The organism is Marinobacter nauticus (assembly GCF_003634635.1).
Lineage (GTDB): Bacteria > Pseudomonadota > Gammaproteobacteria > Pseudomonadales > Oleiphilaceae > Marinobacter > Marinobacter nauticus.
In genome coordinates, this window is record NZ_RBJB01000002.1 from 1 (window position 1) to 57,671 (window position 57,671).

Annotated in this window: 49 protein-coding genes, 1 tRNA gene and 1 pseudogene (1 of these 51 running past the window's edge); 37 read left to right on the top strand and 14 right to left on the bottom strand. The window is 56.5% G+C overall.

Going from position 1 to position 57,671, the window contains the following annotated elements; translation table 11 throughout:
- From C7436_RS00015 to C7436_RS00075, 13 genes are all read left to right on the top strand, one after another.
- On the top strand, positions 1-602 hold a 602-nt coding region (locus tag C7436_RS00015; protein ID WP_211329833.1), incomplete at its 5' end, for a GlsB/YeaQ/YmgE family stress response membrane protein.
- A gap of 47 nt (positions 603-649) precedes the next feature.
- Complete coding sequence (locus C7436_RS19070) at positions 650-1,066, top strand: DUF4279 domain-containing protein (protein WP_121206283.1); 417 nt, start codon at positions 650-652, stop codon at positions 1,064-1,066.
- A gap of 160 nt (positions 1,067-1,226) precedes the next feature.
- The gene (locus C7436_RS00025; protein WP_121206284.1) at positions 1,227-2,798 is read left to right on the top strand and encodes an IS1182 family transposase; all 1,572 of its coding nucleotides are present in this window, start codon (positions 1,227-1,229) and stop codon (positions 2,796-2,798) included.
- 200 nt (positions 2,799-2,998) lie between these two features.
- The gene (locus C7436_RS00030) at positions 2,999-3,502 is read left to right on the top strand and encodes a hypothetical protein (protein WP_121206285.1); all 504 of its coding nucleotides are present in this window, start codon (positions 2,999-3,001) and stop codon (positions 3,500-3,502) included.
- A gap of 88 nt (positions 3,503-3,590) precedes the next feature.
- Positions 3,591-3,992: a hypothetical protein gene (locus C7436_RS00035; RefSeq protein ID WP_121206286.1), complete on the top strand. Its 402-nt coding sequence runs from the start codon at positions 3,591-3,593 to the stop codon at positions 3,990-3,992.
- Between the two features lie 67 nt (positions 3,993-4,059).
- Positions 4,060-5,082, top strand: a complete 1,023-nt coding sequence (locus tag C7436_RS00040; RefSeq protein ID WP_121206287.1) for a hypothetical protein — start codon at positions 4,060-4,062, stop codon at positions 5,080-5,082.
- A gap of 83 nt (positions 5,083-5,165) precedes the next feature.
- Complete coding sequence (locus tag C7436_RS00045) at positions 5,166-5,561, top strand: hypothetical protein (RefSeq protein ID WP_121206288.1); 396 nt, start codon at positions 5,166-5,168, stop codon at positions 5,559-5,561.
- A gap of 72 nt (positions 5,562-5,633) precedes the next feature.
- Complete coding sequence (locus tag C7436_RS00050) at positions 5,634-6,089, top strand: hypothetical protein (RefSeq protein ID WP_121206289.1); 456 nt, start codon at positions 5,634-5,636, stop codon at positions 6,087-6,089.
- 108 nt (positions 6,090-6,197) lie between these two features.
- Entirely contained in the window at positions 6,198-6,896 is a 699-nt protein-coding gene (locus tag C7436_RS00055; protein ID WP_158595249.1) for an aspartate/glutamate racemase family protein, read from the top strand.
- Positions 6,897-6,986: 90 nt separating this feature from the next.
- On the top strand, positions 6,987-7,298 hold the full coding sequence (locus C7436_RS00060) for a CPCC family cysteine-rich protein (RefSeq protein ID WP_121206291.1): 312 nt from the start codon (positions 6,987-6,989) through the stop codon (positions 7,296-7,298).
- A gap of 98 nt (positions 7,299-7,396) precedes the next feature.
- A complete protein-coding gene (locus C7436_RS00065; RefSeq protein WP_121206292.1) occupies positions 7,397-7,939 on the top strand; it encodes a DinB family protein in 543 nt (180 codons plus the stop codon).
- An 87-nt stretch (positions 7,940-8,026) separates the two neighbouring features.
- Positions 8,027-8,413, top strand: a complete 387-nt coding sequence (locus C7436_RS00070) for a tautomerase family protein (protein ID WP_023011838.1) — start codon at positions 8,027-8,029, stop codon at positions 8,411-8,413.
- A gap of 95 nt (positions 8,414-8,508) precedes the next feature.
- A complete protein-coding gene (locus C7436_RS00075) occupies positions 8,509-9,042 on the top strand; it encodes a GNAT family N-acetyltransferase (RefSeq protein ID WP_121207009.1) in 534 nt (177 codons plus the stop codon).
- Between the two features lie 933 nt (positions 9,043-9,975).
- Here the strand turns inward: C7436_RS00075 and C7436_RS00095 are convergent.
- Positions 9,976-10,959: an AraC family transcriptional regulator gene (locus C7436_RS00095; RefSeq protein WP_121206295.1), complete on the bottom strand. Its 984-nt coding sequence runs from the start codon at positions 10,957-10,959 to the stop codon at positions 9,976-9,978.
- A gap of 138 nt (positions 10,960-11,097) precedes the next feature.
- On the opposite strand from C7436_RS00095, the gene C7436_RS00100 reads away from it, so the two are divergent.
- The 4 genes from C7436_RS00100 to msrB all read left to right on the top strand — a co-directional run bounded on the left by C7436_RS00100 (position 11,098) and on the right by msrB (position 15,543).
- On the top strand, positions 11,098-11,916 hold the full coding sequence (locus C7436_RS00100) for an NmrA family NAD(P)-binding protein (protein ID WP_121206296.1): 819 nt from the start codon (positions 11,098-11,100) through the stop codon (positions 11,914-11,916).
- 151 nt (positions 11,917-12,067) lie between these two features.
- Complete coding sequence (locus C7436_RS00105; RefSeq protein ID WP_113879615.1) at positions 12,068-12,769, top strand: response regulator transcription factor; 702 nt, start codon at positions 12,068-12,070, stop codon at positions 12,767-12,769.
- 2 nt (positions 12,770-12,771) lie between these two features.
- A complete protein-coding gene (locus C7436_RS00110; RefSeq protein ID WP_121206297.1) occupies positions 12,772-14,238 on the top strand; it encodes a sensor histidine kinase in 1,467 nt (488 codons plus the stop codon).
- Positions 14,239-14,334: 96 nt separating this feature from the next.
- Complete coding sequence (gene msrB, locus C7436_RS00115) at positions 14,335-15,543, top strand: peptide-methionine (R)-S-oxide reductase MsrB (RefSeq protein WP_121206298.1); 1,209 nt, start codon at positions 14,335-14,337, stop codon at positions 15,541-15,543.
- A 34-nt stretch (positions 15,544-15,577) separates the two neighbouring features.
- Here the strand turns inward: msrB and C7436_RS00120 are convergent, their stop codons facing one another.
- The 3 genes and pseudogenes from C7436_RS00120 to C7436_RS00130 all read right to left on the bottom strand — a co-directional run bounded on the left by C7436_RS00120 (position 15,578) and on the right by C7436_RS00130 (position 19,931).
- Positions 15,578-16,786 (bottom strand): efflux RND transporter periplasmic adaptor subunit, encoded by a 1,209-nt coding sequence (locus tag C7436_RS00120; RefSeq protein ID WP_121206299.1) that lies wholly within the window; start codon positions 16,784-16,786, stop codon positions 15,578-15,580.
- A gap of 27 nt (positions 16,787-16,813) precedes the next feature.
- Positions 16,814-19,189, bottom strand: a complete 2,376-nt coding sequence (locus C7436_RS00125; RefSeq protein ID WP_121206300.1) for an ABC transporter permease — start codon at positions 19,187-19,189, stop codon at positions 16,814-16,816.
- A 4-nt stretch (positions 19,190-19,193) separates the two neighbouring features.
- Positions 19,194-19,931, bottom strand: a pseudogene (locus tag C7436_RS00130) (ABC transporter ATP-binding protein).
- Between the two features lie 146 nt (positions 19,932-20,077).
- On the opposite strand from C7436_RS00130, the gene yghU reads away from it, so the two are divergent.
- The 3 genes from yghU to C7436_RS00145 are packed head-to-tail and all read left to right on the top strand — an operon-like array spanning position 20,078 to position 24,222.
- The gene (gene yghU / locus C7436_RS00135) at positions 20,078-20,950 is read left to right on the top strand and encodes a glutathione-dependent disulfide-bond oxidoreductase (protein WP_121206301.1); all 873 of its coding nucleotides are present in this window, start codon (positions 20,078-20,080) and stop codon (positions 20,948-20,950) included.
- A 16-nt stretch (positions 20,951-20,966) separates the two neighbouring features.
- The gene (locus tag C7436_RS00140) at positions 20,967-23,372 is read left to right on the top strand and encodes a Lon protease family protein (protein WP_121206302.1); all 2,406 of its coding nucleotides are present in this window, start codon (positions 20,967-20,969) and stop codon (positions 23,370-23,372) included.
- A complete protein-coding gene (locus C7436_RS00145) occupies positions 23,347-24,222 on the top strand; it encodes a universal stress protein (protein WP_228198022.1) in 876 nt (291 codons plus the stop codon). The genes C7436_RS00140 and C7436_RS00145 overlap by 26 nt, the downstream gene beginning before the upstream one ends.
- A 27-nt stretch (positions 24,223-24,249) precedes the next feature.
- Here the strand turns inward: C7436_RS00145 and ftsH are convergent, their stop codons facing one another.
- The 3 genes from ftsH to ggt are packed head-to-tail and all read right to left on the bottom strand — an operon-like array spanning position 24,250 to position 28,201.
- Entirely contained in the window at positions 24,250-26,151 is a 1,902-nt protein-coding gene (gene ftsH / locus C7436_RS00150) for an ATP-dependent zinc metalloprotease FtsH (RefSeq protein ID WP_121206304.1), read from the bottom strand.
- Complete coding sequence (locus tag C7436_RS00155) at positions 26,148-26,396, bottom strand: YkoF family thiamine/hydroxymethylpyrimidine-binding protein (protein WP_121206305.1); 249 nt, start codon at positions 26,394-26,396, stop codon at positions 26,148-26,150. Before C7436_RS00155 ends, ftsH begins: the two co-directional genes overlap by 4 nt.
- 44 nt (positions 26,397-26,440) lie before the next feature.
- On the bottom strand, positions 26,441-28,201 hold the full coding sequence (gene ggt, locus C7436_RS00160; RefSeq protein WP_121206306.1) for a gamma-glutamyltransferase: 1,761 nt from the start codon (positions 28,199-28,201) through the stop codon (positions 26,441-26,443).
- 144 nt (positions 28,202-28,345) lie between these two features.
- Here ggt and purU point away from each other — a divergent pair, with 144 nt between their 5' ends.
- The 12 genes from purU to pyrF all read left to right on the top strand — a co-directional run bounded on the left by purU (position 28,346) and on the right by pyrF (position 42,694).
- On the top strand, positions 28,346-29,200 hold the full coding sequence (purU, locus tag C7436_RS00165) for a formyltetrahydrofolate deformylase (protein ID WP_011784530.1): 855 nt from the start codon (positions 28,346-28,348) through the stop codon (positions 29,198-29,200).
- Between the two features lie 126 nt (positions 29,201-29,326).
- Entirely contained in the window at positions 29,327-31,897 is a 2,571-nt protein-coding gene (gene gyrA, locus C7436_RS00170) for a DNA gyrase subunit A (protein WP_121206307.1), read from the top strand.
- The gene (gene serC, locus C7436_RS00175; protein ID WP_121206308.1) at positions 31,894-32,976 is read left to right on the top strand and encodes a 3-phosphoserine/phosphohydroxythreonine transaminase; all 1,083 of its coding nucleotides are present in this window, start codon (positions 31,894-31,896) and stop codon (positions 32,974-32,976) included. Before gyrA ends, serC begins: the two co-directional genes overlap by 4 nt.
- A 2-nt stretch (positions 32,977-32,978) precedes the next feature.
- Positions 32,979-34,076 (top strand): prephenate dehydratase, encoded by a 1,098-nt coding sequence (gene pheA, locus C7436_RS00180; protein ID WP_121206309.1) that lies wholly within the window; start codon positions 32,979-32,981, stop codon positions 34,074-34,076.
- A gap of 29 nt (positions 34,077-34,105) precedes the next feature.
- On the top strand, positions 34,106-35,230 hold the full coding sequence (gene hisC / locus C7436_RS00185; protein WP_121206310.1) for a histidinol-phosphate transaminase: 1,125 nt from the start codon (positions 34,106-34,108) through the stop codon (positions 35,228-35,230).
- A 1-nt stretch (position 35,231) separates the two neighbouring features.
- Positions 35,232-37,460 carry a bifunctional prephenate dehydrogenase/3-phosphoshikimate 1-carboxyvinyltransferase gene (locus tag C7436_RS00190; protein ID WP_121207010.1) on the top strand — a complete coding sequence of 743 codons (2,229 nt, stop codon included), beginning with the start codon at positions 35,232-35,234 and terminating at the stop codon, positions 37,458-37,460.
- Positions 37,460-38,140, top strand: coding sequence for a (d)CMP kinase (cmk, locus tag C7436_RS00195; RefSeq protein WP_023011099.1), 681 nt, complete (start codon positions 37,460-37,462; stop codon positions 38,138-38,140). Before C7436_RS00190 ends, cmk begins: the two co-directional genes overlap by 1 nt.
- A gap of 129 nt (positions 38,141-38,269) precedes the next feature.
- Positions 38,270-39,961, top strand: a complete 1,692-nt coding sequence (gene rpsA, locus C7436_RS00200) for a 30S ribosomal protein S1 (RefSeq protein ID WP_011784537.1) — start codon at positions 38,270-38,272, stop codon at positions 39,959-39,961.
- 132 nt (positions 39,962-40,093) lie between these two features.
- Entirely contained in the window at positions 40,094-40,390 is a 297-nt protein-coding gene (locus C7436_RS00205; RefSeq protein ID WP_011784538.1) for an integration host factor subunit beta, read from the top strand.
- Between the two features lie 71 nt (positions 40,391-40,461).
- Positions 40,462-40,764 carry a LapA family protein gene (locus C7436_RS00210; RefSeq protein ID WP_011784539.1) on the top strand — a complete coding sequence of 101 codons (303 nt, stop codon included), beginning with the start codon at positions 40,462-40,464 and terminating at the stop codon, positions 40,762-40,764.
- Positions 40,764-41,936 (top strand): lipopolysaccharide assembly protein LapB, encoded by a 1,173-nt coding sequence (lapB, locus tag C7436_RS00215; protein WP_014421819.1) that lies wholly within the window; start codon positions 40,764-40,766, stop codon positions 41,934-41,936. The genes C7436_RS00210 and lapB overlap by 1 nt, the downstream gene beginning before the upstream one ends.
- A 47-nt stretch (positions 41,937-41,983) precedes the next feature.
- Positions 41,984-42,694, top strand: a complete 711-nt coding sequence (gene pyrF / locus C7436_RS00220; protein ID WP_121206311.1) for an orotidine-5'-phosphate decarboxylase — start codon at positions 41,984-41,986, stop codon at positions 42,692-42,694.
- A 531-nt stretch (positions 42,695-43,225) separates the two neighbouring features.
- Here the strand turns inward: pyrF and C7436_RS00225 are convergent.
- A tRNA-Asn gene (locus C7436_RS00225) sits at positions 43,226-43,301 on the bottom strand.
- Between the two features lie 70 nt (positions 43,302-43,371).
- Positions 43,372-44,556, bottom strand: a complete 1,185-nt coding sequence (locus C7436_RS00230; protein ID WP_121206312.1) for a pyridoxal phosphate-dependent aminotransferase — start codon at positions 44,554-44,556, stop codon at positions 43,372-43,374.
- 193 nt (positions 44,557-44,749) lie between these two features.
- On the opposite strand from C7436_RS00230, the gene uvrB reads away from it, so the two are divergent.
- A complete protein-coding gene (gene uvrB / locus C7436_RS00235) occupies positions 44,750-46,807 on the top strand; it encodes an excinuclease ABC subunit UvrB (RefSeq protein ID WP_121206313.1) in 2,058 nt (685 codons plus the stop codon).
- On the opposite strand, the gene rimI is transcribed toward uvrB, so the two are convergent.
- A complete protein-coding gene (gene rimI, locus C7436_RS00240; RefSeq protein ID WP_121207011.1) occupies positions 46,808-47,923 on the bottom strand; it encodes a ribosomal protein S18-alanine N-acetyltransferase in 1,116 nt (371 codons plus the stop codon).
- A 202-nt stretch (positions 47,924-48,125) separates the two neighbouring features.
- Here rimI and C7436_RS00245 point away from each other — a divergent pair, with 202 nt between their 5' ends.
- Positions 48,126-49,625 carry a RimK family protein gene (locus tag C7436_RS00245; protein ID WP_121206314.1) on the top strand — a complete coding sequence of 500 codons (1,500 nt, stop codon included), beginning with the start codon at positions 48,126-48,128 and terminating at the stop codon, positions 49,623-49,625.
- Between the two features lie 9 nt (positions 49,626-49,634).
- On the opposite strand, the gene C7436_RS00250 is transcribed toward C7436_RS00245, so the two are convergent.
- Entirely contained in the window at positions 49,635-50,798 is a 1,164-nt protein-coding gene (locus C7436_RS00250) for a cation diffusion facilitator family transporter (protein ID WP_121206315.1), read from the bottom strand.
- Positions 50,799-51,202: 404 nt separating this feature from the next.
- On the opposite strand from C7436_RS00250, the gene C7436_RS00255 reads away from it, so the two are divergent.
- The gene (locus C7436_RS00255) at positions 51,203-52,225 is read left to right on the top strand and encodes a quinone-dependent dihydroorotate dehydrogenase (protein ID WP_121206316.1); all 1,023 of its coding nucleotides are present in this window, start codon (positions 51,203-51,205) and stop codon (positions 52,223-52,225) included.
- A gap of 174 nt (positions 52,226-52,399) precedes the next feature.
- Here the strand turns inward: C7436_RS00255 and rmf are convergent, their stop codons facing one another.
- Positions 52,400-52,612, bottom strand: a complete 213-nt coding sequence (gene rmf / locus C7436_RS00260) for a ribosome modulation factor (RefSeq protein ID WP_011784548.1) — start codon at positions 52,610-52,612, stop codon at positions 52,400-52,402.
- 321 nt (positions 52,613-52,933) lie between these two features.
- On the opposite strand from rmf, the gene rlmKL reads away from it, so the two are divergent.
- Positions 52,934-55,111, top strand: a complete 2,178-nt coding sequence (rlmKL, locus tag C7436_RS00265; protein ID WP_121206317.1) for a bifunctional 23S rRNA (guanine(2069)-N(7))-methyltransferase RlmK/23S rRNA (guanine(2445)-N(2))-methyltransferase RlmL — start codon at positions 52,934-52,936, stop codon at positions 55,109-55,111.
- Here rlmKL and C7436_RS00270 read toward each other — a convergent pair.
- Both C7436_RS00270 and C7436_RS00275 read right to left on the bottom strand, forming a co-directional pair.
- Complete coding sequence (locus C7436_RS00270) at positions 55,099-55,701, bottom strand: outer membrane beta-barrel protein (RefSeq protein WP_121206318.1); 603 nt, start codon at positions 55,699-55,701, stop codon at positions 55,099-55,101. The genes rlmKL and C7436_RS00270 overlap by 13 nt on opposite strands.
- A gap of 107 nt (positions 55,702-55,808) precedes the next feature.
- The gene (locus C7436_RS00275) at positions 55,809-56,291 is read right to left on the bottom strand and encodes a hypothetical protein (RefSeq protein ID WP_121206319.1); all 483 of its coding nucleotides are present in this window, start codon (positions 56,289-56,291) and stop codon (positions 55,809-55,811) included.
- 114 nt (positions 56,292-56,405) lie between these two features.
- Here C7436_RS00275 and C7436_RS00280 point away from each other — a divergent pair, with 114 nt between their 5' ends.
- Positions 56,406-57,671, top strand: partial view of a M18 family aminopeptidase gene (locus C7436_RS00280; RefSeq protein WP_022992548.1) — the 5' portion only. The gene runs 24 nt beyond the window's last position; the window shows 1,266 of its 1,290 coding nt (coding positions 1-1,266); the start codon lies at positions 56,406-56,408; its stop codon lies off the right edge, out of view.

Genomic DNA, 57,671 nt, shown 5'->3' on the forward strand with positions numbered 1-57,671 from the left:
AGCACCAAATGGAGAGTGAAGTGACAACGGCAATAATCGGTGTTCTGGGTGCGTTTATCGGTGGCCTCTTTGGTTTTTTGGGTGCTCACCTTTCAACAAAGACGCAATTGCGAATTGCACAAAGCACTAACGATCATCAGTTGCGACTCGAGGCCGATAAAGCCGCCCGAGCTTTGAAAGAAAAAGAGCTTCTTCGCCTACGTGGTCAAATTGAACGCGCGCACAAAATATGCTCAAAAATCGCCTTGGAAAACTCTCAAACAGTTTCCTACTTGGAGTCCACAGGGAAGCTTGATATTGATGCCTTCCATAGGCGCTACCTTGAAAATTGCGAAAAGCTTGATGAGCTACGAGCGATCGCAGCCATCGACATCCCCGAACTGATCAAGGTAGCCGACGAAATTTATGGCCTAGCGAACGTATTCTGGGGGAATCAATCATGGAAGATGGAGCATTTAAAGAACGAGAATCAGGGTGGTGCGGACGCGGTAAGTCAGCAGTTATATGAGGCCATCTTTGCAATGCCTGGAAAGATTAAAGAAGCCAAGAGCATTCTAAGAGATCGTGCCGAAGTGCTTAACAAGGCGCTGAACCCGACGTAAAAAGCTGCGCTTTTTCCGCGTGTTAGCTTTGCGTTAGAGTAACTCCCATGCAAAATTACAATTTCAAAGTAGTTATAAAAATTTGGCATCCAACAATAGATCCTAGCCTGATTACCGACACGTTATCTATCCAGCCGAACAGAACATGTATGAGCGGAGTTCAGAGGTCGACCCCAAAAGGAACTTTGCTAGATGGTGTCTATCGCGAAAGCTACTGGTATACAGATCCGTATAATCGTGGTGAATGTGCATCAACAGATTATTTAGCGGAAGACCTGATCGAAGAGACCGTCTCGTTACTAGAGCCTCATATATCTTTCATACATAAGCTCGTTGACGAAGGGGGGCGAGTCCACATCCAAGTGTCCACGTATGGCGACAGAAGCTATGCAATTGAGCTTTCCCACTCAATGCTCATGAGGCTTTCGGCCTTGAAGGTAAGTTATGTTCAAGACGTGTACTAGAATAAATTACTCTAACAAATGCAGGCACGGCGACGCCCACTACATTGCGCCTTCGGCTCCATTTCGTGGGCGCGCATGCTGCAAGCGTTGAGGCTGTAGAAAAACCCCGAAATCTCCCTCGGTTTTGATAGCATCAGGCAAACGGACAAGGAGTGGTCAGATGCCCCGCTTCAAGCATTACAACTACGACCAGGATGCTATGGTCGTGATCAATTACCAGGAACAGCTTCAGCCCGGCACCTTCGAACACGCAGTGCACTACCTGATTGAGCACAAGCTGGACCTGTCGGTATTCCACCCCAAATACCGCAACGAAGACACCGGCCGTCTAGCCTATGATCCGGCCATCCTCCTGAAGATCATTCTGTTCGCCTACTCCAAGGGCATCACCTCCAGCCGCGAGATGCAGTGGTGCTGCGAGACCAACATCATCTTCAAGGCGCTGTCCTGCGATACAGTTCCGCACTTCACCACATTGGCCAAGTTTGTCAGCAGCCACGCGGATGAGATCGAAGAACTGTTCGAGCAGGTGCTGCTGGTGTGCCACGAGCAGGGCCTGTTGGGCAACGAACTCTTTGCCATCGACGGCTGCAAGATGTCCTCGAACGCGGCCAAGGAATGGTCTGGCACCTTCAAAGAGTTGGAAGAGAAGCGCACTAAACTGCGCCGCCTGGTTCGCCATCATCTCAAGGCCCATTACGAGCGGGACGAGGCAGAGACCGAAGCCGAGCTGGACCGGGATATCCGGCGAGCCAAGACCATCCTCTCCCTGGATGAGGCGGCGAAGAAAGTGGACCGCTTCCTAAAGACGAACCGCCCAAGGATGGGCCGGGGGAAACGGAACAAGGAAGTGAAGAGCAACCTCACCGATAACGAAAGCGCCAAGATGACCACCAGCAAAGGCACGATCCAGGGCTATAACGGCGTGGCCACGGTGGACAAGAAACACCAGATCATCATCGATGCCCAGGCCTTTGGCGAAGGCCAGGAACACCACACCCTGCAACCGGTTCTGGAGAGTGTCGAAGCCCGGTTCAGGAAACTGGGTATCGCCGACAACATCTACGAGCAAGGCGCCATCGTTACGGCCGACACCGGCTTCGCCAACGAAGCCAACATGAAATACCTGCACGAACGGCAGATCAATGGCTACGTGCCGGACAACAAATTCCGCAGCCGTGACCCGAAGTTCCAGAACCAGAAAGACAAATACGGCAAACGCCATCAGAACCAACCGGCCACCGGCCGGAAAAACATCATTCCGGCCGGTGAATTCCAGTTCGATCCGGTCAACCTGACGTGCATCTGCCCGGCGGGCAACGCCATCAGCTACCAGAGCACACGCGAAGCTGAGAATGGCAAAATCCGCGTGCACTTCGAAGGCCGTTTGCTGCAATGCCGGCACTGCCCGAAGAAACATCAGTGTATGCAGAATCCCACTTCTGCGAATCACCGCAAGGGCTCGGGAAGGCAGGTGTCTTTCACCATCGAAAACAAGCGCCTACCCAACTACACCGACTGGATGAAGCACCGGGTGGACAGCCCGCAGGGTAAAGAGATCTACAGTCACCGCATGTCGGTGGTGGAACCGGTATTCGGCAACATTGGCACGAATAAGGGCCTGAATCGCTTCAGCTTGCGGGGCAAGAAGAAGGTGCAGGGCCAGTGGCAGCTATACTGCCTGGTGCACAATATTGAGAAGCTGGCGAATTACGGGCGGATGGCGGCGTAATGCCGAGAGTGAAAGTCCCGGAAAAGTACCTGAGGGAAACCAGCAATGCCGGCTTCAGGGGCCCCAAAAGGCCGAAGTGGATGGCTGAACATCGAAATTACGGGAATCGGCCAGTTGATGGCCGCGATAAAAATGACAGGAATCAGGCGTTGGGAATGACTCGGAATCGGGTTTTTCTACAGCCTCGTTAGGAGATTATTGTGATTCAGCAACGTCCAGGCGACATCCTGGAAATTGGATTTGAGGGTAAATGGTATTACTTGGTCGTCGTCACGAAAATCGTCATGTTTGGTGGCAACATTGTTTATGCGTTCCACGGTGATGGAAGTAGGATTGAGCATTTCGAACCAAGCCCCAAGAAAGCTGGATTCAATATTTGCACGGACTTGCTGCTCCCTAAGAAAGAGGGTGAAGTGAGGAGGATTGGCAAGGTTGAAGATGCAAATGAGTACCTGGTATTAAACCTCATGAAAGGGTGTCACGAGCATCGGCCGGGAATGAAGGCTCGAGAGTGGTGGTTGTACACCATCGATCCGCCACAAGAGTTCGTTAAGCGAGTGTCACGTCTTTCTCGGACTGAAGAGCTTGCGATGGATCGGGCTATGACATCTTTTGATTTGGCTGCCCAAAAGATAATAGCGAGTTATTCTCCGGAGAAGAATCCTTTCATCGAGCGCCGAAGGTTTTTAGGTTTATTTTCCTAACCAGTGCAGGCAAGGCGACGCCCACTACATTGCGTCTTCGGCTTCATTCCGGGGGCGCGCCTGCTGCAGACGTTAAGTTGCAATAATTATGAATCAGTTCGATGGACCAAACTGGCGAATCAATTTGCTGCCCGAGTGGGTAGGAGAGCATGAAGAAGATTGCTCAATCGTTTTTCATCCAGAAGGCGTCGGAGCACTCGAGATCAGTAGCTATTTCAAAGAAGGAACGGTCACCGAAGAAGACTTAAGAGGGCTGGCCCAAGAGCACATAGAGGCCGGTGCCAAGCTGACTGAAGCCTCCGCTGGCGACTTCAAAGGGTTCACTTTAGCATTTGGTTCGGACAATGAATTTTGGCAGCTATGGTATGTGGCCAGTGGGCCAACGGCTCTGTTCATCACATACAACTGCCAGGCAATGGACCGCGAGGCTGAGATCGAATCGATCAAAAGCATGGTTTCGAGCTTGGCTGCGACTTATAGCAGTAGGTGAGGCCGGCCGGTACTCCGCTGCGCTCTGTCCTGTCAGCGTACCCAAGGTGTTAAGAGGCGAGCAGTAAATGCAACAATTGCAGACAATCGAAGACCAGGTTATTTCGGCAGTACAAGACTTTGCTAACTCAATTAGTTCAGGAAGCAAAGTTGTGGCTGATATGCCTGCACTGATTGATGTAACCGATAATTTGCCTCTTTCCAGCTTTGACTACTGGGAGCGTTTGATTCGCTCTGAGTTTTCTTCGGCGTTAAGAGAATCCAGCGCTTCGAAATGGAAGGTTTGGTCAAAGCCCAAGGAATTTATAACCTGGCTTGACCTGATTAGCTGGGATGGTTACAGGCGAGAGAAAGCTCTACGAGCCCTGTCAGGGGCCGCGCCGAATGCATTCTTTTTTTCTCTAGCAGTTCGCAGGCTTAATGATTGGGTGCCTCAAGTTCGCAAGGCTGCAAGAGCGAAACTACCGGAGATAGCAGGATCTACAGATCCTGATTATGTCGTTGAGGCGCTAAGCATTGCGCTTTCCAATTGGAACTCTTGGGGCAGGATCGAAGAAGGAGATAAAGAAGTTATTCTTCAAATTATCTGTAAAGAGAGAATTGCAAAGTCTCTTCGGTCTAAGTTGATTTCATCGGCTTCTGGGCCGATGCCATCGTTCTTTTCTCAACTTGGCCGGACACCGATTCTTGACGAAAAAATGGAAGAAATAGCTAGTTTTGCGATTCAGCCGTCGGTTCGAGCTAAAGCATACCGCAGCCTATTTGAAGGGCGGATTGTATGGATGGTAGGCCGGAAATGGGAGTGGACCGATATACGTTATTGTGAAGGCCGGCTAAAGCCTGTCGTTGCTGAGCGAAAGCTGGATGTTAAAGCTCCAATGCTCGAACTATTGAAAAAATCATCTGAAGATCGATCATCTATCGTGAGGCGAGTTTCAGCTGAGATTCTGATACGAGAGCTAGACAGCTTAGGTTCTGTTGCAAGGACGTTTACTGAGCGTTTTATATCGGATAAATCTCGGCCCGTATCTGAAAGGGGTGAGTTCGCATTAAAGAAACTTGATGAGGCGGAGCGTGCCACTACCTCTTAACAAGAGCATGTTGTCGGACTGGTTTTCCGCTGTGCTCCAAACTAGCCGCAAATGCGAGCGTTAAACGTCACAAGGAAGTTTTCGTGGAATTTCTGTTAATACTGCTCATCCCACTTGGATTTATTGGAGTTTTCCTTGCGGCTCCCTTTTGGATCTCTCGGGTTACGAAAGCCGAGCATGAAGAGGTACTTACTGAAGCCCAAAACTATGAGGGAAAGGAGAGAGACGAGTTCATAGAAGCACAGCGAAAAGACAAACGCCTTGGCGAATACAGCAAGAGCCTCTCTGGAGGAGCGGTACTTATCTTCATAGCCGGATTTGCTCTGCTGTCAGGGGGGCTTTCGATTCGCGGAGGCGACCCAATAGTAAGCCAAGCTAATGGCGATGATCGATTCTTTGCTTTTGTAGGGACTATTTTGGTTTTGGGTGTTTTGCTTGCTGGATACGGGTTGATAGGGAAGTGGAAAAATGGAACGTAAAACAAGTCATGGAAGACGGACGCCTAGGACGCCCCGCGTCGTTCAGCGTTACAGGGAATCACAAAGCAGATCATGAGAAGGGAAGCGTTAGTCGAGCATATTGAACTCAACCCTCTCGGAGAATTCCTGATGGGGTGTGATGCCTACGGCATGACGATCAAAACGAATTTTGGTGAAATTGAGACGTTTAGGGATGTCCCGGTCATGATTGGACAAACCGATCACTCGAAGTTTGTTGAGCAGTCGTCATGCAAAGGTTATCTCTTGATCAAAGGTGCGTTTGCCACCTACATCGTGGATATCAAAGATCAAACCATTAGCGTTTACAGAGCTACTGTGCGTGGCGTTAACAATGAGTGGTGTGACGAAAACCCGATCTACGGCAAAGAAACTCGTCACGTTCAGGGCTTTAGCCGTCACTACCATCTCCAGTTTCCCTTCGTAAGAAAGGATCGTTTTCATCAGGTTTTCCGAGACTATGAAGCCCTGCGTAGGCGTCAAATTCAGGAACTGACCGATGCCCTGTAACAAGTTAATTAAGTTGGTTCCGGCCTTCGGTCTCCACCGGACGCCCCTGTCGAGCCGCCGTTTATTTCAGCGTTATCTTTAAGAAGAACTCACCACATGGAGGTATCTATGCACATTGGACTAATCGGTGGTGTCGGACCAGCCGCAACAGAGTTCTATTATCGTAACTTGGTGAAAGCCGATCAGGCATCAGATGGTGATAGCCGTATGGAGCTGACCATTTGCCATGCCCAAGCGAGCGATTTGATACGCAACATTCAGGCTGGCGATGTCGATGCGCAGGTCAGGATTTTTGAAGTATTGGCTAATCGTTTGAGCGCGGCTGGTGCCGAAGCATTGGCGGTGACGTCAATAGCTGGACATTTTTGCATTTCCAAACTGGAAAAAGTATCACCCATTCCCATTATCAATGCGTTGTCTGGACTCGAAAGCGCATTAATTCAAAACGGCTACACAAGGGTGGGCGTATTGGGCAACAAGGTGGTCATGGAGACACGGCTGTTCGATAGCTTTCGAGAGACCGAAATCATTGTCCCGCCTGGCGATAGCCTAAACAAAGTCCATGAAGCCTACATGAGCATTGCTGTTTCTGGTGCTGCAAACGAAGACCAAAGAGAGACCATATTTCAGGCTGGCAAGAAGATGTGTGACGAGCAAGGTGCTCAAGCTGTTGTTCTTGCTGGCACAGATCTTTTCGTGGCCTTCAATGGGTATGAATGCGGGTTCAAATACGTTGACAGTGCTTTGGTCCACATTGATGCCATTCACCGAGCTTCAATGGAAAACTTAGATAACAAATCGCTCTAGTTCGCGGTCTACGGCCGCCAAATGCCCTTTTCATTGCGGCTTTGCCTCCCTTACAAGGACTCCGCAAAGCTTCGCGCTATGGATGCTTAATTGAGATACACGTGCAGATGCTGTGGTTACAAAACTCTGGACGAGCCGTCTGGCGGCACTTACGAAATTTGTGAGTTATGCGGATGGGAAGATGATGGTGTTCAGAGCTCAGATCCAGACTACGTGGGCGGTGCAAATGGCATGAGTTTGCGAGAGGCGCAGCATGCATTTTTAGCCGAAACACCTGAAAGTGAAGATTACCAAAAAGACGAAAGTTGGCAGTTGCTTGAAGCCCCAACCAATAGCGGCCAACTGAAGCGTGACAAAGTAGATTTCGTCGTTGATCCTCGGGGAAATGTGAAAGACGCATAACCAATGCAGGCACGGCGACGCTCATTGCATTGCGCCTTCGGCTCCGTTCCATGGCTGCGCATGCTGTAAGCGTCATACAGTAGAAGGATCTGAGTCAGATGAGCTTGAAACAACATTTTGAACTGATGGCCGAATACAATCGGTGGATGAATGGGAAGGTATATGGAGCCGCAGGCAACCTGAGCAAAGCGGCTCTTTTGGAAGATCGAAGCGCCTTCTTTGGGTCAATATTGGGTACGCTAAATCATATCGTTGTTGGGGATACGATTTGGCTCAAGAGGTTTGCTGCGCATCCAGCAAGCGCTGAAGCGCTACGTGGAATCACTGAGCTAGCGGCTCCCAAAAACCTCAACCAAATAATTTTCGAAGATCTTGATGAGTTGTATAGCCACCGAAAGTGGCTAGATGAGAAAATCATCAAATGGATTTCAGGGCTTACTGATAGTAATTTGGATTTTATTCTCAGCTATCAAAATACCAAGGGTGTGCCCGCCACCAAACGATTTTCCTCCTTGATCTATCATTTCTTCAACCATCAAACTCATCACCGAGGGCAGGTAACTACGCTACTTTCGCAATCTGGCGAAGACGTTGGGGTAACGGATTTGCTAGCACTAATCCCGAATCAGAACAATGTATAACCAGGGGCTTCAGCGAACCGGTTTTCCGGCGCGGTGCGCCTCCAAATCGACCACTGAGCCCAGGCGTTACACATTGCAGGAGGCATCGTGATAGTCATCTATGGAATCAAAGAACACCTTAACCCGATCAAGGCTCAGCTCTCTGAAGTCATTCACGGATGTATGCAAACCGTACTTGGGATGCCGGAAGACAAACGGGCTCATCGTTTCATCCCTATGGAAGCCGAGGATTTTTATTATCCTGGTGGCAGGACACCCGCTTACACAGCCATCGAGATCAATATGATGCAGGGTCGAAATCCTGAGACCCAAAAGGCCCTGATCAAGGAACTCTTCAACAAGATTGAGTCCGTGGTTGGCATATCACCCGTAGATGTTGAAGTCACGATCAAGGAGCAACCGCCACACTGTTGGGGCTTTCGTGGCATGACTGGAGATGAGGCGTGTGACCTCAAGTATTCAGTCAATGTGTAACAAGGCAATCAAATTCGTTCCGGCCCAAAGGCCCTCCACCGGAGGCCCTTTTCAGGGCGCCTTTTATTGCTGGCGTGAAGCACAGGGAGAGAGCGGTGTCATTGTTTGAAACAGAGAGGTTGGTTGCACGGAAGCTATCCCATCAGGATGTCCCGGTGCTCACCGCAATGCTCAGTGATCCGGAAGTCATGAAATTCTCCGTTCGCGGAGTTTGCGACGAGGAAGCTACTCGAAAGTTCGTTGATTGGTGCCTTGAGTGTTACGCCTCTCAGGGAATAGGGCCATGGGCATTTTGTGAGAAGGAATCTGGGCATTTTATCGGCTTCTGTGGCATTGGATCTGAGTTGGTTGGCGATGTCGAAGAATTCAATCTAGGTTATCGGCTGGCGCGCAGGTTCTGGCACCAGGGGTATGCTACAGAAGCTGTAAAAGGTGTTCTCCAGTATGCTTTCGATCAAACACACCGCGAGTCGGTAATTGTTATTATCGAGCCGGAGCACACAGCCTCTGTTAGGGTGACGGAGAAGGTTGGGTTCAGAGATTATACGATTCGAGAATTCCATGCCCGAGCTGTGCGGGTATATCGAATGACGTGCGACGACTGGGCATTGCATAACAAGTTGTCGTAGTTCGTTTCAAGCCTGGCGGCCCTGCACCGGATACACTGCGCTCCGTAGTCGCCACTGAACCAAGGCGTTAAATATCAGCTGAATATGGGTCGCATACGGAAGTTTCTTCATGACGCTGGAAGGCTAAAGCCCTACTATCGATTCTGTTCAAATGTAGCTTCGGGTTCGGGAATAGTGATCGGTATTGGCCTATGGTACTTCACTTTGGTTCCGCTCTTGGCGACCTCGTTTGAGATTGATGTCGCTGAAGCAGCACAACCCGGCGATCCGACCGCATTCTTTGCGGTCACAATGGTTTTGCTATTGGTCGTGGCAATGATCATTTGCGTCCAGGGAGTCTTTTTGGCTCTGGTGTTACTTGGTCGCTTGAGGTTTGCTGATGTGATGTCGGTAATCTGGCGTTTGCGTTACCCTCGGAGTTGGATCAATTATTAACAAGCCGCGTCACTCGAACGGCAGCGGTGGGCGATAGCTTCGTTAAAAATATTACGCCCGCAATGCGGTTAGGTCTTAAGCCTATCTGGTTGACCCAGGAAAATGCACCTCGGGGAACTGAGGTTCGTGTCATCAGGAACTTGCGAGAATTGTGCATGTAACCAGGTTGATGGATACGATGCCGGCATCACGTTGATCTGGAATGTGCCCCTTTGGTTCCTATGCCACAAACTCTACGCACTAACTGGATGATGAACGTAACTAAAACTCTATATTTACTGCTGGTGTGTGTCTTGGTTGCTGGCTGTAGCAGCAAAGCCGTGTATGACAATGTGCAGCGAAACAACCGACAGGAATGTGTCAGTGTGCCACACCCTCAGTATGATGAATGCATCGAACGTTCCAGTAAGTCATACGAAGAGTACGAGAGGGATCGGGCTGAGGTACTCAAATCTGAACCATAGAGCCGTGGGCGGGAAAGTCGGGCTCATTATGTGATTACCTTTCGCAGCCTTTCCGCCGCAGTGGTGGCACCCCGAAAACCCGCTTGTAAGCCCTCGAAAACGCCGCTTCGGATTGGTACCCCAGCTCTTCAGCCAGCTTAGTCAGTGTCACGGGTGATTGACCAATTCTGAGTCGCGCCAGATTCATCCTCCATTCGGTCAGGTACTGTTTGACTGAAGTGCCTATCACCTCGGTAAACCGGGCGGAAAACCCCGAGCGGGACATGCCCGCGTGCCTGGCCAGCCGGCTGACTGTCCAGCCAGCCTCAGGATGTGCGTGTATGGCCGCCAAAGCTTTGCCCAGTTTCGGATCTTTCAGCGCGCCCAGCCAGCCTTTGCTGGCTTCCGTGCTGGAGTTGATCCAGTGTCGTATGGCCTGAATCACGATGATATCTGCCAGGTGGGCCATCACCGTGACCCCGCCGGGTGATAGTGCGCGGGCTTCCAGCTCCATCAGTTGTATCAGCGTTGTAAGCTGGGCGGGCAGGGCGCCATCGTCGCCTTTGATGTGAATGCACTGTGGCAATTCACGAATAAGCTTCTGAGCCGCAATCTGGTCGAAGCCAAGCACGCCGCAGGTCAGTCGGGTTTCTTCTTCGCCCGTGCGCTGTGCTTCCGTGCCGGCCCCGCCATAGCGCATGAACTCAAAGCGGTCTGTCAGCCGGGTGACGGGAATATCAAAAAAGGGTTCGCACGGCTGATTGTTACTATGGGAGATACAGTGGCCTTCCCCTTTGGGTACCAGCGCCATGTCGCCCGTTTTAAGGAGCAGGCTATCCCGGTCTTTGAAACGCAACCAGCAGCTTCCCTGGGTGACGATGTGAAACATCATTTTGCCGCCGAGCGGCGGCATCTCCATTCCCCACGGAGTAATCAGTTCGGCAGTCGCGTAGACGGTACCGTCCATACGAAGTGAGCACAGCGTCTCGCCGAGTGGATCGGAGGTTGTCGGCATGCGGCGCTCAAGTTCAGGAATCATTGTTTCTCACGTGTTTTGGACGATCTGCAAAATATAGTGGATTAAAGAGCATTAAGCATCGGTTTTTGTCCTCGTAAACTGGAATCTTCGGGGGTTAGCACCCTCATCAGAAACTGATCGTTAAACGAGGACCAGGCCATGAAATCAGAAGTCATCGCTGTTGTTGGCGCCACCGGTAAGACCGGTTCCAGGGTATTGGCAAAACTGGGTGAGATGGGGCTGGAGGCGCGCGGCCTGTCACGCTCTTCTCCTATCCCATTCGATTGGGCAGACCGTAGTACCTGGGCTGCAGCACTTCAGGGAGTGCGTGTTGCCTACGTTACGTATTTCCCGGATCTCGCGGTGCCGGCGGCGGAAACGGATGTGCGTGCCTTTGTGGCGGAAGCTAAACAGCAGGGTGTGGCGCACCTGATGTTGATGTCGGGGCGTGGAGAGGCGGGTGCACGGCGGGCAGAACAGGTACTGGAAAGCAGCGGGTTGGACTGGAACGTGGTTCGCGCCAGCTGGTTTATGCAGAACTTCAGTGAAAGCTTTATGCTGCAGGGCCTGCAGGCGGGTGAGCTGGTGCTCCCCAGGCCCAACGCCAGGGAACCATTCATCGATGTGGATGACCTGGCCAGTGTGGCGGTAGCGGCGCTGACCAATCCCGCATTGAAAAACCAGGTATTGGAAGTTACCGGTCCGGAGCTGCTCTCGTTCGAGGAGTGTGTGCATGCGATTGCTGCGGCCAGTGGCCGTGAGATCCGGTTTACGCCGTTACCGGTGGAGGCCTATCTGGATGGCGCCAGGGCGCAGGGTATGGCAGACGACATGGCGTGGCTGATCAACGAACTGTTTGTGAACATTCTTGATGGCCGCAATGAAAGCACCACTCCAACGGTTGAACAAGTGCTGGGGCGGCCTGCGCGCCGGTTCAGGGACTATGTTGCTGATGTTGTGCCTATGGGGGTGTGGTAATTGGGTGATCGCTTGCTTGAGGTTCGATATTGTCTGTGTCCGGAGTTTATGAAGAAGTTTATGGTTTTGTGAACTTTCCACGATAGACTCAGAGGACTGACGATAATACTGGATTGACAGCCAGTGTTGACCGAAAGGAGCACTCAGCTGCATGCCGCGCACGGTATTGATAATCGAAGACAATCCCGGTATCGGCGAACTGGTCCGCATGCAGGTATCCGACCTGGGCATGACTGCGGTTCTGCGGGACCGGGGCGACAGCGGCCTGGCGCGGTTCCGGGACGGTGGTATTGATCTGGTGATTCTGGACCTCATGCTTCCAGGCCTGGATGGCCTGGCGGTGTGCCGGGAGATACGCTCCAGTGCGGACTATGTGCCGGTGCTCATGTTGACCGCAAAGAGCACCGAGCTGGACAGGGTGCTGGGGCTGGAAATGGGGGCGGATGACTACCTCACCAAGCCTTTCAGCGTGGCGGAACTGTCCGCTCGCATCAAAGCTCTGTTCCGACGGGTGGACGCGCTCTCCCGGAAGAACTCACCCGAAGACGACGTGGCGGAGATCGAGGCGGACGGGCTGCGGATTGATCCGGCTCGGCGCCGGGTGTTCCTGGAGTGCCGCGAGCTCGATCTGACCGCCCGTGAGTTCGATCTTCTGTGGCACTTTGCTTCCCATCGTGGCCGGGTTTTCAGCCGGGCCCAATTGCTGGATGCCGTCTGGGGGTACAATCACGACGGCTACGAGCACACCGTAAACACCCATATCAACCGCCTGCGTAACAAGATTGAGCCCGATCCGGCCCAACCGCGTTACGTTCAGACGGTCTGGGGGGTGGGCTATCGGTTTATGGATTAACCATGGGCCTTTCCGTGCTTCGAACCCTGTATGCGAGGCTGGCCATTGGTCTGTTCCTGCTGCTGTTGGTGGTGGGCGGGCTATTTACTTTGCTGAGTCTGGCCTCGGTCAGGGAGTATTCGGCTGCCGTTAACCAGCAACTGAACCGGAATCTGGCGCAGAATCTGGTTTCTGACCGAAACCTGGTCACCGATGGCCAGTTGAATCGGGATGCCCTGAAGCAGCTGTTCGAGCTGTATATGACGATCAATCCCAGCCTTGAGATTTACCTGTTGGATACCGACGGGGCCATTCTTGCCTATTCCGCCGATCCGGACCGAATCAAGCGCAATCGGGTATCCCTCGGACCAATCCAGACACTGCTCGAAAATCCGGACGCCTATCCTCTGCCGGGGGACGACCCTCGTAGTCATGATCGGCAAAAAGTGTTCTCTGTGACCCCCGTTCCCTCGGCAGCCGCCCCTGCCGGCTACCTTTATGTGGTTCTGAGGGGCGAAGAATTCGACCTTGCGGAGAGCATGGTTCACAGCAACCGGTTGTTGCAGATGGGCGCAGGCGCCCTGGCGGTGAGCCTGCTCGTCGGGCTCCTGGCCGGGTTGGTGTTCTTCCGAATGTTAACGCGGCGGCTGTCCCGGCTGACTGAACGGGTGGAGTCGTTTGAACGGGAATTGTCCTCTGAGCAGAGTCCTCCACTGGCCGAGAAGGGCGACGACATTGATTACCTGGCCTCTCGGTTTGATCTCATGGCGCGACGCATTGTGGCGCAACTGGATCTCCTGAAGCACAAAGACGCCCAGCGTCGACAGCTGGTTGCTCAGGTGTCTCACGATCTTCGAACACCGCTGGCGTCTATTCAGGGCTACCTGGAAGCGCTGCGGATGAAGCATGAGACCCTGGAAGCCGAAGAGCGAGGCCGGTTCCTGGCGGTGGCCCTGTCAGAAACACACCGGTTGGGCAGGCAGGTTGAGGAGTTGTTCGAGCTGGCCGCCCTGGACGCCCGTGAAAAACAGCCGGATATCGAGCCGTTTGTCATGGCTGAGTTGCTCTACGACGTCGTTCAGAAGCATAGGCCAGCAGCAGACCGAGCTGGTGTTGAGCTCATCATTTCGGCGACAGAGACCGAGAGCGTGCTGGCGGATATCGCGATGACCGAGCGGGTTCTGGACAATCTCATCAATAATGCCATCGTCCATTCTCCGCGGAATACAAGAGTCATACTCACGATGTCAGTACGGGATGGTGGAGCAGCGATCACTGTTGCCGATGCTGGGCCTGGCATCCGCCAAGAAGACCTTGGCCAGGTGTTTGACCCCTTCTACCAGGCCGCCGGAGCCGAACGCACCGGGCATGCCGGCCTGGGACTTGCGATCGCCCAGCGCTTGGTCGTCCTGCAGCATGGCAGGCTCTCAGCGCACAATGCGAACGGTGCTGTCTTTACCCTCTGGCTACCGTTAGCTTCCTCCAGCTAGCTTTCCGCTGCGTTATAGATTTGTGATAGTTGCTGAACGTTTTTGTGAATTCAGATCGCTAGGCTGTGCTTATGGATTCAAGCGAGGAGAAGTGTCATGAAACGCAAAGTTATAGGCCTGTTTTCCGCCCTGGCGCTGGTCTCCGCCGCCGGTCTTTTTGCGGCACAGGTGGCAGCAGAGCGAGTGGATAGTGCAGGTAATGCCTATGCACCGGATGATCCGGATCTGGCCGTGGCAACCTTTGCTGGCGGCTGTTTCTGGTGCGTGGAAGCCGGCTACGAAAAGATTCCTGGTGTTGTCGAGGCAGTGTCTGGCTACGCTGGTGGAGAAGAAAAAAGTCCGACCTATAAACAGGTCTCTTCCGGGCGCACAGGCCACACTGAAGCCGTCCAGGTATATTACGACCCGGATAAAATGACCTATGAGGGCTTGCTGGCCGGTCTCTGGCGAATGATGAATCCGACCGACCTGGAGGGCCAGTTCGTTGACCGTGGTCGGCAGTACCGGCCCACCATTTTTTACCACAACGAGGAGCAGAAGCGCCTCGCAGAGGCGGCAAAGCAGGCACTGGAGGCTTCCGGCGTCTATGACAAACCGGTGGTGATCCCCATTGAGCCGCTCAAGAGATTCTATCCGGCGGAGGAATACCACCAGGACTACTACAAGAAGAATCCGGTCCGCTACAAGTTCTATACCTTCAATTCGGGGCGTTATCAGTTTATTGAAGAGGTCTATGGCGAGGATTATGAGATGGATTTCTCGCGCTATCAGCCCAATACCGGAGTCAATGACTCGATGCCTGCGGAGGACGATCCGACAGAAGCGGCGGCAAGAGGGGGTTTTAACCCCGAACGTTTTCAAAAGCCGGATGACAAGACTCTTCGGCAGCATTTGACGGAAATGCAGTATGAGGTCACGCAGGAGGATGGTACTGAACCCGCCTTCAACAATACCTACTGGGACAACACCAGGGAGGGGCTTTATGTGGATGTCGTTTCCGGTGAGCCGCTGTTCTCCTCACGGGATAAGTACAAGTCCGGTACCGGCTGGCCGAGCTTCACTCGCCCGATTACGCCAGAGGCAGTGGTAGAACGTGAGGACAAGTCGTTTTTCATGACCCGGACGGAGATTCGCAGTGCCCATGCTGATTCTCATCTGGGCCATGTCTTTGACGACGGTCCGGCACCGACGGGATTGCGCTATTGCATGAATTCCGCGGCCATGAAGTTCATCCCGCTGGAGCAAATGGAAGCCGCGGGGTATGGCAAATGGATCGACGCGGTGAAAGCTCAGGGCGAACGTTAACTGGGCCGTTGGGGCAGGGTTTGTGCGGGATTCGTTATCGAATCCGCACCTGATCGCCGTCTTCCAGGCCACGGCCGGGGTGCCGGACCACCTGAACGCCCTCCTGCAGTCCCTGCGTTACCTGGGTCATTAAACCGTTGGATGCTCCTGTCGTGACCGTCTGGCGTCTCGCCGTGTCGCTCTCAACCACGAAAACCGCAGAAGCGCCGTTGTATTCGAAGATCGCTGAGGTGGGTACCTGCAAGGTGTCTTCGCTTTGCCACAGGATAAAGTCAGCGTCCACTCGGTAGCCGTCTCCCAGCTGTCGCCACTGCTCCCGTGGGCTGACCATATCGGCAATAACCTGAACCCGTTGTTCTTCCACGCCCAGAGCGGATACATCCTCAAACCCGATAGGCTCGATACGACGAACCGTTGCTTCCAGTACCGGCCCGCCCCAGCCACTCAGTCGCACGCTAAGGCCGGGTTCCAGTTTGACGGCATCGAAACTCAAGACCTCGACCACCACTTCCAGAGCGCCAGGGTCTCCGACCTCCAGTATCGGCTCGCCGGCCTGGATGACGCCCTCGCTCTGGCGAACCAGAGCCAGAACCGCGCCGTTAACCGGAGAGCGCACGGCGACCCGCTCGGCAGGTTTCTGGCCATTGGAGGACGCGGTTGAGATCTGCAGCCGGGTTTGAGCGGCGGCCAGTTCATGGGCGGCCACCTCTTCATCAAACCGGGCGGAACGCAGGATTGCCTGTGCCCGGGCTGCCGTGGATTTCGCCTGTTGTAACTGTTCGGTGGAGACAAAGCGGGATTCTTCCAGAGCGAGTAGGCGCTGGTATTCATTCTGAGCGAACTCAGCATCAGCCTCCGCCGCCTGAACCTTTTGTTGGATGGATTGAAGTGCCGCCTGGGCGGCGGCTGCCCGAGCCTCGGCTTCGGCGCGGGTTCGGGCGTCCAGGATGCTGGCGGGCGTCGGGTCCACAAACGTCAGTAGCTCCCCGGGAATCACCGCGTCGCCTACGTCCAGCTGAACCCGGTGAATATAGCCGGCCACGGGGGAGGAAATCAGATAGCGATCTTTGACCCGGGTTTTGCCCTCTTCAAGAATGGTCACTTCCATGGGGCCGCGCTCGACGGGGGCAAGGTCAACCCAAACGGGCTCTGGCCGCAGGATAAGTGCGAAGACGATGGCGGCTACTGATACCATCAAAAGCCAGAAGGCCCATTTTCCTTTTGAGATGCGTTGTGTCGCCATGTTGGGTCCCATGTGAGTGTGTGTGCATTATTCCCGGGTTTTCAGAACCGCGACAAGGTCCAGTTTACGAAGTCGCCACCAGGTGATGAAGCCGGAAATCAATGCCGACAAAATGACCACGTTGGCCGCCAATGCCAGGGTTTGGCCGGTCAGGACCAGAGGAACGCGATAGAGTTCGGTCTGCATCGCGGTAACCACAAAACTTGCCAGTCCAAAACCAATCGCCCAACCCAGAGGAATTCCCAGTAACAGCAGTATGGCCAGTTCCCCGAGCAGAATGTGGGCGACTTCGTTGTGGCTGTACCCCAGTACTCTCAAGCTCGCCAGGTCTCGCCCCCGTTCGGCCAGGGAAATCCGCGCGGTATTGTAGATCACACCAAAAGCAATAATGCCGCCGAGCAGGCTGATGATGAAGGTGTAGGTCAGGAAGGTGCGCGCGAGCGTCTCGAAGAAACTGTCGAGCATTGCCTGTCGCAGATTGGTGGCCATCACTCCCGGCGTATCCCGGAGTTCCTGGTAGACGGTGTTGGTTTGCTCCGGCGCCAGATTCATCAGCATCTGGTTCACTCTCGGGCCTTCGCGAAGCGCCTTGTTCATGGCGGCCAGATTCATGTAGGCGCCCACACCGAGGAACTCGCTGGTAACGCCAGCCACCGTGAGGTCCAGTTCCGGGCGTCGGCCTTCCAGCACTCGCACCCGAACTGTGTCTCCGGTCTCAACATTCAGGGCCTTGGCCAGAAAGTCGGTTACCAACAGGCCGGCAGCAGGAATGGCCACGTTCTCCAGATCCTGGTTAACCACAAATTGCAGTTTGGCGTCCCGGGGCAAGCCGGTGAGCACCGTGCGCCATCTGCGGTGTTCGTTAACCAGCTCTACGGTAACGGCCCGGCGTCCTTCGACGTAACGCACACCGGATTGGCGCGCCATTCCGTACAGTGCGGTCGGGTTGACCGGGTCGGTGAGTGTGGCGGTCAGGTCCTGCTTCTGCACCCGGGCGAATTGGGTGTGCACCATCAGCGAAACAGAGCTGAACTGGAAATTGCCCACCACCACGATGGCCGTTGCCATGGCAATGCCGAATACCGAGAGGGCGGTTCGGCCAGGCTTGCGGGCAAGCTGCCTGACGATCATGCGTGAAGGCTGATGAAAGCGTACCCAGCCCAGCAGCCGTTCGGTAACGGTAACCCGATATCGGGCGGGGCTCTCGGGCTGCATCGCTTCCGCCGGGGGCAGGGCGGCCGCAGCGCGGATGGAGCGCCAGCCGCCGAGCAGTGCAACTGCCATGCTGATCAGGGCCAGTAACGCCAGCCACCAGGGATTGATTCGGAACAGTAGCGAAGGGAAGCGGTAGTAATCCATATACAGCTCTCCCAACCGATGCCCCAGCCAGAGGCCACTGGCGCAGCCGATGGCAAGCCCGGTAAACGCAATGGCCAGCACCAGTTGACTATAGTGCCAGCCGATCTGGCCATTGCTGTAGCCGAAGGCTTTGAGAATGGCGACGATTTCCCGCTGGGTACTGATCAGGCGTGTCACCACCACATTCAGCAGAAACATGGCGACGCCCATAAAAATGGAAGGAAAGATAATCGCCATGGCCTTCAGCTGCTCGAGCTCGTCACTGAGAAAACGGTGTGAGAACTGGTCAGCCCGGGCGAACGCACCGGTACTGCCGTAGCGCGCCAGCAACCGGTCCAGTGGGTCGATCACATCTTCCACAGGATGCCGTGGGTCGATCTGCAGTACCAGGCTGTTGAAGGCACCCCGCATGTCCATGGCGGCGGCCAGTGCTTCCTGATTCAGCCAGAGCACGCCAAAGCGCTGATAATCCGGAAGCATGCCCCCCGGAGGTATCACGTAGATGAATTCCGGCGACTCGACAATGCCCACGATTTTCAGGGTTTGTTGTCGGCCATTGATGATGGCGTTGAAACTGTCGTCCAGAGTGAGCTGGTGCGCATCCGCGAAGCTGCCAATGATTGCGACTTCATTGGCGTGGGTGGCGCTTGGCAGTCGACCTTGCCGGACATACAACTGGTTTACCCCGGGTTGGCCGGTCGGAGGAGCAGACACCAGGTGGGCCGACACAGGTTCATCGTAATCGGGGAGATTGAGCTTCGCGGCGCCTTCCACCCGGCCGCTCAGGCGGGTCACACCCGGTAGCTCGGAAACCGTTTGCAGCACATGGCGGGGGGCCCGTTTTACCGAAACGAAAACATCAGCAAATTGGTGCTCCTGATAGTACTGATCCCGGGTGGCTGTGAGGGAGGAGTAATTGACCAGGGACATCAGGCAAACCGCGATCCCGCCCGCAATCACCAGCGCGATCGCCAGCAACTGGCCGCGCATCTGCCAGATTTCCCGTCGCAGTTTGGTGTGCAGTACGCTCGGCCCGAAAATCATGGCATCACCAGCTCAGGGTGTTCGGGTCCTGGCGTTCTGAGTTGCGGTGCTCACCGCTGATCACGCCATCCGAAAGGGTGATCACTCTGTCCGCCATGTTCGCGATTGAAGCATTGTGGGTGATGATCACCGTGGTGGTGCCGGTTTCCCGGTTGGCCCGTTCCAATGCCGCGAGGACCAGAATACCGGTGGCCGAGTCCAGGGCTCCGGTAGGCTCATCGCACAGCAGCACCCGGGGTCGCTTGGATATGGCTCTGGCAATGGCCACTCTTTGTTGCTCGCCACCGGAAAGCTGAGCCGGAAAATGGTCCAGGCGACTGGCCAGGCCCACCATGTCCAGGGCTTCTTCCGGCGCCATGGGGTCACGGGCAATCTCGGTCACGGCGATGACGTTTTCGCGGGCGGTCAGGCTGGGGATGAGGTTGTAAAACTGAAACACGAACCCGACATAATCCCGGCGATAGCGGGTAAGCTCCCGGTCTGAGGCGCCGGCCAGATCGATGTCCTAATAACGAACTTCGCCGGTAGTGGGCACATCCAGTCCGCCCAGAATGTTCAGAAGCGTGGATTTGCCTGAGCCTGAGGCGCCAAGCATTACTACCAGCTCCCCCGGATAAAGGCTGATATCGACCCCCCGCAGGGCATGCACTTCCACATCGCCCTGACGGTAGGTTTTGGTCAGGCCTTTCGTTTGAAAGACAGGAGCGGTCCGGTCGGCGTGACACGCCATGGCAGGTTCCATTGCAGTCCAGTTGATCCAGAGCCGAGTATAGCCCAATACCGATGACCGATTATTGATCCCGCGCAGACGTATTCCACGTGCGTACCCGTGCCGGATTCGGTTACAGTCATGCCACTAACCCTGTAAAGCCAATGGGAGAAAACGGAATGAGTGACCCAACTTACACACCTCCGAAAGTCTGGAAATGGGATCCGAACAACGGCGGCAAGTTCTCTAACATCAACCGCCCCATCGCCGGCCCTACCCATGAAAAAGAGCTGCCGGTGGGGGAGCATCCGTTCCAGCTTTATTCCCTGGCAACGCCCAACGGTGTGAAAGCAACGGTCATGCTTGAGGAGCTGCTGGAAAAAGGCATAAAGGAGGCGGAATACGATGCCTGGCTGATTCGAATCACCGAAGGGGATCAGTTCAGCAGCGGGTTCGTGAAGGTGAATCCCAACTCCAAGATCCCTGCCATGCTGGATCGCAGTGTGGACCCGGCCATCCGGGTTTTTGAGTCTGGTTCCATTCTGTTCTACCTGGCGGAAAAGTTTGATGCGTTTCTGCCCAGGGACCCGGCCAAACGCACCGAAACCATGAACTGGCTGTTCTGGCAGATGGGCAGTGCGCCTTTCCTGGGAGGCGGCTTTGGTCACTTTTATGCCTACGCGCCAGAAAAGTACGAGTACCCCATCAACCGCTACACTATGGAAGTGAAGCGCCAGTTGGACGTGCTCGATCGTCAGCTGGCGGATAACCAGTACATTGCCGGTGATGAATACACCATCGCCGACATGGCCATCTGGCCCTGGTACGGAGCCCTGGTGAAAAACATGGTGTACGAGGCGGCCGAATTCCTGGAAGCCCACACCTATACCAACGTGGTTCGCTGGACCGACGAGGTGGCCAAGCGCCCGGCAGTTAAGCGTGGCCGTATGGTGAACAAGGCCTGGGGCGATCTTGCCTCCCAACTGCACGAGCGGCACGATGCCAGCGATTTTGATTTGCGCACCCAGGACAAACTGGAAGGCAACGCCTAAGCCATAAGGAGGACGGATGGCTCTGCCCGACGCTCTGACCGAAGCACAGATCTACCATCGGTGCCCGCTGGACAAACTGGATTTTGAAACCACGGAAAGCCTGGAAGATCTGGCTCTGCCCTTCGGTCAGGATCGGGCACTGCGTGCCCTGGAATTCGGGGCCAGCATGAAGGCCCAGGGGTTTAACCTGTTCGTGTTGGGGCCCTCCGGTGCCGGCAAGCATGAGCTGGTACGGCGGGTATTGGCCAGTCATGCCGCGGAAAAACCGGTGCCGTCGGACTGGTGTCATGTGTTCAATTTTCAGCAGTCGGACAAACCCGGGGCCATTGAGCTGCCGCCGGGGGAGGGTCGCTTGTTCAAGGCCGATATGAGCGAACTGGCCAACGAACTGAAGACCACCATACCGGCCACCTTTGAAAGCGAGGAATACCAGGCCCGTATTCAGGAATTGCAGGAAGAGGTTACCCGGCGCCAGCAGCAAGGTCTGTCTGAGATTCAGGAAGAGGCAAACGCCAACAATATAGCCATGCTCACCACCCCGGCCGGTTTTACCTTCGCGCCCATGCGCAACGGCGAGGTGATTGAGCCTGAGGAATACAAGACCTTCTCCGATGAGGAAAAGGAGTTGGTGGAATCCAAGGTGGAAGACCTCCAGAAAAAGCTCCAGCAGGCTATCCAGCAGGTGCCCCGGCTGCGCAAGGAAGTCCGGGAGCGGGTCCATGCCCTGAATGAAGAAATGGTTCAGCTTACCCTGGGCGGCCCCATGGGGGAGCTGCGCGAGAAGTGGGCGCACGTGCCGGCCGTGGTGGCTCACCTGGACGCGGTGCGAGAGGATGTGGTGGAGCATGCCGAGGCCTTTCAGGATACTGAAAACGGCGCACCGGCAGGGTTGTTGAACCGCTACCGGGTGAACCTGCTGGTGGATAATGCCGAGACCCGTGGGGCCCCCGTCATCTATGAAGATCTTCCCAACCACCAACACCTGGCAGGTCAGATCGAACACCGGGCCCACCAGGGTAACCTGTACACGGATTTCACCCTGATTCGGGCCGGGGCTCTGCATCGGGCCAACGGTGGCTACCTGATCCTCGACGCCCGGCGGGTACTGTCGCAGCCTATGGCCTGGGAAAGCCTCAAACGCATACTCTTTTCCGGCGAGATCCGCATCGAATCCCTGGAGCGCCTGTATGGCCTCGCCACCACGGTAAGCCAACAACCGGAGCCGATTCCGCTTTCGGTAAAGGTGGTGCTGCTTGGCGACCGGATGTTGTATTACCTGCTGTCCCACTACGATCCGGACTTTCTGGACCTGTTCAAGGTGGAAGCGGATTTTGAGGACGACATGGAGCGGGATGAGGCCAGCTACTTACTCTACGCCCGGATGATTGCCACTATGGCCCGGTCGGCTGGCGTAAGAACCCTGGACAGGGAGGCGGTTGCCAGGTTGATTGAACACGCGAGCCGTCTGGCCAGCGATCAGAACAAGCTGACGGCCCACGATCGTGTACTGAAAGATCTGCTCACTGAGTCGGACCACTGGGCTGGTGTGGCCAACAGCCCGCAGGTGTGCGCCAGCCATGTTCAGCAGGCCATTGACGAGCGGGACTACCGGGCGAGCCGGGTCCGTGAGCGCAGTCTGGAGCATATTCGCCGGGGTGTGGTGATGATTGCCACTCAGGGCGAGCAGGTGGGGCAGGTGAATGGTCTATCGGTACTGCAGCTAGGCGCCACCCGCTTTGGTCAGCCCACCCGAATTACCGCCACGGCGCGCCCTGGCAAGGGCCAGGTGGTGGATATCGAGCGGGAAGCCAAGCTTGGTGGGCCGATCCACAGCAAGGCGGTGATGATTCTGTCCCGGTTCCTGGCCAATCGTTATGCGCCGATGAATGAGCTTTCACTGTCGGCCAGTCTGGCCTTTGAACAATCCTACGGTGGCGTGGAAGGGGATTCTGCCTCGGTGGCGGAAACCTGTGTGTTGTTGTCCGCCATCGCCGGCGTTCCGCTCAAGCAGTCCGTGGCGGTTACCGGCTCCATGAACCAGCATGGTGAGGTGCAGGCGGTGGGTGGCGTCAACGAAAAGATTGAAGGCTTCTTCAATGTCTGCCGGCAGGACGGCGGCGTAAACAGCCAGGGTGCCTTGTTGCCGGCCAGCAATGTGGAGCATCTGATGTTGAATGAATCGGTGCGGGAAGCGGTGCAGGACGGAAGGTTCTCCATTTATCCCGTTACCCATATCGACCAGGCCATTGAGTTGTTGACGGGCCTGGAGCCGGGGCAACCGGATGCTGATGGCGTGTTCCCTGAGGGCAGCTTTAACCGACGCGTGGCAGACAGGCTGGCCGCGTTTGCCGAGGTTGGCAAAAGCAAGGACAAAGACACGGGTCAGGATAATGGCAATGGCGGACACAACGGTCAGTCATAAAACTCCGGAGCCAGCCCCCGCCGAAGCCCGGCGGATATTGGTGTTGCTGGATGGTTCCAGGCGGAGTCTGGCAGCCCTGGAGGCTGCGGCAGACATTGCACGTGCGCAGCAAGCCGAAGTTCTGGGTATCTTTGTGGAGGAAGTAAGCCTGCTGCGTAGCGCCGGTTACGGTTTTGCCCGGGAAGTGGGCCGGAGTTCCGGCGTGGCGAGGCCCATGGATGTCGACGCTCTGGAAGTCCGTATGCAGGCAACTGCAGAGAAGCTTCGCCGTGCTCTCGAGCGAACCCTGGCGCCCTGGGGTGTGGCTCAGGCCCTGAGATTATGCCGGGGTGAAGTGGTAGAGCAGGTATTGGGGCTGGTACAGCCTGATGATTTGTTGGTGCTCGGCGGGGCTGGCTGGTCCGGTATTTCATCTTTCAGGCTGGGCTCAACCGCGCGGAGCCTGTTACGGCAGGCGCCGGGAGATGTGCTGTTGTGGCCGGAATCTCGTTCATTACCACCGGGCAGGGTGGTGGTGTTGCTGAACCACGATCAGGGCGCGAATCATCGGGCTGTGCGGGTAGGCGTGGAGCTGGCCAGGCGTGGGCAGCGGGCGCTGACGGTTCTGGTGCGCTCAGACGCCGCTGATGATCGCGAATTTCTTGAGGAGCTTGCAGCCATGCTTGAAGCCGGGGGCATTTCTGCCCGGGTCAGGCGTTTGCCCAAAGCCGGTGCTGCTGCCATGGCGAGGGCCGTGCGGGAGGAGGGAGCCGCACAGCTGGTGATCAGCCGTCAGTGCAGCCTGTTTGAGCAGCAGGGCGCGGAATCCCTGCTTTGCCAGCTGAATCTACCGGTCACCATCACGCCCTGAGCAAACCGCTGTTGTGCCGGCAGTTGTTCAGGCGGTCTCCCGGCTGCGAGCTTCCTCCAGCACCTCGGTTATTTCCCCGGCTGACAGGGTTTCCCTTTTCATGACGGCTCTGGCAAGGGCATCCAGTTCCTGCCGGTGTTCGGTCAGGAAGTTCACGGTAAAGGCTTCAAAGGCCAGTAATTGCGACTGGATTTCCGAGTCGATCATTTCCGCGAGTTTTTCGCTGTACTCCCGGGGCGCGCCCATTTCCCGGCCAAGGAACACATGTTCTTCGCCGATGCCCAGGCCCAGCGGGCCGATCTTTTCGCTCATGCCCCACTGGCCGACCATTCGTCTCAATAGTTTGGTGGCTTCTTTCAGGTCATTCTGGGCGCCGGTACTGACTTCCCCGTAGATGATTTTTTCGGCAGAACGCCCGCCCAGCATCACCTTGATCCGGTCCTCCAGGTAGCTTTCGGTGTAATTGTATTTGTCTTCTTTCGGGGTCTGTTCGGTCACTCCCATGGCCATGCCGTGGGGAATAATGGTGATCTTGGTGAGAGGATCTGCCTTGGGCATGTAATAGGCCATAATGGCATGCCCGCATTCGTGGTAGGCCACGGCTTCACGCTCTTCCGGTGTTAACTGGGCGTCCCTTTCCTCACCCAGAATCAGGCGATCGTGGGCCACTTCAAAACAGTGGTTGTTTACCTCAACGAGGTTGTCGCGGGCGGCTGTAAGGGCCGCTTCGTTCACCAGGTTTTTCAGGTCGGCGCCGGAGAAGCCGGTCGTGCGTGCGGCCACCTGCGTCAGGTCCACATCCGCAGCCAGCGGCACCTTGCGCACATGTACCTTCAGAATAGCTTCCCGGGCCTCCCGGTGAGGGCGGTCCAGGGTGATTTTCCGGTCAAACCGGCCCGGGCGCAGCAGAGCGGTGTCCAATACATCCGGGCGGTTGGTGGCGGCCAGCACAAGAACGTTCTCATGGGCCTCGAAACCATCCATTTCCGTGAGAATCTGGTTCAGGGTCTGTTCGCGCTCGTCGTGGCCGCCCCCCAGGCCAGCTCCCCGTGAGCGCCCGACGGCGTCCAGCTCATCGATAAAGATCAGTGCCGGTGCTTCCTTGCGAGCGGTCTGGAACATGTCCCGAACCCGTGCCGCGCCAACGCCCACGAACATTTCGATGAACTCGGAGGCGCTGATGCTGAAGAAGGGAACTTCCGCCTCGCCGGCAATGGCCCGCGCCAACAGGGTCTTGCCGGTGCCCGGCGGGCCAACCAGGAGAACCCCTTTAGGCATCACAGCGCCCAGGCGACGATACTTATCCGGAGACTTCAGAAAGTCGATAATTTCGGCAATGTCCCGTTTTGCGGACTCAATGCCCGCCACGTCGTCCAGTGTCGTGGTGGAGGTTTCTCTGCGGGCGCGGCGGGCCCTGGACTTGCCATAGTCAAAGGGGCCACCGCCCTGAGTCATGCGTTTCTGGGCGGCACCCCAGAACCAGAACATCAGCGCCAGTAACAGGATCCAGGGCAGGAAGCCCAGGATCAGCTCCTGCCACCAGGGGCGGCCGGAGCGGGAGCCCCGAACCAGGACTTCCTGTCTTTCCAGTAGTGGTAGTAGCTCCGGGTCTTCCACCTGTGGCCTGAGCGTTATGAAACTGCTCGACGGTGGCCGGCTGTCGTTGGCAAACCGGCTGGCACCGGAATCCGTAAAGCGTCCGCTGATCTCTTCGGTGCGCAGGGTAACTTCGGCAACCTGGCCGCTCATGACGGCCTGTTTGAACTCGGAATAGGCCAGTTCCTGTTGTTGCTGTTGGTTATTGCCCTGTAGCCACAGGAACATCAGGAAAATGGCCGCGCTCAACCACAGAAACGAGTACTGGTTGGGTATCGTCGGTTGCGGCTGCGGTGTCTGGTCCTGCTTTCCGGGTTCGTTGCTGGGTGTCATTTCGGCCTCCGGTCACCCTCCATGATTTTTGCTACAAACACCGATTTGCCGTAGGTCGCGAAAGACCATTTCATGGTGTCTGAGAGCACCTTCATCACTTCGTCATACTCGCCGAAGATCTCGGTACTCATGCGACCAGGGTGGACCTCAAGGCTGGTCTGTTCCAGGCGTGCAATCAGATCCCAGATCGGTTGTTTGTAGTCGTCCTTGAGCGGATAGCAGCTCAGTTGTACGGAAAGATACATCAGTTACCTCCTGTCCGGGATGCGCCCGGTCAATATTGAATGGCTCAGAATCCCATGGCAGACGAAGTGCTGCGCCGGGGATCGGCTCCGCCGTAAAGCGTGCCGTCTTCGCCAATCAGGATGCTCTGGATGGCGCCCATGGCCGAGCCGGTGTTGATGGTGTGCCCTCGCGCCCGGAGCAGATCCAGAGTGTCTGGGCTGATACCCTGTTCCACCCGAATCTCGTCCGGTAACCACTGGTGGTGGATGCGCGGCGCACTGACGGCTGTCTGTATGTTCATATTATGGTCGATCACATTCATGATCACCTGCAAGGTGGTGGTGATGATCCGGGAGCCGCCGGGGCTGCCGGTTACCAGGAAATTGCGGTCGTCCTTTCGTACGATGGTCGGCGACATGGAGCTGAGCATGCGTTTACCTGGCTCCACCTTGTTGGCTTCGCCGCCGATCAGGCCATAAGCATTGGGAACCCCCGGCTTGGCGCTGAAATCGTCCATCTCGTTATTGAGCAGAAAGCCGGCACCGGCCACGGTAATGCCCGAGCCATAGCTGAAATTGATGGTGTAGGTGTTTGATACCGCGTTGCCCCAGCGGTCCACCACCGAGAAGTGTGTGGTTTCCGGGCTTTCCCAGGACCCAGGTTTTCCAGGCGCGATCTCGCTGGCGGGCCGGGCCTTGTCTGCCTTGATGGATGTGCGAAGTTGGTCGGCGTAGCCCTTGCTGGTCAGCCCTTTCAGCGGCACAGCTACGAAGTCTGTATCACCCAGGTATTCTGAGCGATCTGCGTATGCCAGTTTCATGGCCTCGGCCATGTGGTGGATAGTGTTTGCGGAGTTGTGCCCCCATTCGCCGATGGGGTAGTCCTCCAGAATGTTGAGGATCTGCACGATGTGAGTGCCGCCAGAGGAGGGCGGCGACATGGAGTAGATATCAAAGCCCCGATAGGTGCCATGCACCGGTTGGCGAATGGCCGGTTGGTAATTCTGAAGGTCCTCAAGGGTGATCAGCCCCTCGCCCCGTTGCATTTCTGCCACAATCAATTGGGCGGTTTCGCCTTCATAAAAGCCCTTCACACCTTGTTCGGCAATGCGCTGAAGAGTGTCCGCAAGTTCCGGCTGGCGAAACACTTCGCCCGGTTGCGGGGCCGATCCATCTTCTTTATAAAACGTGGCACGGGTGGCCGGCCAGCGTTCAAGGCGTTCCCGGGCCTGCTCCAGGCCTTCGGTGAATCGGTGGGGTACCACAAAGCCCTCCCGTGCCAGGCGAATGGCCGGGGCCATGGCTTGGCTCAGGCTCAGGGTGCCGTGCCGCTCCAGTGCCAGCGCCAGCCCGGCAACGGTGCCGGGTACCCCGGCGGCCTTGTGGCTAAAGCGGCTGCGTTCGCTCACGACATTGCCGTCCTCGTCCTGAAACATGGTTTCGGTGGCTGCAGCTGGTGCGGTTTCACGATAATCGATGGCTTCCGGGGCATCGCCGTTACCGGGCGAGTAGACCAGAAAGCCACCACCGCCAATATTGCCGGAACGGGGTTGGGTGACGGCCAGGGCGAAGCCGGCGGTAACAGCAGCATCAATGGCGTTGCCTCCGTCTTTCAATACCTTCACGGCAACCTCCGTGGCCAGGGTGTGGCTGGTGGCAACCATACCCTGGGTACCCTGGACGGGATGGAAGCGTTCACCTTCCAGAATGGCCTGTTCGTTGGCACTTGTGGCATTGGCGAGCAGGAAAAGCACCAGCGCGGCTGTCGCTCTCCAGAGCCGCCTGTGGCTGATTTTCGAAGCGGGGCTGTAGATCACTCTGTCCATGGTCGGATTCCTCGTTTCTGGCTGTCAGATAGGCTATCATAGCCGGTCATTTTTACCGGTGCGTACCGACCATCGCCGTGAATGTCCGGTTTGTGGTTTCCTGTCGCGCCCGCTTTCCCCGGATTCAAGTTAAGGAAAGGCTTCATGGAGCATACCTATCGTCTTGTTATTTCCTGCCCGGACAGGGTCGGGATTGTTGCCAAGGTGAGTAATTTTCTGTCCACCTATAACGGCTGGATTACCGAGGCGAGCCACCATTCTGATACCCAGGCCGGCTGGTTTTTCATGCGGCATGAAATCAAGGCCGAATCGATACCGTTCGGGCTGGATCAGTTCCGTGCCGCCTTTGAGCCGATTGCCCGCGAGTTCAACATGAACTGGCACATTGCCGATTCCGCGCGCCCCAAGCGGGTTATCCTGATGTGCAGCAAGGAATCACACTGCCTCGCCGATCTGTTGCACCGCTGGCACAGCAAAGAGCTCAACTGCGAGATCGTTGCGGTGATTTCCAACCACGATGATCTGCGCCGTATGGTGGAGTGGCACGAGATTCCTTACCACCATGTGCCGGTGAGTAAAGAGAACAAGGCTGAGGCCTTCGCCCATATTGACGAGCTGTTCCAGCAATACGAAACCGACGTGGTGGTGCTGGCCCGTTACATGCAGATTCTGCCTGCCGAGCTGTGCGGAAAGTACTCCGGCAAGGTGATCAATATTCATCACAGCTTCCTGCCATCGTTCGCCGGTGCCCGTCCCTACCATCAGGCATACAGCCGGGGTGTGAAGCTGATTGGTGCCACCTGCCACTATGTCACCCAGGATCTGGACGAGGGCCCGATCATCGAGCAGGACGTCATCCGGATCAGTCACAGTGACTCCATCGAAGACATGGTTCGCCTGGGTAAGGATGTGGAAAAGAACGTGCTGGCCCGCGGCTTGAGGTCCCACATTGAAGACCGCGTGATTACCTACGAAAACAAGACCGTGGTGTTTGATTAAGGCTTTACCACAGTTGCCCCCGGTGGGGGCGGTCTGTGGTATGCTTGGCGGCTTGTTGAAGAATAAAGACGGGGCCCGGAAACGGCCCCGGAACGACTTCCAGATAACGCAAAGGAACCTTTCTCGATGGGTGAGTTAGCCAAAGAGATCCTGCCGGTCAATATTGAAGACGAATTGAAACAGTCCTACCTCGATTACGCCATGAGCGTTATCGTTGGCCGGGCATTACCCGATGTCCGGGACGGCCTGAAGCCGGTACACCGCCGGGTGCTGTTCGCCATGTCCGAGTTGGGTAACGACTGGAACAAGGCCTACAAGAAGTCCGCCCGTGTGGTGGGTGACGTTATCGGTAAATATCACCCCCACGGTGACTCTGCGGTATACGACACCATCGTTCGAATGGCCCAGCCATTCTCCCTGCGCTACCCGCTGGTAGACGGCCAGGGTAACTTCGGTTCCATCGACGGCGACAATGCCGCCGCCATGCGTTACACCGAAATCCGCATGGAGAAGATCGCCCATTCGCTGCTGGCGGATCTCGACAAGGAAACCGTCGATTACGTTGATAACTACGACGGCACCGAGCGTATCCCGGAAGTTCTGCCGACCCGTGTGCCCAATTTGCTGGTAAACGGTTCCTCCGGTATTGCCGTGGGTATGGCCACCAATATTCCGCCCCACAACCTGACGGAAGTGGTGAACGGCTGCCTGGCACTGATCGATAACCCGGATCTCACGGTCGATGAGCTGATGGAATTCATACCGGGCCCGGACTTCCCCACCCAGGGCATCATCAATGGCCGTGCCGGTATCGTGGAAGCCTACCGCACAGGACGTGGCCGCATTTATATCCGTGCCCGCCACGAGATTGAGCAGGACAAGAAGACCGGCCGCGAATCCATCATCATCACCGAGCTGCCTTACCAGCTGAACAAGGCCCGTCTGATCGAGAAGATCGCGGAACTGGTGAAGGAAAAGCGCCTGGAAGGTATCTCTGAGCTGCGTGATGAATCGAACAAGGAAGGTATCCGGGTTGTGATCGAATTGCGTCGGGGCGAGAACCCGGATGTGATCATCAACAATCTGTTCGCCCAGACTCAGCTGGAAACCGTGTTCGGTATCAACATGGTGGCGCTGATCAACGGCGAGCCCAAGACCCTGAACCTGAAAGAAATGCTCGATGCGTTTGTGCGTCATCGTCGGGAGGTGGTCACCCGCCGCACCATTTATGAGCTGCGCAAGGCTCGTGAGCGGGGTCATATTCTGGAAGGTCTCACCGTTGCCCTTGCCAACATTGATGAAATCATCGAGTTGATCAAACAGTCGCCCTCCGCCGCAGAAGCGAAAGAAAAGCTGATGGACAAGGGCTGGGCACCTGGTGACGTACTGGCCATGCTGGAGCGTGCCGGTGAGGATGCTTGTCGTCCGGACGACCTGCCCGAGATCTATGGCCTGCGAGACGGCCTGTACCACCTGTCGCCGGAGCAGGCCCAGGCGATTCTGGATCTGCGACTGCACCGCCTGACCGGTCTGGAAACCGAAAAGCTCCAGAACGAGTACAAGGAAATCCTGGAGAAGATTGCCGATCTGCTGGATATCCTGGGCGACCCCGAGCGTCTGATGCAGGTGATTCGTGACGAACTGGCAGAGATTGTCAGCCAGTATGGCGATGAGCGCCGCACTGAGATCACCAGCTCCCGTCGCGACCTGACCATTGCAGACCTGATCGACGAAGAAGATCTGGTGGTGACTATTTCCCACAGTGGCTATGCCAAGACCCAGGCCGTTGAGGATTACCAGGCCCAGCGCCGTGGTGGCCGGGGTAAAGCGGCAACGTCGATGAAGGACGAAGACTTTATCGAGAAGCTGCTGGTGGCGAATTCCCACGACACCATTCTGTGCTTCTCCAACAGGGGTAAGGTGTACTGGCTGCGGGTATTCGAGATTCCCCGTGGCAGCCGCGGGTCCCGTGGCCGGCCCATGGTGAACATCCTGCCGCTGGACGAAGGAGAGCGTATTACCACCTTCCTGCCGGTGCGGGATTACCCGGAAGACCAGTTTGTGCTGATGGCCACCTCGGCTGGTGTGGTCAAGAAGACACCGCTGCCGAACTTCTCGCGCCCGCGCAGCAGTGGCCTGATTGCCCTGAATCTCGATGAGGGTGACACCCTGATTGGTGCCGCCATTACCGATGGTTCTGCCGAAGTGATGCTGTTTTCCAGTGCCGGTAAAGCGGTGCGCTTCCAGGAAGAGCAGGTTCGCCCGATGAGCAGGACGGCTCGTGGTGTCCGCGGTATCAAGATGCCGGAAGGCCACCATGTCGTGTCCCTGATCATTCCGCAGGAAGGCGGTGTGATTCTGACGGCCAGTGAGCATGGTTATGGCAAGCGCACAGCCATTGATGAGTTCCCGGCCTACAGCCGTGGCAGTCAGGGCGTTATCGCCATGCAGTGCTCCGAGCGAAACGGTAATCTGGTGACTGCGCTGCAACTGTTTGATGGCGACCAGATGATGCTGATCTCCGACAAGGGCACACTGGTGCGCACCCGCACCGATGAAGTGTCGGTACTGAGCCGGAATACTCAGGGCGTGCGTCTGATCCGTCTGGCCCAGGAAGATGAGCGCCTGGTGGGCGTGGAGCGGATTGCAGAATCCGATGACGAAGAAGAAGTGGAAGGCGAGGAAACCGAAGAATGAGCAGGGCGTTCAATTTCTGTGCTGGTCCGGCCACCTTGCCGGAAACTGTGCTGAAGCAGGCCCAGAGCGAAATGCTCGATTGGCGTGGCACTGGCATGTCAGTGATGGAGATGAGCCATCGCAGCGATGAGTTTGTTGCCATCGCAGAAACGGCTGAGAAGGATCTTCGTGAATTGGCCGGTATTTCAGATGATTACGCCGTACTCTTCATGCAGGGTGGAGCTTCCAGCCAGTTTTCGACCATTCCGCTGAATTTGCTTGGCGACAAAACCTCGGCCGATTATGTGAACACCGGTATCTGGTCGAAAAAGGCCATTGCCGAAGCCAAGCGCTACGGCAATGTGAATGTCGTCGCCAGCTCTGAAGACAGCGGGTTTACCACCATTCCGGATCAGTCCGGCTGGAATACCAGCGCCGATGCCGCTTACCTGCATTACACGCCGAATGAAACCATTGGTGGTCTGGAATACGACTTTATTCCAGACAGCGGCGATGTACCGCTGGTGGCGGATATGTCTTCCACTATGCTGTCCCGGCCGCTGGATATCAGCAAATTCGGCCTGATCTATGCCGGTGCCCAGAAGAACATCGGCCCCTCGGGCCTGGTGGTGGTAATTATCCGTAAGGATCTCCTGGGTAAGGCCCGGAAAGAGACACCGACCATGATGAATTATCAGGTCATTGCCGATAACGGCTCCATGTACAACACCCCGGCGACCTATTCCTGGTACCTGTCCGGGCTGGTGTTCAAGTGGCTGAAAGAGCAGGGCGGTGTCCAGGCCATGGGTGAGATGAACGCCCGGAAAGCGAAGAAACTGTATGGTTTTATCGATGCCAATGATTTCTACGCCAACCCCATTGAGCCACGCTTCCGCTCCTGGATGAACGTGCCGTTTACACTGGCCGACGATGCGCTTAATGGCGAGTTTCTTAAAGGCGCTGAAGCCCGGCATCTGCTCAACCTCCAGGGGCATCGCTCCGTTGGTGGTATGCGTGCCAGCATCTACAACGCTATGCCCGAAGAAGGCGTCGACGCCCTGATCGACTACATGGCGGAATTTGCGAAGGAGCGGGGCTGATCATGACGGATGAGAAGACCCGCCTGGGGGAATTAAGGGAGGAGATCGACGCCCTCGATCAGCAGATCATGGAGCTGATCAGTGCCCGGGCGAAATGTGCGCAGGAAGTGGCCCATGTCAAAATGGCGGCCAATCCCGGTGAGGATGTATTCTTTTACCGGCCTGAGCGCGAAGCTCAGGTGTTGCGCCGGATCAAGGAAAAGAACCCGGGGCCTTTGCCCGCTGAAGAGATGGCGCGGCTGTTCCGTGAGATCATGTCGGCCTGCCTGGCGCTGGAAAAGCCCATGCATATTGCCTTCCTGGGCCCGGTAGGCACCTTCACCCAGGCGGCGGCGCTCAAACACTTCGGCCACTCTGTCGTCAGCGTGCCGCTGCCTGCGATTGATGCGGTCTTCCGCGAGGTGGAATCCGGTGCGGCGCATTACGGTGTGGTGCCGGTGGAGAATTCCACTGAGGGTATGATCAATCACACCCTGGATATGTTCATGTCTTCGCCGTTGAAAATCTGCGGTGAGGTGCAGCTTCGCATTCATCATCATCTGCTGGTATCGCCGAAGCACAAGGATGAGGAAATTACCCGCATCTATTCCCATCAACAGTCGTTCGCCCAGTGCCGGCAGTGGCTGGATACACATCGCTACGGTATTGAGCGTATTACCGTTTCCAGCAATGCCGAGGCGGCGCGCCGCGCGGCTGAAGAGCCCGGTGCGGCGGCGATTGCCGGAGATATGGCGGCGGAGCTGTACGGTCTGGAAAAGCTGGCTAACAGCATTGAGGATCGCCCGGACAATACCACCCGCTTCCTGATCATTGGGCGGGAAGAGGTGCCGGCCAGTGGCCAGGACAAGTCCTCGATTCTGGTCTCCATGCGCAACAAGCCGGGCGCTTTGTACCAGCTGCTTGAGCCGTTCCATCGTCACGGCATCAGCCTGACACGGATTGAAACGCGGCCTTCGCCCAGTGGTACCTGGGCTTATGTTTTCTACATTGATTTCGAAGGTCACATGCAGGATGACAGGATCAGCAAGGTACTGACTGAAATTGATGAAGAAGCCGTGGAGCTGAAGCGCCTGGGGTCCTATCCCATCGGCGTACTTTGATTTCAAATGTCGATCCTGAGGAGAGTTCAATGTCAGTGGATTACCAGAGTCTTGCGGTAAAAGGTGTTCAGGCTCTGTCTCCGTACCAGCCCGGCAAGCCGATTGAAGAACTGGCCCGGGAGCTGGGATTGAATCCGTCGGAGATCATCAAGCTGGCCAGCAATGAGAACCCGCTTGGGCCGAGTGAGAAAGCGTTATCGGCCGCCCGAAATGCCCTCGATGAAATGTGCCTGTACCCGGACGGCAATGGCTTTGATCTGAAGCAGGCTCTGGCCCGTCGCTTTGGCGTGGAAATGAGCCAGATCACCCTCGGTAATGGTTCCAACGATGTGCTGGAAGTCATTGCCCGGTGTTTCGCCGACTCTGATAGCGAAGTGGTGTTTTCCCAGTATGCCTTCGCAGTATACCCGCTGGTAACCCAGGCGATTGGCGCCCGAGGTGTGGCGGTGCCTGCAAAAGACTGGGGGCATGATCTGGATGCCATGGCCGACGCGGTGACCGAGCGCACCAAGCTGGTGTTTGTTGCTAATCCGAATAATCCCACCGGTACCGTGCACACCGCCGATGCGATTGAAGCGTTTCTGGATCGTATCCCTGAACAGGTTTTGGTTGTTCTGGATGAGGCCTACTGCGAATACCTTGTTGGTGACGAGTACCCGGATGGTATTCGACTGCTGGACAAATACCCGAACCTGATTGTCTGCCGCACCTTTTCCAAGGCGTGGGGGCTTGCAGCGTTGCGAGTGGGCTACAGCATCAGTTCTCCGGCCATTGCTGACATCCTGAACCGGGTTCGCCAGCCATTCAATGTCGATACCGTTGCCCTGGCGGCGGCCACAGCAGTTCTCGAGGATGAGGCCTATCTGCAGAAATCCCGGGAGGTGAACGAGGCCGGCCTGCAACAACTGGCGGAAGGCTTCGATCGCATGGGGCTTTCCTACATCCCTTCGGCAGGCAACTTCATTGCCGTGGAAGTGGGTGAGCCAGCCGCCGGTATCTATCAGGCCTTGTTGGCACATGGCGTGATTGTTCGGCCCGTCGCTGGTTATGGCATGCCCCGGCACCTGCGTGTATCGGTCGGCCTTCCGCAAGAAAATGAACGTTTTCTTGATGCGCTGGCTGAGGCATTGGCGTCAGCAGGGCTGGGGGCATGAAGTGACAGTTCCCAGTGCGCCTTTTCGTCGGGTTGCCGTTATCGGCCTGGGGCTGATTGGCGGTTCTCTGGCCAGCGCCATACGCACGCAACAGCTTGCGGGAATGGTGACCGGTTTTGATACCCGTCAGGATGAACTGGCTCTCGGCGTTGAACTGGGTGTAATAGACGAGGCTGCGGATTCCATCGAGCAGGCCGTAAAGGGCAGTGATCTGGTGGTGTTGGCCGTTCCGGTGCGGGCCACCCGTGCGGTGCTGGAACAAATTCGGCCCGTCATCGAAGAGGGCGCCATTCTCTCTGATGTGGGCAGTACCAAGTCCAGTTTTGTTGCCGATGTGGAGGCGGTATTCGGAGAACTGCCACCCTGGGTGATACCGGGCCATCCCATCGCCGGTTCCGAGAAGAGCGGTATTCGTGCGGCCCGGCCCGATCTCTTTGCCCATCACAAGGTAATCCTGACGCCGGCGCAAAATACCGATCAGGACGGCCTGAAGCGTTTGCGGACCGTCTGGGAAGGTGCCGGTGCGACCGTGCTTACCATGTCGGTGGGGTATCACGATGAGGTGCTCGCGGCCACCAGCCATTTACCCCACCTGATCGCTTTTTCGCTGGTAGACACTCTGGCGGGCGAAGATGAGAATATGGATATCTTCCGCTATGCCGCAGGTGGGTTCCGTGATTTTACCCGGATTGCCGCAAGCGATCCGGTGATGTGGCACGACATTTTTCTCTCCAATCGGGATGCCGTACTCCGGGTAATAGACCACTTTACCGAAGATCTGGATCAACTCCGCGCTGCCATTGCCTGTGGCGATGGTGCCACGTTGCTCAGGGTTTTCAGCCGTGCCAAGGCGGCGCGGGAACATTTTTCCAAAATGCTTTCAGGACAGGCGTACGTGACTAACAACAGCGATAAACAGGTGACTTTCCAAATGCAGCCGGGCGGCACCGTGAGAGGTGACATCCGGGTTCCGGGCGACAAGTCCATGTCTCACCGTTCCATCATGCTCGGTGCCCTGGCTGAGGGGACAACCGAAGTGAAGGGCTTCCTGGAGGGGGAGGACAGTCTTGCCACCCTGCAGGCGTTCCGGGATATGGGCGTCACCATCGAAGGTCCGGATGACGGCTTCGTGCGCATTCACGGCGTCGGTATGAAAGGCCTGCAGGCGCCCCGTGGCCCGTTGTATCTGGGTAACTCGGGTACGGCCATGCGCCTGTTTGCCGGATTGCTGGCCGCTCAGCCCTTCGATTCTGAGCTCACGGGCGATGCCAGTTTGTCGAAGCGGCCTATGGGGCGCGTGGCAGATCCACTGCGTGCCATGGGAGCGGTCATCGACACCGGTGAGGGTGGTCGGCCGCCGTTGAAGATTCGGGGTGGACATGCACTCACTGGCATTCATTACGAAATGCCGGTGGCCAGTGCCCAGGTGAAATCCTGTCTGCTGCTGGCGGGACTCTACGCTGAGGGTGTTACCTCGGTGACTGAGCCGGCGCCAACCCGGGATCATACCGAGCGCATGCTGGAGGGTTTCGGTTACCACGTTCACCGCGATGGTGCGACTGCCAGTGTCACCGGTGGAGGCAAACTGTCTGCTTGCGCCATTGATGTGCCGGCTGATATTTCCTCGGCCGCGTTTTTCCTGGTGGCGGCCAGTATTGCCGAAGATTCTGACCTGACGCTTCGCCACGTTGGCATGAACCCCACCCGTGTAGGTGTAATCAATATCCTGAAACAGATGGGTGCCAACATTGAATTGTTCAATGAGAAGGTCATCGGTGGAGAGCCGGTAGCCGATCTTCGGGTACAGTCAGCCCGCTTGGAGGGCATCGACATTCCGGAAGAGCAGGTGCCGCTGGCTATCGACGAGTTCCCGGTATTGTTTATCGCTGCAACTTGTGCCGAAGGGCGCACGGTATTGCGCGGCGCCGAGGAACTTCGGGTGAAAGAGAGTGATCGTATCCAGGTGATGGCGGACGGTCTCGCGGCTCTGGGTGTGGAGACCACCGTGACACCCGACGGCATCATTATAGATGGCGGCCAGGAAATAGGCGGCGGTACCGTGGAAAGCCATGGTGATCATCGCATTTCCATGTCGTTTGCGGTGGCATCATTGCGCGCAACCGGACCTATCCGGATCAACGATTGCGCCAACGTCGCCACATCGTTCCCGGGTTTTGTTGATCTGGCATTGCAGACAGGTATTCGAATTAACGCAGAAGGTAGTGATTGATGAGTGATAGCAAGGCACCGGTAATTACGGTTGACGGCCCTGGCGGTTCTGGCAAGGGTACCGTTACCCAGATGTTGGCCCGCAAACTGGGCTGGCATCTGCTCGACAGTGGTGCCTTGTATCGGCTGACGGCCCTGGCGGCTGCCCGCCAGGGGGTTGCGCTGGACGACGAGCCGGCACTGGTTCGGGTTGCCGCAGGGCTCGATGTTGCGTTCATGCCGACGCCTCCTGGTGAGCCTGCGAAGGTTCTGTTGGCCGGGGAAGATGTTACCTCCGAAATCCGCACCGAGACCTGCGGTGATAACGCGTCAAAAGTCGCCGTCATGCAACCAGTGCGCGATGCCTTATTGCAGCGCCAGCGGGATTTCCGGGTGGCGCCCGGGCTGGTGGCCGATGGCCGCGATATGGGTACGGTGGTCTTTCCGGATGCACCGGTCAAAATCTTCCTGACCGCCAGTGCCGAGGAGCGGGCCCGCAGGCGCTACAATCAGTTGAAGGAAGCAGGTGTCGATGTTAACATTGACGCACTTTTAGAGGAGATACGGGTACGTGACGAGCGGGATATGAACCGTTCTGCGGCCCCCCTCAAGCCTGCAGATGATGCGCAAGTCATTGATTCTACGGGTTTGAGTATCGAAGAGGTGTTAGACAGGTGTATGGCCGCAGCAGGTCAGGCCTGACTACACCTTTTTGTCGTTGAAATGCCGGAACAGCGTACTCTGCCAGCCGCTGGCTGATTCCGGGCATCGTTAACAGACCGTGTTGCTGGTGACACGGAGCACACTTGCGTTGATCATATAGGGCACATAATGAGCGAGAGCTTTGCGGATCTTTTTGAAGAAAGTCTAAAAGAAATTGACATGCAACCAGGTTCCATCGTCCAGGGAACCGTAGTTGACGTCGACAACGACTGGGTCACCGTTAACGCCGGACTGAAGTCCGAAGGCGTTATCCCCGCCTCCCAGTTCCTGAACGAAAAAGGCGAGTTGGAAGTAGCTGTCGGCGATGTTGTCGATGTGGCTCTCGATGCAGTTGAAGACGGTTTCGGTGAAACCCGTCTGTCCCGTGAAAAGGCCAAGCGCGCTGAAGCGTGGAAGGTTCTCGAGAAGTCCTTCGAAGCTGAAGAAGTGGTCAAGGGTATTATCAATGGCAAGGTCAAAGGTGGTTTCACTGTTGATCTGGCCGGCATCCGTGCCTTCCTGCCGGGTTCCCTGGTAGACGTTCGTCCGGTTCGCGACACTGCGCACCTGGAGAACAAAGAGCTTGAATTCAAGGTTATCAAGCTGGACCAGAAGCGTAACAACGTGGTTGTTTCCCGCCGCGCCGTTCTGGAAGCTGAAAACAGCGAGCAGCGTGAAGCTCTGCTGGAAACCCTGACCGAAGGTCTGGAAATCAAGGGTATCGTCAAGAACCTGACCGACTACGGTGCATTCGTAGACCTGGGCGGTGTTGACGGCCTGCTGCACATCACTGATATGGCCTGGAAGCGCATCAAGCATCCGAGCGAGATCGTGAATGTGGGCGACGAAATCAATGTTAAAGTCCTGAAGTTTGACCGTGAGCGCAACCGTGTGTCTCTGGGTCTGAAGCAGCTGGGCGAAGATCCCTGGGTCGACATCAAAGGTCGTTACCCGGAAGGTTCCAAGGTTACTGCTCGCGTAACCAACCTGACCGACTACGGCTGTTTTGCCGAGCTGGAAGAGGGTGTTGAAGGTCTGGTCCACGTATCCGAAATGGATTGGACCAACAAGAACATCCATCCGTCCAAGGTTGTTCAGGTAGGTGACGAAGTAGAAGTGATGATCCTGGATATCGACGAAGAGCGTCGTCGTATCTCTCTGGGCATCAAGCAGTGCGTTGCCAACCCGTGGGAAGATTTCTCCAGCAACTTCAATAAGGGCGACCGTATCTCCGGCAAGATCAAGTCCATCACGGACTTCGGTATCTTCATCGGCCTGGACGGTGGCATCGATGGTCTGGTTCACCTGTCTGACATCAGCTGGAACGAGACTGGCGAAGAAGCCGTTCGCGAATACAAGAAGGGCGACGAAGTTGAAACCGTTATCCTGTCTGTTGATCCAGAGCGCGAGCGCATCTCCCTGGGCATCAAACAGCTGGAAAGCGATCCGTTTGCCGAGTTCGTTCAGCTGAACGACAAGGGCTCCATCGTTAAGGGCACCGTATCTGCGGTTGACGCCAAAGGCGCCACCATTGCCCTGAACGAAGAAGTTGAAGCGGTACTGAAAGCCTCTGAAATCAGCCGTGACCGCGTAGAAGACGCGCGTAACGTTCTGAAGGAAGGCGAAGAAGTTGAAGCGAAGATCATCAGCATCGATCGCAAAAACCGCGTGATCAACCTGTCTGTCAAGTCCAAAGACGTTGAGGACGACAAGCAGGCCCTGGAAAACGTACGCAGTAAGGCTGCAGAATCCTCAGGTGCCACCACCATTGGTGACCTGATCAAGGAGCAGATGCAGCAACAGAACGCTAACAAGGACTAAGTTTCCGGTTGGTGTCAAAAAAACGGGCTCTAAGAGCCCGTTTTTTTTGTGTTTTTTTCTGGTTTGGCTAAACTAGAGGCATTGGAACCCGGTAATTTGCTGCGGAATAATAACGACAGAGGGAAAAGCCTCATGACGAAGTCCGAACTGGTTGAACTGATCGCTTCGAAGCAGACTCAGCTCTCCGTAAAGGATGTTGAGCTCGCGGTGAAAAGCATCATCGAGCATATGTCTCAGTCCCTTGCCGACGGCCAGCGAATTGAGATCCGTGGATTTGGCAGTTTTTCCCTGCATCATCGGGCTGCCCGCACCGGACGTAACCCGAAAACCGGAGACGCCGTGCAACTGCCAGCCAAGTTTGTGCCGCACTTCAAGCCCGGCAAAGAGCTGCGAGAGCAGGTCAACGACAGCATGAAAAAAGGTTTCTGAGGCCCCGAGAAGGCAATTAACACACGAAACCTCACATACCGGGCATCTGACCCGTTGGGAGCGCTTAAGACATGGCAGGACTGCGGAAGATCCTAATTACCTTGCTGGTTCTGGTTCTGATTCTTCTGGCGCTGGTGTTTTCCCTGAATAATCAGATGGCGGTCTCGCTCAACTTCCTGTTGTTCGAAACCCAGCCCCATGGCGTTGCTGTCTGGATCATCATGGCGTTTGTGATTGGTGCACTGGTTGGGGTGCTTGTGACTACCATGGCTACCGTCCGGACGTCTGTATCGCGCCGTCATCTGCAGAAGCGTCTTGAGCGGACAGAGCACGCACTCGAAAAATCCAGGGCACAAAACGACCGGGCACTTTGATGGACATGCTGTTTCAGTGGCTGCTTCTGACGGCGGCCGTTGCCGCTGGCTGGGCTGTAGGTCGATACGGAAACCGCTCTGGCCGCGCCTCCCGAGCCATTATGGACGAGGATTCCGTTCGGGACCGTCTGCAGTTTCTCTTTACCAACTACTCTGATCAGGCCGTCGAGAACTTCGTTCAATCCCTTGCCGTCAACAAAGACACCGTCAGCTTGCATCTCTCCATTGGCAGCCATTTCCGGAACAAGGGAGAGACAGACCGCGCCATTCTGATTCACCAGAATCTTCTTGCCAGGCCTGAGCTCCCGGCCCGTTATTCGCCCCAGGTTACCCAGGAACTGGCAATGGACTATCTGAATGCCGGATTGCTCGACCGGGCCGAAGCATTGTTTCACCAGTTGATGGGCGATCGCGAGTACGGGCGCCGCTCAGCCATTGCGTTGATCGAGCTCTATCAGCAGGAGAGAGAGTGGGAGAAGGCGGCCCAGGTCGCAAAAACCCTCACTCGTGGTGATGCGGATCCTGCTACCTTCAAGGCGCTGGCCTACATTACCTGCGAATTGTCTGATGGCGCCCTGAGCCGTAACGACGACCGCTGGACAGCGCAGAAGCTGGCGAAAGAAGCGCTGGATTACGACCGCTCCTGTGTGCGGGCAACCCTGCTGCTGATGAAGCTCCAGATTCGGCAGGGCAATTTTCGGGAGGCGGCAAACCAGTCCCTGAAAATTTTCGACCAGAATCCGGAGTTCGGTCCGGAAGCGATAGACCGATTGATGAAGCTGGAGCGTGAGCATGGTGATGTTTCACGCCTTTATAAAAAGCTTCGTAAGCTCTATGAGCAGTATCCCAGTACCAGCCTGCTGCTGGCCCTGGTGGAGTCAGTTGAGCGTTCCTCCGGCCGGCCGGCGGCCATTGATCTACTGCGCATGGAGCTGGAGACCAGGCCCTCCGTGCGAGGGCTTTTGCGGTTGGTGGAGATGGCGGGCTATGAAAAAGGCATGACCACCGATGAAGGGCGCCTTGTCAGCAGAATAGGGCACCTGATTCTCGCCAACCGCCCGGTCTACCGTTGCGTAAGCTGCGGATTCTCCGGCCAACAGTTACACTGGCTGTGCCCAAGCTGCAAACAGTGGGAAACCGTGCGTCCCATTCAGGGCGTAGAGGCGGAATAACCTCGCTTTGACCCATCCCGATTACCTTTCTACCCAGGAACCTGAACGTGCAAAACCTGAACGACCCGAAAATCATCGTCGCGCTCGACTTTCCTTCCCAGAATCCCGCCTTGGCCCTGGCAGATCGGCTTGATCCGGCAAAATGCCGCCTGAAAGTGGGCAAGGAACTGTTTACGCGCTCAGGCCCGGATCTGGTAAAAGCGCTCCAGAGTCGCGGGTTTGATATTTTCCTGGATCTGAAATTTCACGATATCCCTAATACCACCTCGGCCGCCGTGGCCGCAGCGGCGGAACTGGGCGTGTGGATGGTGAATGTGCATGCCTCAGGCGGCGAGAAGATGATGGTGGCCTGCCGTGAACGCCTGGAAGCGTTCGGCAATGACCGCCCGCTCCTGATCGCGGTTACCGTGTTGACAAGCATGTCTGACGAGGACCTTGCTGGTATCGGTATAACCAGTTCGGCAGAAGCCCATGTTTCCCGTCTGGCAACCCTGACCAAAAACAGCGGCCTGGATGGCGTCGTCTGCTCCGCTCAGGAAGCCTCGCGTCTGAAAGCGGAGCAGGGCAGTGACTTCCAACTGATCACGCCGGGAATCCGGCCGCTGACCGCCGACAAAGGCGACCAGCAACGCATTATGACCCCGGTTGATGCTCTCAAGGCGGGTTCCGACTACCTCGTCATCGGCCGGCCCATCACCCAGGCGCCGGACCCCTTGGCTGCTTTGGAATCCATTCACGCTGAGGTCGTAGCGGTCTAGGTTTCTCCCCCGTTTCGGGTCCTGTCCCTAGCTTTCCGGTTTGGCGGGTAGGGCACGGACGGGTGTCGCTCCCGAAAACCGCTACAAGCACATCCATGTGCGCTTCTCTCCGGCCATCCATGGCCTCCGACATTTTCGGGAGCGACACCCGTCCGTGCCCACCAGGCGAATGGAGGTGTAGTCTTGGAAAGCTAAAGCAGCGTTCTGGATTTCTTTCAGTGTTGATGGGTAATCCATAGCCTTTTCCAGTTCCGAGATGCCTGATTTCCAATTTCCTATACTTGTGCGCCCTGAATGGTAGGGTGGAATAGCCTTTCCAAAAATTTCGGAGGCCATGGATGGCCGGAGAGAAGCGCACATGGATGTGCTCGTAGCGTTTTTTGGAAAGGCTATTCCACCCTGCCGCTCCACCGGGACATGCAGGTTAGGGCAGGAGACTGATAAGCCACCAAGCCGGCGGGCGATTATACGAATACGAGGTCTAACGAAAAAAGCCCGCTAATTCAGAGAACTAGCGGGCTTTCGAAATAGTGGCTCCCCGAGCTGGGCTCGAACCAGCGACAAACGGATTAACAGTCCGTTGCTCTACCAACTGAGCTATCGGGGAACGTCGTCGTGTGACGAGGCGCGTATATTATGTTGGCCATACCGCCCCGTCAACCCCTCAGCTCAAAATTTTAGCCAAGAGCCTTCTGCAAACGCTCGACCGCCTTCTGCAGGTTATCCATGCTGGTGGCAAAGCTCAGCCGCATGTGCCCCGGGCAGCCAAACGCAGAGCCCGGAACCAGAGCCACGCCGGCCTCGGTCAGCAGCTTCTCGGCGAATTCCACATCGGTGCTCACGCCGTCAGTGGCATCGATTGCACCCTGGAAGCTCGGGAAGACATAAAACGTGCCGTCGCCGTTCAGGCAGTCCACACCAGGCAGCTTGTTCAGGGCCGCTACCAGCCAGTCGTGGCGTTCCCTGAAAGCCTTGACCATCTCGCCCACGCACGCCTGATCTCCATCCAGAGCGGCTGTTGCGGCGGCCTGGGAGATAGAGCAGGGGTTCGAGGTGCTCTGGGACTGGATCTTCTTCATGGCACCGATGATTTTTGCCGGGCCAGCGGCATAGCCGATGCGCCAGCCAGTCATGGAGTAGGCCTTGGAGACACCGTTCAGTACGAAGGTGCGGTCATACAGCTCCGGGCAGGCGTTCAGGATGTTGCAGAACGGCTTGCCAGTCCACAGGATCGGCTCGTACATGTCGTCGGTGGCAATCATGATGTTCGGGTGCTTCTTCAGCACCTCACCAATGGCCTGCAGCTCTTCGATGGTGTATGCCATGCCGCTGGGGTTGGACGGGCTGTTGATCACGAACAGACGGGTGCGCTCGGTAATGGCGCTTTCCAACTGATCCGGAGTGATCTTGAAGCGGGTCTCTGCGGTGGTTTCGATGATCACCGGCTTGCCTTCGGCCACCAATACCATATCCGGGTAGGAAACCCAGTAGGGCGCGGGAATGATGGCCTCGTCACCTTCGTTCAATGTTGCCAGAGCGAGGTTGAAAAAGCTCTGTTTGCCACCACTGCTTACCAGTATCTGGTTGGCTTCGTATTCCAGGCCGTTGTCCCGTTTGAACTTCGCAATAATCGCTTTCTTCAGTGCGGGCGTACCATCCACGGCGGTGTACTTGGTCTGGCCGTTGTTGATGGCGTCGATAGCCGCCTGTTTGATGTGATCGGGGGTGTCGAAGTCAGGCTCGCCAGCACCGAGGCCAATAATGTCCTGGCCGGCCGCACGGAGTTCAGCGGCTTTATTGGTAACTGCGAGGGTTGGGGAAGGCTTGATCGCCTGTACTCGGCTGGAAAGTTGAAGGTCCAAACTTGAGCTCCTTAAAGCTGCGTCTTATTGGGCTGCGATCGGCCGGGCAACTGGAGCCAAAGTTACTGGCTGATTTTTCACCCAGCCGTCGATCGCACAGATGGTATCATGAAGCTGCCAGAACGCTAAATTTCTTGAGGATGCGACGCAAATATTCCGTCGTTTCCGGTGTCCGGAGGTTAAAACGCCAGATATGGCCAACAAAGCATCCAGTGCAAGGGAAGGGGCCTTTCGCGTTGATTCGCCCTACCAACCTGCAGGTGACCAGCCCAAAGCGATTGCGGGACTGGTTGACGGCATTGAATCCGGGCTTGCCCATCAAACCCTGCTCGGGGTAACCGGTTCTGGCAAGACTTTCACCATTGCCAATGTGGTTCAGCAGGTCCAGCGGCCAACCATCATCATGGCCCATAACAAGACCCTGGCGGCGCAGCTCTATGGCGAGTTCAAGGAGTTCTTCCCCGATAACGCGGTGGAGTACTTCGTCTCCTACTACGATTACTACCAGCCGGAGGCCTACGTACCGTCTTCCGATACCTTTATCGAAAAAGACGCCTCCATCAATGAGCACATTGAGCAGATGCGGCTGTCGGCCACCAAGGCTTTGCTGGAGCGCCCGGATGCCATCATTGTCGCGACGGTTTCTTCCATCTACGGTCTGGGTGATCCGCAGTCCTATCTGAAAATGATGCTGCACCTGGACCGGGGTGACCAGATGGATCAACGGTATATCCTGCGCCGGCTGGCGGAACTTCAGTACACCCGCAATGACATCGAGTTCCAACGTGCCAATTATCGGGTTCGGGGCGATGTCATTGATGTCTTCCCGGCAGAATCCGAGAAGGAAGCCATTCGCATCGAACTGTTCGATGATGAAGTGGAGAACCTGAGCTATTTTGACCCGCTTACCGGAGAGGTGCTCAGGCGGGTGCCGCGCGTGACCATTTACCCGAAGTCCCACTATGTCACCCCCCGGCAGACCGTGCTGGATGCGGTCGAGCACATCAAGCAGGAGCTTGATGTTCGGCTGCAGCAGTTGAGGGATAACAACCGGCTGGTGGAAGCTCAGCGGCTGGAGGAGCGTACCCGCTACGACATCGAGATGATGCTGGAGCTCGGTTACTGCAATGGTATCGAGAACTACTCCCGCTATCTCTCCGGGCGTAACCCCGGTGAAGCGCCACCCACGCTGTTTGACTACCTGCCACCCAACGCTTTGCTGGTAGTGGACGAGTCCCACGTGACCATTCCGCAGATTGGCGCCATGTACAAAGGGGACCGGTCCCGTAAGGAAACCCTGGTGGAGTACGGTTTCCGTCTGCCATCAGCACTGGACAACCGCCCCATGCGGTTTGAGGAGTGGGAGCGAATTGCGCCCCAGATGATCTTTGTCTCGGCCACCCCGGGGAATTATGAGGCCGAGCATGCTGGCCAGGTGGTGGAGCAGGTGGTACGACCGACCGGGCTGCTGGACCCGGAGATTGAGGTTCGGCCCGCGTCTACCCAGGTGGATGATTTGCTGTCTGAGATTCACCAGCGCGTCGGGGTGAATGAGCGGGTGCTGGTCACAACGCTTACCAAGCGTATGGCAGAGGATCTGACCGACTTCCTGATGGAGCACGACATCCGAGTGCGTTATCTGCATTCAGATATCGATACCGTGGAGCGAGTTGAGATTATTCGGGATCTGCGGCGGGGCGAGTTTGACGTGCTGGTGGGCATCAACCTGCTCCGGGAGGGGCTGGATATGCCGGAGGTGTCACTGGTGGCAATACTGGATGCGGATAAAGAAGGCTTCCTGCGCTCAGAGCGTTCGCTCATACAGACCATTGGTCGGGCCGCCCGTAACGTGAACGGCAAGGCCATTCTGTATGGCGACAGGATCACCGGTTCCATGCAGCGGGCCATTGATGAGACCGAGCGTCGTCGTGCCAAGCAGATGGCACACAACGAGGAGCATGGTATTACCCCCACCGGTCTGAACAAGAAGATCGCGGATATTATGGAGGGTGCCGCGGGCGGCGGGGGTCGTGGCCGGCGCAAAGCGGAGCGTCCCGGGCAGAAGGCTGCTGAAGAAGCCGAGGATTATCGCGTAAAGGTAGGCAATCGCTCGCCGGAAGATGTCCTCAAGGAAGTGGCGAAACTGGAAGACGAGATGTACAAAGCCGCCGCGGATCTGGATTTCGAAACCGCGGCGCGCCTGCGGGATCAGATTTCGGAACTGAAGGAAGCGGCCCTGCGGACCGGCTGATCAGTGGCGTTTGGGGCCGACAATCACTGCCGCCTGCAGGGGCTGGTTGCGGCCATAGCGCGACATCTTGTCGAATACCCGTCGGTCGATGGGCAGGTATTGCTTGTCGGCCACGGTTTCCCCTTCCTCGGTATCGATTTCCGGGTCATGCAGGTACACGAAATCCTCGTCGATGGCACACACGGTTACCCAGTGCGGCACCCGGCTCCGGTTCAGTTGCCAGGTGCTGATCAGGATGACAGGGATGCGCCCGTCATGCAGGGCCTTCTCCATTGCCTCCAGGGTTAGCGGGTCGTGATGCAGCTGGATTTCAGTCTGCCCGATATCGTGCAGGAACCCCTCGTGCACCAGTTCCAGTACCCGCTTTTTATCTTCGTTGCGGACCGTATCTTTGAACAGCGCGCCTTCCTGACTGATCCAGGCACTGGCCTCGAAGCCCCGGTGCCAGGCAGATAGCGCAAGCCCATGGGGGCCACAACCGCCATGCCCGGCCAGCATGAAGATGGTGGTGGCTTCACGCCAGATTTTCAGCTCCTCCAGCGTGCTTACTGGTTGCTGTTCGTCAAGGGCCGCCATCGCCATGATTAATGCAGACGGACCGCAGGTGAACTCGGTGGTCTGGGGGTAATAGGGCACCGGAAGAAATTCGCGAGAGGGCTCGTAGTAGAGGATCCGCCGCTCGAACCGTAAGGCATCGCCGTGATCTTCGTAGTAGTCCCGGTAGGTGCCAAACTGCCGATATCCCAGCCGACGATACAGGGAAATGGCCCCGATGTTGTCTTCACGCACTTCCAGCCGCATGATGATACGGTCTGCCTCAACCGCTTCCTTCTCCGCCTCACGGACCAGTCTTTCACCCACACCGCGGCTGCGGGCAACGGGTGAGACTGCAATCGAGTAAATCCGAGCCAGCCGGGTGGCTGCATTCATCAGCACCAGGCAGTAGCCCACCAGTTCGCCGTTCAATTCGGCGATAACCAGTCGGTCCCTGGGCATCTCCAGAAAGCGGCGGAAGCTGCGCCGGGATATTCTGTCCTCGGTAAAACAGCGGTTCTCCAGCTGAACGAGGGCATCCAGATCACTGGCATGGGCTTGGCGGAGCATTACATCGGTCATGGTCTGGTAAACCCGGTCAACGAGAAAAAGGTAGCGCCTGGCGGGCACGCTCATTGCCGCTATTATGGTAGACAGATGCCATCCCGTCATAGCAGCGGATGATGCGTAAAAGCACGCATCTTCAGGCGATTGTCTGGCAAGGTGATGGGGCGTATTGTTGCCGGAATTATCAGGCTTTACCTTCAGGGAGGAATGCCGCTTTATGTCCCGATTGCTCATCGTTGTAGACCGCGCCAAAGACTGGGCACCGTACTACCCCAGCGAAGACGTGCTTACCTTCGATCAATACCTTCAGTTTACCGCCCCGGTTAACAGCCGCGTGCGGGTGATAAACCTGTGTCAGAGTGCCAGGTATCTGAGCCGGGGCTACTACTGTTCGTTGCTTGCGGAAGCGCGCGGGCACCACGTGGTGCCATCGGTTATGACACTTAACGACCTGAGCCGGAAGGGACTGTTTTCGCTTGAACTCCAAGAGCTGGACAGCAGTGTCATCCAGTGGCTGGAAAAATCAGCCTCCGAAATCGATCCCGCCACCGATGACCGGGACGCCACCCATGAAGTACGAATCCGAACCTATTTTGGCCAGGCCGAACATCCAGACCTGAAGCCCGTGGCCCGTGCCCTGTTCGAGCGGTTTCCGTGCCCGATTCTGGAAGTGGTGTTCCGTCACCGCAAACAATGGCAGATCGAAACCATGAAGCCGGCGGCACCGGCGGATCTTGACGAGCGTGAGCAGGATTTGTTTGCGGCCGCCCTGGATCGCTTCAGCAGCATGATCTGGCGCAAACCGCGCACCCGTCGCCGCTACCGTTTTGATCTGGCTATGCTGGTGAACCCCGAGGAAGAGTTGCCTCCGAGCGATGAGATGGCCCTGAAGCGTTTTGAGCGTGCCGGCAGAAAGCTGGGAATTAACGTGGAGCGCATTACCCGCCGGGATTACATGCGCCTGCCGGAATATGATGGTCTGTTTATTCGTGAAACCACCGCTATTGATCACCACACCTATCGGTTTGCTCGCAAGGCAGAGGCCGAGGGGATGGTGGTAATTGACGACCCGGTGTCGATTCTGCGTTGCACCAACAAGGTGTTTCTGGCGGACCTGCTGAAAAACAACAAGGTGCCAACACCGAAAACGCTGATCCTTTCAAAGGATCAGAAGGATGCGGTACAGCAGGTGAGTAATGAACTGGGCTTTCCTGTGGTCATCAAAATTCCGGATGGCGCCTTTTCCCGTGGTGTGATCAAAGCCAAGGACGAAAAGGAACTTCGGGCAGGGCTGAAAGACCTGTTCAAACAGTCTGCGTTGGTATTGGCTCAGGAGTACTTCTACACGGATTACGATTGGCGCATTGGTGTGCTTGGCGGCCGGGCCATCTATGCCTGTAAATATCTGATGGTGAAAGGTCACTGGCAGATTTACCAGCACGGTGGTGCCACAGTGGAAAGTGGCGGTTTTGAAACCATGCCCACCTACGAGGTGCCTCGCAATGTCATCCAGGCGGCATTGAATTCGACCCGGTTGATCGGTAATGGGCTTTACGGTGTCGACATCAAACAAGCCGGGAATCGGGTGGCGGTGATTGAAGTGAATGACAACCCGAGTATCGACTCGGGTGTGGAAGACAAGTTCCTGGGCGGAGAGCTGTATACCCTGGTGATGCAGGAATTCCTGTCGCGCATGGAGGAGAACCGGCGCCGTTAAACCGGCGCGTCAGTTGGCAGCGACCCAGACCCGGACGCTGCCAAACCAGGGGTAGTCTGCCAGAACCGCTCGAACCTGTTCCGTGGTCAGGTGTGGCCCGGAATGGTTTTCATCCAGGAAGATTTCCAGGTGGATGCGATTCTTGAGGTAATGAAGCCGGAGCCGGCTTTGCGGTGGTAGCTCGCCCAGCTTCTCTGTCAGCAGGCGACGAAGTGCTTCGCGATCGGGTAGCCCCGGGTCGGTGGCGTGGGGCACTTTTTCATCGTTCTCGGCGTCGATATGGAAGTTGATGTCCCGAATGTTCTCCAGGGCATCCCGCATGCCCGTGACCACCTTCATACCAATCTGATGCCCTTCGGAAACGCTGATTTCCGGGCGAACTACCAGGTGTACGTCCAGCAGGATGTCGTGCCCCATCCGCCGGCTGCGCAGTTCATGAACATTTCGCACGCCATCCGTTTCCAGGGCAATGGTTTTCAACATCCGGGTATCATCTTCGGACAGACCTGTATCGACCAGTTCTTTCACGCTGTCCCAGGTGAATTTCCAGCCGATGTGCACAATGATGGCTGCGATGAGGACGGCGGCTACCACGTCGAGCCAGACGAAACCCAGCATGGCACCGATGGTAGATACCAGAACGACCACTGACGAAAATGCATCGGTACGGCTGTGCCAGGCGTTGGCAATGATCAGGTCTGAGCGGATTTTCATGCCAACATGGCGAGTATAACGGTAGATCCATTCCTTGCCTGCTACCGAGGCCGCGGCCGCTACCAGCACTGGCCAGCCCGGAACCAGCTGCGCTTCACCGGACAGGAGCCTGAGAATGTTCTCCCAGGCCAGGGCCGCGCCCACGGCAATAAGAATGCTGCCCAGTACCAGAGTGCCGAGGGTTTCGATTCGCTGGTGTCCGTAAGGATGGTCCGCATCTGGCTCCTTGCGGGACAGACGCATGACCGCCAGAACCACCCAATCCGATGCCACATCGGTAAAGGAATGGATACCATCCACCAGTAGCGCCTGGGAATTAAAAAGAGTGCCGCCAATGACTTTTATGATGCCCAGAACGGCATCGAGAATCATGCCAATGATCGTGACCCGGGTCGCCGCATGCTTCTCGGATTCGAGATTATTCTGGCGCTGATGGCTGGGTTGATCAGGCTGTTCCATTGGATTCACTCCGGGCTTTTCGCGATGAGGGCAGTATAACGGGAATAAACGTAGAAATGGGTGGAATTAATGGCCTGGCTGTGATCGATTTATGCACATCATGACGAATTGGTTACCCGTTAGCATTTTGTTGCCAAAGCCGTCAAATGTTAATTTTATCTATTTAAGCTATTGATAAATAAAGTGAAAATAACTGATCAAAAAATGATCAATTTGTAGGCTGGCGCAGTTATCAAGGGGTCGGGGCGCTTGCTCGGCAATTTTCAACAGGGTTATCCACAGATTCCGTGGAAAAGCGTCGGGAGGCTATACAGGGCGGGGTTTTCGGGACTAATTGGGGTTTACACAAGATGGTGTGGAAAACTTTCGGTATACTCCTGCCACCCGGAGAAAGGAGTTTGACGATGTACGGCCTTCTGAGAAACCTGCTGTTCCGATTGCCACCGGAGCGGGCCCATAATGTTGCCCTTGGCAGCCTGGATGTTGCTCAAAAACTGGGCATCCTGAATACATTTACCCGACAGCCGGAGCCTTGCCCGGTAAACGTGATGGGCCTGGAATTCCCGAATCCGGTTGGATTGGCTGCTGGGCTGGACAAAAACGCCGACCACATTGATGCTCTTGGTGCTCTCGGTTTCGGGTTTATCGAAGTGGGCACTGTTACGCCTCTGGCACAGCCCGGAAATCCAAAACCTCGAATGTTCCGGTTGCCGGAGCACCAGGCCATCATTAACCGCATGGGGTTCAATAATGAAGGCCTGGAACACCTCATTACCAATGTCCGCCACCGTCGTTACCGGGGCGTACTGGGCATTAATGTCGGCAAGAACAAAGACACCCCGAATGAGCAGTCTGAACAGGACTACCGTAAAGGAATAGCGGCTGTTTACCCCTATGCCGACTACATCACCGTTAATGTATCTTCTCCTAATACGCCGGGCCTCCGGGATCTGCAGTTTGGCGATTCGCTCAAGCAACTTTTGCACGCGATAAAGGAAGAGCAGGCAGCGTGTGAGCAAAAGCATGGCCGCTATGTGCCGGTGGCTGTAAAGATCGCCCCGGATATGGACGAGCAGGGCATTCGCTTTGTGGCTGCTGCATTGCTGGAGGCTGGCCTGGATGGTGTGATTGCCACCAACACCACGATCAGCCGGGAGGCGGTGAAGGGGCACGCTCACGAGCAGGAGGCGGGCGGTCTCAGCGGTGCACCGGTACGGGAAGCGTCTGTGAAAGTGATTCAGGGGCTGTATGCTGAGCTGGGCGATCGGCTGCCGATTATTGGCGTGGGCGGCATCACGGATGGCGACAGTGCGGCAGATAAGATTCGGGCAGGCGCAAAGCTGGTGCAGATCTATACCGGGTTTATTTATCGAGGCCCGTCGTTGATCAACGAAGCTGTGGAAGCAATCCGGAAAGAAATCAGCTGAGGCCAGAAAGAAGGTGGGCCCGCTGAGCGGGCCCTTGCGGGGAATAAACCCCGTAGCGCTTCTTCGCATGGTACGGGGCGGGAGGCCCCGTTTGGGTTGCTCTGGTTACTGCTCTGATTGTGATTTGTGCGTAAAAATTGAAAAAAACAGATCAGGGTTAAACGGGGTTGGCCATTATGTTGCGGTTACGTTGGCCAGTTTATGGATGCCGGAGACGCCGGTCATGCCCTCCCAGTTATCTGTGCGGCCTTCTCGCCACCCGTTCAGCCATTCCTGGCGGACTTCCGGTTGTTCTAACGGGCAGCTGTCTTTGGATTTGCCGGACACGCCAGCGAGATAACCCCGCTTGAATGCACGAGCGTACATGTCTCTCTTCTGTCTTTTCATGCCGTTCCTCACTGATGGATTAACAGAACAAGCGTGTACACATCTGCAGTGACCTTGGCAGTCGGGAGCCTCTCCGGGACAACCCACTATTGCCAGCTCCGGTCAGAGCAGTCAGGATCCTGTTAACGGAGACTTTTATTCGGCCTCCGGAACGACGCGTCAACTACAAGGTAAGACGAACCTCGCGCCGGTGTACACTATTTATTTCATCTATATGGCGCTTCTTTTATATTTTTGTGAAATAACGATGACAGTCGCTAAAAGGCTTTTGCTGCCATTCCGGAAACTTACCGGCCCTATTCAGAAAACCAGGAGTTGATCTTGTCCAAGCATGTCTTTTTCGTAACCTGCCCCAAAGGCGTCGAGTACCTCCTGGCCGATGAATTGAAAGAATTCGGCCTGAACCTTGTGCGGAATGCGCCCGCCGGTGTCTGGGTTGAGGGCGAACTGGAGAGTGGCTATCGGGCCTGCCTGTGGTCCCGTCTGGCGAACAGGGTGATTCTGAATGTGGCGGATGTGGATGCCCGGAGTGCCGACGAGCTTTACGCCGGCGTGGTTGATCTTGACTGGCAGGCCCATATACCTGCGGGAGGAAGCTTCCGGGTAACGTTTCTTGGCCAGAACGAAGCTATCCGGAATACCCAGTTTGGCGCCCAGAAAGTGAAGGACGGCATTGTCGACAGTATCCGGGGTGCGGGTGCACCCAGGCCCTCGGTCGCGCCGAAAGATCAGGATGTCACGGTATCGGCGCGGTTGAACCGGGGCCGGTTGTCGTTGGGAATTGATCTGAGTGGCCACAGCCTTCACATGCGGGGCTACCGAACCGACAAGGGTATCGCACCCTTGAAAGAAAACCTTGCGGCGGCGTTGCTGCTGCGGGCGGGGTGGCCAGAGATTGCCGCCAACGGTGGTGACTTTGTGGACCCGATGTGCGGTTCCGGCACGCTTGTGGTTGAAGCTGCGTTGATGGCGCTGGACATTGCGCCGGGTCGCAAGCAGGAGCGGTTCGGGTTCGAAAAGTGGCCAGGACACCAGCCCGAGCTCTGGCTGTCGCTGCGCCAGGAAGCGGAGCGCCGGGCCCATGAGGGCAAGCAGGGGCGTATTCCTGCCTTCTGCGGCTTCGATCAGGATGGTCGAGTGATTGCGACCGCAGAGAAAAACATCCTGCGAGCTGGCCTGGAAGGTATCGTTCGTGTAGAAGCCAGGCCGATCTCCGAATTCACTCGCAAGAATGACTGGAGCGATACTGGCTTGGTGCTGACCAACCCGCCCTACGGTGAGCGGTTGAGTGAGCGCAAGGAGCTGGCGGCCCTGTACCAGAGCCTTGGAGAGGTTGTGGCCCGGGAGCTTACCGGATGGCGCCTGGGGGTGTTCACCGGTGCGCCGGAGTTCGGAAAATCCCTCGGTTTGCGAAGCTTCAAGCAGTACAAGTTGTTCAATGGCAAGCTGCCGGCGCAGCTATTGCTGTTCGAAGTACAGCCGGAGAATGCCCGCACGCCCCGTGATCCGGCCGCGCCGGGGCAGATTATGCCTCGCATCGCCAACGCCGAACGGGCAGACATGCTGCGTAACCGTCTCAAGAAGAATCTGAAAACGATTGGCCAGTGGGCCAGGAAGCAGAACATTGGCTGTTACCGCCTATACGATGCCGATATGCCGGAATATGCCCTGGCGATCGATATCTACGAGGGGCGGGTACATGTTCAGGAATACCTGGCCCCGAAATCAGTTGACGAAAAGGCAGCCAGAGAGCGCCTTGCCGAAGCCATGGCGGTGATCCCGGAAGTGCTTGAGGTCGCGCCGGAGGATCTGGTGTGCAAGCAACGTCAGCGCCAGACAGGTACCCGGCAATATGAAAAACAGGCGGCGACCGGCGAGTACTTTAACGTGCACGAGCACGGCTGCGCCCTGAAGGTGAACCTGAAAGACTATCTGGATACCGGCCTGTTCCTGGATCATCGCCCGGTACGTTACTGGATCCAGCAACATGCCAGGGGCAAGCGCTTTCTGAACCTGTTCTGTTATACCGGCGCAGCGACCGTGCACGCAGCGGTTGGCGGAGCCAGCCGTTCGATGAGCCTGGACATGTCCAAAACCTACGTCAGTTGGGCGCAGGATAACCTGGCTCTCAACTCGGCGGATCCGCGCAAGCACGTCGTCGAACAGGCAGACTGCCTGGCCTGGCTGGCAGACCGAAAAACCGCGAATCAGACCTTTGATCTGATTTTCATGGACCCGCCCACCTTCTCAAACTCAGCCCGGATGGCTGGCGTTCTCGATATTCAGCGCGATCATGCCGATCTGGTGCGGCAGTGCATGGCACGACTGTCCAGTGATGGCCTGCTGATTTTCTCCAATAACTTCCGTAAGTTCAGGCTGGATGAGGCGCTGGAGTCAGAGTTTGAAGTGAAAGAGGTGAGTGCCAGCACTCTGGACAAGGATTTTCAGCGCAACCCGAAAATCCATCGGTGCTGGCATATCCGGCATCAGAACTCGTAACGGATACCTGAGGAGAACTGGAAGGCATTGGCGCTGGTGTCCGTGTCTTCAAACAGCTTGCCGCCCTCGAAAACCAGGTAGGTGTTATCCATCAGTTCCAGGTCCAGGCCGGCCAGCCAGCTGAAGCTGAAGCTGGTGCTCGGGTAATCGCCCTCGATATCCCGAAACTGGGCATTGGCGTCGGCATCCCGGTTGTCGAGGGTTGCCTCCCCGCTGACATGGGTAAAGCCAGCCTGGGCATAGACATTGCCAAGCTCACCGATGGGGTAGTGCAGGCCCATGTACCAGCTGCCGAAGTAGTCGACGGCCAGGCTCAGGTCGCCACGGGAAATCTCGGCGTCTGCCAAGCCGCCCCCCAGCCTCACCTCTGCATGAATCAGGTCGCTCAGGTGGCCGCCAATCACCAGTGTCGCTGCCTGGCCCCAGCCATCCTCGTCGGATTGCCCGATGGAGCGGTGTTCAATGGCTGTCGCCAACAGTCCGACATAGTGTTTATCGGAGCGAGGGGTCTCCTGGCCAAAGGCGGCGCAAGAAAACAGGCCAAGCGCTATCAGGCTGGATGTGAGGAAACGGGGTGTGACCTTGTTCATTATTATCAGGCTTCCTGTCAGTAACGGTACTGACGCCCGATTCTGCCTTGTGTAACGCAATGTTACGCGGACTCATGTCACAGTTCCCCGTGATCAGGCGCCGGACCTCAATCCTCCAGGTAGCCTTCCTCACGGGCCAGCAACAGCAGGGAATATACGCCGTTTTCCGGCAGCTGCGGTTCAAGCCCTTCATCAAAGAGCAACTGCCGGCGGCGGTCTTCCAGTGCTTCGCTGTTCAGGCCGGTAATCAGCTCGGAAATGGGGGCGATTTCAAACGGGGCCTCCTGGCGAACGGCACTGAAGATCAGGTCTATCAGGATTTCGTCCGGATCCAGTCCATCCACGTATACGGTCTGGTCCGGCAGATCCTCGTGTAGCTCCCTGGCCAGTTCCAGCAGGGGTACCCCCTGTTCTTCCAGATACAGCAGGTCTACATCGCCCAGGTCGCCATCTTCGGGCAACCAGGCATCCTCCGGTGCAATTACCACGGTTTTCATCTGGCCGTCTGCAAGGGACCAGGCGATGGCCGTGGGAAACAGGGCGTCGTCGGTCTGGCAGTATTCGATATCCAGAAAGCGGGGTAGTGACACAGTGAACTCCGGAATCTTCGGTGAGTGCTTATGGCGGTGCGCAGCGTACCCGGTAGGAGCCGGCGCGGCTTCATGCCATACTGTAGCCGCCATTATCATGCAATCAGGAAGATCATGGAACACACTGAATTCAATAAAGACTTGATTGAGTTTTTGAATGCCTCGCCGACTCCGTGGCATGCGGTCAATACCATGAAAACGCGTCTTGAAGCAGCGGGATTTCAACCGCTGGACGAGCGCGAAGAATGGTCGTTGCAGCCAGGGCAGGGCTACTACGTAACCCGTAATGGCTCGTCTATTGTTGCCTTTCGTACCGGCACCAAGGATGTGGTCAGTTCCGGCATCCGGATGGTGGGAGCCCATACCGACAGCCCCTGCCTGAAGGTCAAACCGAACCCTGAGATTCGCCGCAAGGGCTTTTTCCAGTTGGGTGTGGAAGTGTATGGGGGCGTATTGCTGAACCCCTGGTTTGACCGGGATCTTTCTTTGGCCGGCCGTGTGACGGTATTGGACGACAACGGCAAAGTACGGGACACCCTGGTGAATTTCCGCAAGCCAGTGGCGATCATTCCGAGCCTGGCCATCCATCTGGACCGGGAGGCGAACAGCAGTCGCACCGTTAATGCCCAGACTGATCTTCCGCCGGTGGTTATGCAGGTGCCGGAAACCGATACCACCACCTTTGCCGAGTTGCTGAAACAGCAGATTGCCAAAGAATCCGGGCTGCAGACCAGCAAGATTCTGGGCTATGAACTGAGTTTTTACGATGCACAGGGTGCAGCTCTGGTGGGGCTGCGTGAAGAGTTCCTGGCCTCCGCACGGCTCGATAATCTGCTCAGTTGTTATATCGGCCTGCAGGCCCTGCTGGAAACCTCTGGTGACGAGCCGGCACTACTGGTCTGCAATGACCATGAGGAAGTGGGCAGTATGTCCGCCGAAGGTGCCCAGGGGCCGTTTCTCACGGCGGTGCTGGACCGCTGGTGTGGCGCCGGGAAAAGCCGTGCCATTGCTCGTTCCATGATGATTTCTGCGGATAACGCCCACGGTATTCATCCAAACTACGCAGACCGACATGATGAGAATCATGGGCCATTGTTGAATCAGGGGCCGGTCATCAAGGTAAACCACAATCAGCGTTACGCCACCAACAGTCGTTCCGCCGCCCTCTATCGCCACATCAGCGATGAACTGGGGTTGCCGCACCAGACATTTGTGGTGCGCAGTGACATGGGGTGTGGCAGCACGATCGGGCCGTTGACCGCGGGAAATCTTGGCGTGACCACGCTGGATATCGGCGTACCCCAGTTTGCCATGCACTCGATTCGTGAAATGATCGGTACACGGGATGGTTATACGCTGTTCCAGGTGTTGCGGGAGTTC

Excerpts from the sequence above, each read along its gene's own strand:
- cmk (WP_023011099.1), top strand. The coding sequence starts at position 37,460 with ATGAGTGATAGCAAGGCACCGGTAATTACGGTTGACGGCCCTGGCGGT.
- hisC (WP_121206310.1), top strand. The coding sequence starts at position 34,106 with ATGTCAGTGGATTACCAGAGTCTTGCGGTAAAAGGTGTTCAGGCTCTG.
- C7436_RS00095 (WP_121206295.1), bottom strand. The coding sequence starts at position 10,959 with ATGATTCCTGAACTTGAGCGCCGCATGCCGACAACCTCCGATCCACTC.
- serC (WP_121206308.1), top strand. The coding sequence starts at position 31,894 with ATGAGCAGGGCGTTCAATTTCTGTGCTGGTCCGGCCACCTTGCCGGAA.
- purU (WP_011784530.1), top strand. The coding sequence starts at position 28,346 with ATGGAGCATACCTATCGTCTTGTTATTTCCTGCCCGGACAGGGTCGGG.
- rimI (WP_121207011.1), bottom strand. The coding sequence starts at position 47,923 with ATGACCGATGTAATGCTCCGCCAAGCCCATGCCAGTGATCTGGATGCC.
- C7436_RS00110 (WP_121206297.1), top strand. The coding sequence starts at position 12,772 with ATGGGCCTTTCCGTGCTTCGAACCCTGTATGCGAGGCTGGCCATTGGT.
- C7436_RS19070 (WP_121206283.1), top strand. The coding sequence starts at position 650 with ATGCAAAATTACAATTTCAAAGTAGTTATAAAAATTTGGCATCCAACA.
- C7436_RS00145 (WP_228198022.1), top strand. The coding sequence starts at position 23,347 with ATGGCGGACACAACGGTCAGTCATAAAACTCCGGAGCCAGCCCCCGCC.
- ftsH (WP_121206304.1), bottom strand. The coding sequence starts at position 26,151 with ATGACACCCAGCAACGAACCCGGAAAGCAGGACCAGACACCGCAGCCG.
- C7436_RS00035 (WP_121206286.1), top strand. The coding sequence starts at position 3,591 with ATGAATCAGTTCGATGGACCAAACTGGCGAATCAATTTGCTGCCCGAG.
- C7436_RS00050 (WP_121206289.1), top strand. The coding sequence starts at position 5,634 with ATGAGAAGGGAAGCGTTAGTCGAGCATATTGAACTCAACCCTCTCGGA.
- rmf (WP_011784548.1), bottom strand. The coding sequence starts at position 52,612 with ATGAAAAGACAGAAGAGAGACATGTACGCTCGTGCATTCAAGCGGGGT.
- C7436_RS00245 (WP_121206314.1), top strand. The coding sequence starts at position 48,126 with ATGTCCCGATTGCTCATCGTTGTAGACCGCGCCAAAGACTGGGCACCG.
- C7436_RS00040 (WP_121206287.1), top strand. The coding sequence starts at position 4,060 with ATGCAACAATTGCAGACAATCGAAGACCAGGTTATTTCGGCAGTACAA.
- C7436_RS00065 (WP_121206292.1), top strand. The coding sequence starts at position 7,397 with ATGAGCTTGAAACAACATTTTGAACTGATGGCCGAATACAATCGGTGG.
- C7436_RS00210 (WP_011784539.1), top strand. The coding sequence starts at position 40,462 with ATGGCAGGACTGCGGAAGATCCTAATTACCTTGCTGGTTCTGGTTCTG.
- ggt (WP_121206306.1), bottom strand. The coding sequence starts at position 28,201 with ATGGACAGAGTGATCTACAGCCCCGCTTCGAAAATCAGCCACAGGCGG.
- C7436_RS00140 (WP_121206302.1), top strand. The coding sequence starts at position 20,967 with ATGGCTCTGCCCGACGCTCTGACCGAAGCACAGATCTACCATCGGTGC.
- C7436_RS00155 (WP_121206305.1), bottom strand. The coding sequence starts at position 26,396 with ATGTATCTTTCCGTACAACTGAGCTGCTATCCGCTCAAGGACGACTAC.
- C7436_RS00255 (WP_121206316.1), top strand. The coding sequence starts at position 51,203 with ATGTACGGCCTTCTGAGAAACCTGCTGTTCCGATTGCCACCGGAGCGG.
- C7436_RS00055 (WP_158595249.1), top strand. The coding sequence starts at position 6,198 with ATGCACATTGGACTAATCGGTGGTGTCGGACCAGCCGCAACAGAGTTC.
- C7436_RS00025 (WP_121206284.1), top strand. The coding sequence starts at position 1,227 with ATGCCCCGCTTCAAGCATTACAACTACGACCAGGATGCTATGGTCGTG.
- C7436_RS00105 (WP_113879615.1), top strand. The coding sequence starts at position 12,068 with ATGCCGCGCACGGTATTGATAATCGAAGACAATCCCGGTATCGGCGAA.
- C7436_RS00250 (WP_121206315.1), bottom strand. The coding sequence starts at position 50,798 with ATGGAACAGCCTGATCAACCCAGCCATCAGCGCCAGAATAATCTCGAA.
- rpsA (WP_011784537.1), top strand. The coding sequence starts at position 38,270 with ATGAGCGAGAGCTTTGCGGATCTTTTTGAAGAAAGTCTAAAAGAAATT.
- yghU (WP_121206301.1), top strand. The coding sequence starts at position 20,078 with ATGAGTGACCCAACTTACACACCTCCGAAAGTCTGGAAATGGGATCCG.
- gyrA (WP_121206307.1), top strand. The coding sequence starts at position 29,327 with ATGGGTGAGTTAGCCAAAGAGATCCTGCCGGTCAATATTGAAGACGAA.
- C7436_RS00205 (WP_011784538.1), top strand. The coding sequence starts at position 40,094 with ATGACGAAGTCCGAACTGGTTGAACTGATCGCTTCGAAGCAGACTCAG.
- C7436_RS00270 (WP_121206318.1), bottom strand. The coding sequence starts at position 55,701 with ATGAACAAGGTCACACCCCGTTTCCTCACATCCAGCCTGATAGCGCTT.
- lapB (WP_014421819.1), top strand. The coding sequence starts at position 40,764 with ATGGACATGCTGTTTCAGTGGCTGCTTCTGACGGCGGCCGTTGCCGCT.
- C7436_RS00100 (WP_121206296.1), top strand. The coding sequence starts at position 11,098 with ATGAAATCAGAAGTCATCGCTGTTGTTGGCGCCACCGGTAAGACCGGT.
- pheA (WP_121206309.1), top strand. The coding sequence starts at position 32,979 with ATGACGGATGAGAAGACCCGCCTGGGGGAATTAAGGGAGGAGATCGAC.
- C7436_RS00120 (WP_121206299.1), bottom strand. The coding sequence starts at position 16,786 with ATGGCGACACAACGCATCTCAAAAGGAAAATGGGCCTTCTGGCTTTTG.
- C7436_RS00125 (WP_121206300.1), bottom strand. The coding sequence starts at position 19,189 with ATGATTTTCGGGCCGAGCGTACTGCACACCAAACTGCGACGGGAAATC.
- msrB (WP_121206298.1), top strand. The coding sequence starts at position 14,335 with ATGAAACGCAAAGTTATAGGCCTGTTTTCCGCCCTGGCGCTGGTCTCC.
- uvrB (WP_121206313.1), top strand. The coding sequence starts at position 44,750 with ATGGCCAACAAAGCATCCAGTGCAAGGGAAGGGGCCTTTCGCGTTGAT.